This window comes from Amycolatopsis sp. lyj-109 (assembly GCF_046548995.1).
Classification (GTDB): Bacteria; Actinomycetota; Actinomycetes; order Mycobacteriales; family Pseudonocardiaceae; genus Amycolatopsis.
In genome coordinates this window covers 453811-511481 of the sequence record NZ_JAJPWR010000004.1, presented here as the reverse complement: position 1 = coordinate 511481, position 57671 = coordinate 453811, and the positions used below count along the sequence as shown (strand labels likewise).

Annotated in this window: 49 protein-coding genes (2 of these 49 only partly in view); 27 read left to right on the top strand and 22 right to left on the bottom strand. The window is 69.6% G+C overall.

Annotated features, from left to right (window positions below; all coding sequences use genetic code 11):
- The 10 genes in view from iolC to ACLJQF_RS12090 are tightly spaced (at most 39 nt apart) and all read left to right on the top strand, a layout consistent with a single transcriptional unit that may run on beyond the window.
- On the top strand, positions 1-348 hold the final stretch of the coding sequence (gene iolC, locus ACLJQF_RS12135; protein ID WP_410608367.1) for a 5-dehydro-2-deoxygluconokinase. 606 nt of this gene lie to the left of the window's left edge; the window shows 348 of its 954 coding nt (coding positions 607-954); the start codon falls outside the window, past its left edge; it ends in the stop codon at positions 346-348.
- On the top strand, positions 341-1210 hold the full coding sequence (locus ACLJQF_RS12130; protein WP_410608366.1) for an aldolase: 870 nt from the start codon (positions 341-343) through the stop codon (positions 1208-1210). The genes iolC and ACLJQF_RS12130 overlap by 8 nt, the downstream gene beginning before the upstream one ends.
- On the top strand, positions 1207-2028 hold the full coding sequence (iolB, locus tag ACLJQF_RS12125; RefSeq protein ID WP_410608365.1) for a 5-deoxy-glucuronate isomerase: 822 nt from the start codon (positions 1207-1209) through the stop codon (positions 2026-2028). The genes ACLJQF_RS12130 and iolB overlap by 4 nt, the downstream gene beginning before the upstream one ends.
- A complete protein-coding gene (iolD, locus tag ACLJQF_RS12120) occupies positions 2025-3884 on the top strand; it encodes a 3D-(3,5/4)-trihydroxycyclohexane-1,2-dione acylhydrolase (decyclizing) (RefSeq protein ID WP_410608364.1) in 1860 nt (619 codons plus the stop codon). Before iolB ends, iolD begins: the two co-directional genes overlap by 4 nt.
- 10 nt (positions 3885-3894) lie before the next feature.
- Positions 3895-5379 (top strand): CoA-acylating methylmalonate-semialdehyde dehydrogenase, encoded by a 1485-nt coding sequence (locus ACLJQF_RS12115; RefSeq protein ID WP_410608363.1) that lies wholly within the window; start codon positions 3895-3897, stop codon positions 5377-5379.
- A 12-nt stretch (positions 5380-5391) separates the two neighbouring features.
- Positions 5392-6333 carry a TIM barrel protein gene (locus tag ACLJQF_RS12110; RefSeq protein ID WP_410608362.1) on the top strand — a complete coding sequence of 314 codons (942 nt, stop codon included), beginning with the start codon at positions 5392-5394 and terminating at the stop codon, positions 6331-6333.
- Positions 6334-6372: 39 nt separating this feature from the next.
- Entirely contained in the window at positions 6373-7869 is a 1497-nt protein-coding gene (locus ACLJQF_RS12105) for a sugar porter family MFS transporter (protein ID WP_410608384.1), read from the top strand.
- A 2-nt stretch (positions 7870-7871) separates the two neighbouring features.
- Entirely contained in the window at positions 7872-8213 is a 342-nt protein-coding gene (locus ACLJQF_RS12100) for a universal stress protein (protein ID WP_020639958.1), read from the top strand.
- A gap of 16 nt (positions 8214-8229) precedes the next feature.
- Complete coding sequence (locus ACLJQF_RS12095; protein WP_410608361.1) at positions 8230-9246, top strand: Gfo/Idh/MocA family oxidoreductase; 1017 nt, start codon at positions 8230-8232, stop codon at positions 9244-9246.
- Complete coding sequence (locus ACLJQF_RS12090) at positions 9243-10106, top strand: sugar phosphate isomerase/epimerase family protein (RefSeq protein ID WP_410608360.1); 864 nt, start codon at positions 9243-9245, stop codon at positions 10104-10106. The genes ACLJQF_RS12095 and ACLJQF_RS12090 overlap by 4 nt, the downstream gene beginning before the upstream one ends.
- Before the next feature lie 104 nt (positions 10107-10210).
- Here ACLJQF_RS12090 and ACLJQF_RS12085 read toward each other — a convergent pair whose 3' ends face one another.
- The 4 genes from ACLJQF_RS12085 to ACLJQF_RS12070 all read right to left on the bottom strand — a co-directional run bounded on the left by ACLJQF_RS12085 (position 10211) and on the right by ACLJQF_RS12070 (position 14844).
- The gene (locus ACLJQF_RS12085; RefSeq protein WP_410608359.1) at positions 10211-11788 is read right to left on the bottom strand and encodes a glycoside hydrolase family 27 protein; all 1578 of its coding nucleotides are present in this window, start codon (positions 11786-11788) and stop codon (positions 10211-10213) included.
- Positions 11789-12132: 344 nt separating this feature from the next.
- On the bottom strand, positions 12133-13755 hold the full coding sequence (locus ACLJQF_RS12080; RefSeq protein ID WP_410608358.1) for a CocE/NonD family hydrolase: 1623 nt from the start codon (positions 13753-13755) through the stop codon (positions 12133-12135).
- Positions 13752-14294 carry a TetR/AcrR family transcriptional regulator gene (locus ACLJQF_RS12075; RefSeq protein ID WP_410608357.1) on the bottom strand — a complete coding sequence of 181 codons (543 nt, stop codon included), beginning with the start codon at positions 14292-14294 and terminating at the stop codon, positions 13752-13754. Before ACLJQF_RS12075 ends, ACLJQF_RS12080 begins: the two co-directional genes overlap by 4 nt.
- A 121-nt stretch (positions 14295-14415) precedes the next feature.
- Positions 14416-14844, bottom strand: a complete 429-nt coding sequence (locus ACLJQF_RS12070; RefSeq protein ID WP_410608356.1) for a MerR family transcriptional regulator — start codon at positions 14842-14844, stop codon at positions 14416-14418.
- 96 nt (positions 14845-14940) lie between these two features.
- Between ACLJQF_RS12070 and ACLJQF_RS12065 the strand changes: the two genes are divergently transcribed.
- Positions 14941-16506 carry an FAD-dependent oxidoreductase gene (locus ACLJQF_RS12065; RefSeq protein ID WP_410608355.1) on the top strand — a complete coding sequence of 522 codons (1566 nt, stop codon included), beginning with the start codon at positions 14941-14943 and terminating at the stop codon, positions 16504-16506.
- Positions 16507-16513: 7 nt separating this feature from the next.
- Here the strand turns inward: ACLJQF_RS12065 and ACLJQF_RS12060 are convergent, their stop codons facing one another.
- The gene (locus ACLJQF_RS12060) at positions 16514-17353 is read right to left on the bottom strand and encodes a helix-turn-helix transcriptional regulator (RefSeq protein WP_410608354.1); all 840 of its coding nucleotides are present in this window, start codon (positions 17351-17353) and stop codon (positions 16514-16516) included.
- 101 nt (positions 17354-17454) lie between these two features.
- Between ACLJQF_RS12060 and ACLJQF_RS12055 the strand changes: the two genes are divergently transcribed.
- Together ACLJQF_RS12055 and ACLJQF_RS12050 are read left to right on the top strand one after the other, a co-directional pair.
- Positions 17455-18162 carry an SDR family oxidoreductase gene (locus ACLJQF_RS12055; protein ID WP_410608353.1) on the top strand — a complete coding sequence of 236 codons (708 nt, stop codon included), beginning with the start codon at positions 17455-17457 and terminating at the stop codon, positions 18160-18162.
- 24 nt (positions 18163-18186) lie between these two features.
- Positions 18187-18909 (top strand): alpha/beta fold hydrolase, encoded by a 723-nt coding sequence (locus ACLJQF_RS12050; RefSeq protein ID WP_410608352.1) that lies wholly within the window; start codon positions 18187-18189, stop codon positions 18907-18909.
- Here the strand turns inward: ACLJQF_RS12050 and ACLJQF_RS12045 are convergent.
- Complete coding sequence (locus tag ACLJQF_RS12045; protein WP_410608351.1) at positions 18884-21850, bottom strand: glycosyl hydrolase 115 family protein; 2967 nt, start codon at positions 21848-21850, stop codon at positions 18884-18886. The genes ACLJQF_RS12050 and ACLJQF_RS12045 overlap by 26 nt on opposite strands.
- A 464-nt stretch (positions 21851-22314) precedes the next feature.
- Between ACLJQF_RS12045 and ACLJQF_RS12040 the strand changes: the two genes are divergently transcribed.
- Positions 22315-22962, top strand: coding sequence for a hypothetical protein (locus ACLJQF_RS12040; RefSeq protein ID WP_410608350.1), 648 nt, complete (start codon positions 22315-22317; stop codon positions 22960-22962).
- Between the two features lie 81 nt (positions 22963-23043).
- Here ACLJQF_RS12040 and ACLJQF_RS12035 read toward each other — a convergent pair whose 3' ends face one another.
- From ACLJQF_RS12035 to ACLJQF_RS11985, 11 genes are all read right to left on the bottom strand, one after another.
- Positions 23044-24492, bottom strand: coding sequence for a ricin-type beta-trefoil lectin domain protein (locus ACLJQF_RS12035; RefSeq protein ID WP_410608349.1), 1449 nt, complete (start codon positions 24490-24492; stop codon positions 23044-23046).
- 11 nt (positions 24493-24503) lie between these two features.
- Entirely contained in the window at positions 24504-26030 is a 1527-nt protein-coding gene (locus ACLJQF_RS12030) for a cellulase family glycosylhydrolase (RefSeq protein ID WP_410608348.1), read from the bottom strand.
- Positions 26030-26914: an alpha/beta hydrolase family protein gene (locus tag ACLJQF_RS12025; protein WP_410608347.1), complete on the bottom strand. Its 885-nt coding sequence runs from the start codon at positions 26912-26914 to the stop codon at positions 26030-26032. Before ACLJQF_RS12025 ends, ACLJQF_RS12030 begins: the two co-directional genes overlap by 1 nt.
- A 68-nt stretch (positions 26915-26982) precedes the next feature.
- Positions 26983-27867, bottom strand: a complete 885-nt coding sequence (locus ACLJQF_RS12020; protein WP_410608346.1) for an alpha/beta hydrolase family protein — start codon at positions 27865-27867, stop codon at positions 26983-26985.
- Positions 27868-27901: 34 nt separating this feature from the next.
- Positions 27902-30538 carry an RICIN domain-containing protein gene (locus ACLJQF_RS12015; RefSeq protein ID WP_410608345.1) on the bottom strand — a complete coding sequence of 879 codons (2637 nt, stop codon included), beginning with the start codon at positions 30536-30538 and terminating at the stop codon, positions 27902-27904.
- A gap of 30 nt (positions 30539-30568) precedes the next feature.
- Positions 30569-31975 (bottom strand): glycosyl hydrolase, encoded by a 1407-nt coding sequence (locus ACLJQF_RS12010; RefSeq protein WP_410608344.1) that lies wholly within the window; start codon positions 31973-31975, stop codon positions 30569-30571.
- Between the two features lie 287 nt (positions 31976-32262).
- Positions 32263-33318, bottom strand: coding sequence for a LacI family DNA-binding transcriptional regulator (locus tag ACLJQF_RS12005; RefSeq protein WP_410608343.1), 1056 nt, complete (start codon positions 33316-33318; stop codon positions 32263-32265).
- Between the two features lie 66 nt (positions 33319-33384).
- The gene (locus tag ACLJQF_RS12000) at positions 33385-34386 is read right to left on the bottom strand and encodes a GDSL-type esterase/lipase family protein (protein WP_410608342.1); all 1002 of its coding nucleotides are present in this window, start codon (positions 34384-34386) and stop codon (positions 33385-33387) included.
- A complete protein-coding gene (locus ACLJQF_RS11995; protein ID WP_410608341.1) occupies positions 34383-36458 on the bottom strand; it encodes an alpha-L-rhamnosidase C-terminal domain-containing protein in 2076 nt (691 codons plus the stop codon). Before ACLJQF_RS11995 ends, ACLJQF_RS12000 begins: the two co-directional genes overlap by 4 nt.
- 331 nt (positions 36459-36789) lie before the next feature.
- On the bottom strand, positions 36790-37476 hold the full coding sequence (locus tag ACLJQF_RS11990; RefSeq protein ID WP_410608340.1) for a polysaccharide deacetylase family protein: 687 nt from the start codon (positions 37474-37476) through the stop codon (positions 36790-36792).
- Positions 37477-37764: 288 nt separating this feature from the next.
- Complete coding sequence (locus ACLJQF_RS11985) at positions 37765-38556, bottom strand: SGNH/GDSL hydrolase family protein (RefSeq protein ID WP_410608339.1); 792 nt, start codon at positions 38554-38556, stop codon at positions 37765-37767.
- Positions 38557-38689: 133 nt separating this feature from the next.
- On the opposite strand from ACLJQF_RS11985, the gene ACLJQF_RS11980 reads away from it, so the two are divergent.
- A complete protein-coding gene (locus ACLJQF_RS11980; protein WP_410608338.1) occupies positions 38690-38884 on the top strand; it encodes a hypothetical protein in 195 nt (64 codons plus the stop codon).
- Between the two features lie 168 nt (positions 38885-39052).
- On the opposite strand, the gene ACLJQF_RS11975 is transcribed toward ACLJQF_RS11980, so the two are convergent.
- The 4 genes from ACLJQF_RS11975 to ACLJQF_RS11960 form a co-directional block, all read right to left on the bottom strand.
- Complete coding sequence (locus ACLJQF_RS11975; RefSeq protein WP_410608337.1) at positions 39053-40177, bottom strand: hypothetical protein; 1125 nt, start codon at positions 40175-40177, stop codon at positions 39053-39055.
- Positions 40178-40182: 5 nt separating this feature from the next.
- Positions 40183-41361: a CynX/NimT family MFS transporter gene (locus ACLJQF_RS11970; RefSeq protein ID WP_410608336.1), complete on the bottom strand. Its 1179-nt coding sequence runs from the start codon at positions 41359-41361 to the stop codon at positions 40183-40185.
- Between the two features lie 55 nt (positions 41362-41416).
- The gene (locus ACLJQF_RS11965; protein WP_410608335.1) at positions 41417-42145 is read right to left on the bottom strand and encodes a FadR/GntR family transcriptional regulator; all 729 of its coding nucleotides are present in this window, start codon (positions 42143-42145) and stop codon (positions 41417-41419) included.
- A 362-nt stretch (positions 42146-42507) separates the two neighbouring features.
- Positions 42508-43083 (bottom strand): PadR family transcriptional regulator, encoded by a 576-nt coding sequence (locus ACLJQF_RS11960; RefSeq protein WP_410608334.1) that lies wholly within the window; start codon positions 43081-43083, stop codon positions 42508-42510.
- A 166-nt stretch (positions 43084-43249) separates the two neighbouring features.
- Here ACLJQF_RS11960 and ACLJQF_RS11955 point away from each other — a divergent pair, with 166 nt between their 5' ends.
- From ACLJQF_RS11955 to ACLJQF_RS11910, 10 genes are all read left to right on the top strand, one after another.
- The gene (locus ACLJQF_RS11955; RefSeq protein ID WP_410608333.1) at positions 43250-43606 is read left to right on the top strand and encodes a nuclear transport factor 2 family protein; all 357 of its coding nucleotides are present in this window, start codon (positions 43250-43252) and stop codon (positions 43604-43606) included.
- Between the two features lie 3 nt (positions 43607-43609).
- Positions 43610-44464 carry a hypothetical protein gene (locus ACLJQF_RS11950; protein ID WP_410608332.1) on the top strand — a complete coding sequence of 285 codons (855 nt, stop codon included), beginning with the start codon at positions 43610-43612 and terminating at the stop codon, positions 44462-44464.
- A 99-nt stretch (positions 44465-44563) separates the two neighbouring features.
- Positions 44564-45526 carry an arabinan endo-1,5-alpha-L-arabinosidase gene (locus ACLJQF_RS11945; RefSeq protein WP_410608331.1) on the top strand — a complete coding sequence of 321 codons (963 nt, stop codon included), beginning with the start codon at positions 44564-44566 and terminating at the stop codon, positions 45524-45526.
- A gap of 499 nt (positions 45527-46025) precedes the next feature.
- The gene (locus tag ACLJQF_RS11940) at positions 46026-46919 is read left to right on the top strand and encodes an alpha/beta hydrolase family protein (RefSeq protein ID WP_410608330.1); all 894 of its coding nucleotides are present in this window, start codon (positions 46026-46028) and stop codon (positions 46917-46919) included.
- Between the two features lie 50 nt (positions 46920-46969).
- Complete coding sequence (locus tag ACLJQF_RS11935; RefSeq protein ID WP_410608329.1) at positions 46970-47887, top strand: alpha/beta hydrolase family esterase; 918 nt, start codon at positions 46970-46972, stop codon at positions 47885-47887.
- Between the two features lie 15 nt (positions 47888-47902).
- Complete coding sequence (locus tag ACLJQF_RS11930; RefSeq protein WP_410608328.1) at positions 47903-48916, top strand: GDSL-type esterase/lipase family protein; 1014 nt, start codon at positions 47903-47905, stop codon at positions 48914-48916.
- 53 nt (positions 48917-48969) lie between these two features.
- Positions 48970-50247: a ricin-type beta-trefoil lectin domain protein gene (locus tag ACLJQF_RS11925; RefSeq protein WP_410608327.1), complete on the top strand. Its 1278-nt coding sequence runs from the start codon at positions 48970-48972 to the stop codon at positions 50245-50247.
- A 212-nt stretch (positions 50248-50459) separates the two neighbouring features.
- Positions 50460-51836 (top strand): family 43 glycosylhydrolase, encoded by a 1377-nt coding sequence (locus tag ACLJQF_RS11920; RefSeq protein ID WP_410608326.1) that lies wholly within the window; start codon positions 50460-50462, stop codon positions 51834-51836.
- A gap of 30 nt (positions 51837-51866) precedes the next feature.
- Entirely contained in the window at positions 51867-52907 is a 1041-nt protein-coding gene (locus ACLJQF_RS11915) for a LacI family DNA-binding transcriptional regulator (protein WP_410608325.1), read from the top strand.
- A 183-nt stretch (positions 52908-53090) separates the two neighbouring features.
- Positions 53091-54335 carry an AGE family epimerase/isomerase gene (locus ACLJQF_RS11910; protein WP_410608324.1) on the top strand — a complete coding sequence of 415 codons (1245 nt, stop codon included), beginning with the start codon at positions 53091-53093 and terminating at the stop codon, positions 54333-54335.
- Here ACLJQF_RS11910 and ACLJQF_RS11905 read toward each other — a convergent pair.
- Positions 54321-55598 carry an ROK family protein gene (locus tag ACLJQF_RS11905; RefSeq protein WP_410608323.1) on the bottom strand — a complete coding sequence of 426 codons (1278 nt, stop codon included), beginning with the start codon at positions 55596-55598 and terminating at the stop codon, positions 54321-54323. The genes ACLJQF_RS11910 and ACLJQF_RS11905 overlap by 15 nt on opposite strands.
- A gap of 368 nt (positions 55599-55966) precedes the next feature.
- Here ACLJQF_RS11905 and ACLJQF_RS11900 point away from each other — a divergent pair, with 368 nt between their 5' ends.
- Positions 55967-57610 carry an ABC transporter substrate-binding protein gene (locus ACLJQF_RS11900; protein WP_410608322.1) on the top strand — a complete coding sequence of 548 codons (1644 nt, stop codon included), beginning with the start codon at positions 55967-55969 and terminating at the stop codon, positions 57608-57610.
- Between the two features lie 11 nt (positions 57611-57621).
- Positions 57622-57671 carry the start of an ABC transporter permease gene (locus tag ACLJQF_RS11895; protein WP_410608321.1) on the top strand. Its footprint extends 940 nt past the window's final position, so only the first 50 of its 990 coding nucleotides appear in the window; it begins with the start codon at positions 57622-57624; the stop codon falls past the right edge of the window.

Here is a 57671-nt window from a genome sequence, read left to right as displayed (position 1 = left end):
GAGACCGCGGTCGGCACCCGCGACCCGCACGAGGCTGCGAAAGCCTTGCGCGGCAAGGGAGTCTCGCTCGCGGTCGTGAAGCAGGGGCCCCGCGGCGTGCTCGCCGTCGACGACGGCGGCGCGGTAGTGGTCCCGCCCGTGCCGGTCGAGGTGGTCAACGGTCTCGGCGCCGGGGACGCCTTCGGTGGCGCGCTCTGCCATGGCCTGCTCTCCGGTTGGGACACCCGCCGCGCGATCGAGTTCGCCAACGCCGCCGGCGCGCACGTCGCCGGTGAGCTGTCCTGCGCCGATGCCATGCCCACCGAAGCCCAGGTGCTCGCGAAGCTGGCGGAGGCCACCCGTGTCTGAGCGTGTCCGCCGGATCGTCACCGCTCGCGTCCAGGACCCGGGCGCGATCACCGAGGCCGCGGCCAAGCGGGTCAGGGCGAAGTCCGTGCTCGGCGACCACGGCCGGGCCATGATCATCGCCGCCGACCACCCGGCTCGCGGCGCGAACGCCGTCGGCGGCGACCCGGCCGCGATGGCCGACCGCGGTGAGTTGCTCGACCGCCTGTGCCTCGCGCTCGAACGGCCCGGCGTCACCGGGGTACTCGGCACGGCCGACGTCCTCGAGGACCTTCTGCTGCTCGACGTGCTCGACGGCAAGAGCGTGTTCGGCTCGATGAACCGCGGCGGCCTGGCCGGATCGGCGTTCGAGATCGACGACCGGTTCACCGGCTACGACGCCGAGACGATCGCCGCACACGGGTTCGACGGCGGCAAGATGCTGACGCGCATCGCACTGGAAGACCCGGCGACCGCGGCGGCGCTGGAGAACTCGGCCCACGCGATCGACGAGCTGAACGACCGCGCCCTGATCGCGATGGTCGAACCGTTCCTGTCCCGCTGGGACAACGGCCGGGTCCGCAACGACCTCACCCCGGACGCGGTGATCAAGTCGATCACCATCGCTTCCGGTCTCGGCAGGCGCACCGCCTACACCTGGCTCAAACTGCCGGTGGTGGACGACATGCCGCGAGTGCTGGCCTCCTCGACGCTGCCGGTGCTGCTGCTCGGCGGCGAGGTCGCCGACGCCGAAGCCGCCTTCACCGCCTGGCGGGAAGCGCTGGCCCAGCCGACCGTGCAGGGGCTGGTCGTCGGCCGTTCGCTGCTCTACCCGGCCTCCGGCGACGTCGCCGGCGCGGTCGACCGGGCGGTGAGCCTGCTGTGAGCAAGCACCACCTGCCCGCACTGTCCACCAGCGACGGTCCTTTCACGACCGTCGTCACGCCGGAGTCCGCCGGCTGGGGCTCCTCTGGACTCCGCGTCCTCGACCTGCCTTCCGGCGGGTCGGCCCGGATCGCGACCGGCGACGCCGAGCACCTGGTCCTCCCGCTGTCCGGCGCCTGCAGGGTCACCTGTGACGGCGAGGTCCTCGACCTGGCCGGGCGGACCGGCGTATTCGACGGCGTCACCGACTTCGCCTACCTGCCGCGGGACGCCGAGTTCACCGTCACCAGCGACGGAGGTGGCCGTTTCGCTCTCCCGTCCGCGCGGTGCGAGAAGCGGCTGGCCGCGCGGTACGGTCCGGCCACGGACGTGCCCCGCGAGGCCCGAGGCGCCGGAACCTGCGCCCGTGAGGTGCACAACTACTGCCTGCCGGCCACGTTCGACGCCGACCGGCTGCTGGTCTGCGAGGTGCTCACCCCCGGCGGCCACTGGTCGTCCTACCCGCCGCACAAGCACGACGAACACGGCGACCACGAACGCGAACTGGAGGAGATCTACTACTTCGAGGTCGACGGCGGCGGAATGGGCTACCAGCGCGTGTACGGCACCGAAGACCGGCCCATCGACGTGCTCGCCGAGGTCCGCTCCGGCGACGTGGTGCTCGTGCCGCACGGCTGGCACGGCCCGTCGATGGCCGCGCCGGGCTACGACCTCTACTACCTCAACGTCATGGCCGGCCCCGGGCCGGACCGGGCGTGGCTGATCACCGACGACCCGGCGCACGCTTGGGTCCGCGAGAGCTGGGGGAGCGCCCGATGAGGCTGACCGCCGCCCAGGCACTCGTCCGGTTCCTGGCCGCCCAGTACAGCGAACGCGACGGCGTCGAGCAGCGGCTGATCCCGGGCTGCTTCGGGATCTTCGGCCACGGCAACGTCGCCGGGATCGGCCAGGCGCTGCTGCAGGCCGCCGAAACCGGCGAAGCCGACCTGCCGTACTACCTCGCGCGCAACGAACAGGGCATGGTCCACGCCGCCGCCGCGTACGCCAAGACCCGCGACCGGCTGGCGACCTTCGCCTGTACCGCGTCCACCGGCCCCGGCTCCACCAACATGATCACCGGCGCCGCGCTGGCGACCACCAACCGCCTCCCGGTGCTCCTGCTGCCCAGCGACATGTTCGCCGGCCGCGGCCCCGACCCGGTGCTCCAGCAGTTGGAGGACCCGCGCGCCGGGGACGTCACGGTCAACGACGCCTTCCGCCCGGTGTCCAAGTACTTCGACCGGATCACCCGGCCCGAGCAGCTCATTCCCGCCGCGCTCGCGGCGATGCGGGTGCTCACCGACCCGGCCGAGACCGGCGCCGTAACGCTCTGCCTGCCTCAGGACGTCCAGGCCGAGGCTTTCGACTGGCCGGCGGAGTTCTTCCGCCGCCGCGTCTGGCACATCGGGCGTCCGCTTCCCGAGCCGGACGCGCTCGCCCGCGCCGCCGAGGCACTGCGGAACGCCCGGAAACCGCTGATCATCGCCGGGGGAGGGGTCGTCTACTCGCAGGCCACCGAGCAGCTGCGCGCCTTCGCCGCGGCCACCGGCATCCCGGTCGCCGACACCCACGCGGGCAAGGGCGCGGTGCCGTGGGACCACCCCTGCGCGGTCGGTGGAGTCGGCTCGACCGGAACCACGGCCGCCAACGCCCTCGCCGCCGAAGCCGACGTCGTGCTCGGCATCGGCACCCGCTACAGCGACTTCACCACCGCGAGCCACACCGCGTTCGGCGACCCGGTGTTCGTCAACCTCAACCTGACCCGCCTCGACGCGGTCAAGCACGCGGCGATCCCGGTGCAGGCCGACGCCCGCCTCGGCATCGAAGCCCTGCACGCCGCCCTCGACGGCTGGCAGGTCGATGACGCGTACCGCACCCGCGCCCGGCTGCTGGCTGACGACTGGCGCCGCACCACCGACGCTTGTTTCTCTCTCGGCCACCAGCCCCTGCCCGCGCAGACGGAGATCCTCGGCGCGCTCCACGACGTCCTCGACGACCGCGACGTCGTGATCAACGCGGCCGGTTCACTCCCCGGCGACCTCCAGATGCTCTGGCGCGCCCGCGACCCCAAAGCGTATAACGTCGAATACGCCTACTCCTGTATGGGCTACGAGGTCGCGGCCGGGCTCGGGGTGAAGCTGGCCGCACCGGACCGCGAGGTCGTCGTCCTCGTCGGCGACGGCTCCTACCTCATGATGGCCCAGGAGCTGGTCACCATGGTGTCCGAGGGACTCAAGGTGATCGTCGTGGTCGTCCAGAACCACGGGTTCGCCTCGATCGGCGCGCTCTCGGAGTCCTTGGGGTCACAACGGTTCGGCACGCAGTACCGCTACCGCGGCGACACCGGCCGGCTCGACGGCGGTGTGCTCCCGGTCGACCTGGCGGCCAACGCCGCCAGCCTCGGCGCGAACGTGCTGAAGGCGTCCACAGTGGATGAATTCCGGACCGCAATGACCCGGGCCAAGGCGGCGCGCGAGACCACCGTCGTGCACGTGGAAACCGACCTCTACGGCCCGAACCCGCCGGGGTCCGGCTGGTGGGACGTTCCGGTGAGCGAAGTGTCCGAACTGGACACCACCCGCAAGGCCCGCGAAGACTACGCCGCCGCCAAGCGCGGCCAGCGGCACTACCTCTAGGAGAACCAGCGTGAAGACCATCGAACACCGGATCAACGGGACCGCCGCCGGTTCCGGCCGGGCGGCGCCGGTGTACGACCCGGCGACCGGACGTCAGCAGGCCGGCGTCCTGCTGGCCGGCAAGTCCGAAGTGGACAGCGCCGTCGCCGCGGCGGGCAAGGCGTTCGAGTCCTGGGGCACTTCCTCGCTGTCCCAGCGCACCCGGATCCTGTTCGCCTTCCGTGAGCTGCTGGTGAAACACGAGACCGACCTGGCGAAGATCATCTCGGCCGAGCACGGCAAGGTGATCGACGACGCCCGGGGCGAGATCGTCCGCGGCCGCGAGGTCGTCGAGTACGCGTGCGGCATCGCCGACGCGCTCAAGGGCGGCTTCTCCGACCAGGTCTCCCGCGACGTCGACGTGCTCAGCTTCCGCCAGCCCCTGGGTGTGTGCGCCGGGATCACGCCGTTCAACTTCCCGGTGATGGTGCCGTTCTGGATGCACCCGATGGCCATCGCCACCGGCAACACGTTCGTGCTCAAGCCGAGCGAGCGTGTCCCCTCGGCGTCGAACCTGGTCGCCGAGCTGTACGCCGAAGCAGGCCTGCCCGACGGCGTCTTCAACGTCGTGCACGGCGACAAGACCGCCGTCGATGCCCTGCTGGAGCACCCGGACGTCGCCGCGGTGTCGTTCGTCGGGTCGACACCGATCGCGAAGTACGTCCACGAACGCGCCACCGCCACCGGCAAGCGCGTCCAAGCCCTCGGCGGGGCGAAGAACCACGCCGTCGTGCTCCCGGACGCCGACCTGGAGTTCGCCGCCGGCCACCTCACCGCAGCCGCCTTCGGCTCCGCCGGACAGCGATGCATGGCGATCTCGGTCGCCGTCGCGGTCGGGGACGCCGCCGACGCGCTGGTCGCGACGCTGGCCCGCAAGGCCCGCGAGGTCAAGGTCGGTCCCGGTGACGACCCGGCCAGCGAGATGGGCCCGGTCATCACCGCCGCGGCCAAGGACCGCGTCGAGAACGCCGTCGCCACCGCCGCCGCACAGGGCGCCACCGTGGTCGTCGACGGCCGCGACCTGCCCGTCGAGGGGGACGGCTTCTTCACCGGGCCGTCACTGATCGACCACGTCCGCCCGTCGATGGACGTCTACCGCGACGAGGTCTTCGGCCCGGTGCTCGCGGTCGTGCGTGCCGAGTCCCTCGACGACGCGATCGCCCTGATCAACGCCAACCCGTACGGCAACGGGACCGCGCTGTTCACCTCCAGCGGCGAGGCCGCGCGCCGGTTCCAGCGCGAGGTCAAGGTCGGGATGATCGGCGTCAACGTGCCGATCCCGGTTCCGATGTCCTACTACTCCTTCGGCGGCTGGAAGGACTCCCTGATCGGCGACAGCCCGATCCACGGTCCCGAAGGCGTCCGCTTCTACACCCGCCCCAAGGTCGTCACGACCCGGTGGCCGCGCGTCACCCAGTCCGTCGAAGCCGCGTTCAACTTCCCGACCTCGTCCTAGAAGGGACCTCCCGTGACAACGACGTCCGCCCGCACCGTCGCCGGCAACCTCTGCCTCGGCTCCGCGCCCGACTCCTGGGGCGTCTGGTTCCCCGAAGACGACCACCAGGTGCCCTACACCCGCTTCCTCGACGAACTCGTCGCCGCCGGTTACACCTGGCTGGAGCTCGGCCCCTACGGCTACCTGCCGACGGACCCGCGCGAGCTGGCCGATGCGCTGTCCGTCCGCGGCCTGCAGGTCTCCGGAGGCACCACCTTCGGCGCGTTGCACCGCCCGGAAGCGTGGGACACGATGCTCGCTGAAACCCGCCGCGTCGCCGAGCTGACCGCCGCGGCCGGCGCGCACCACCTGGTGTTCATCCCGCCGATGTACCGCGACGAGAAGACCGGCGAATACACCGAAAGCCCGGACCTGACCGCCGAGCAGTGGAACTCCCTCGGCGGCCGAGCGAACGAGCTGGGCAGGATCCTGCTGGAGGAGTACGACGTCCGGCTCTGCCTGCACCCGCACGCTGACAGCCACATCCAGACCCAGCCTGAGATCGAGCAGTTTCTCAACGAGACCGACTCCCGCTACGCCAACCTGTGCCTCGACACGGGGCACGTCGCCTACGGTGGAGGCGACAACCTCGACCTGATCCGCCGTTTCGGCGAGCGCGTCGGGTACGTCCACATCAAGCAGATGGACCCGGCGGTCCTCGACCAGGTCGCCGCCGAGAACCTGTCCTTCGGGGAAGCCGTCAAGCGCGGCGTCTGCGTCGAGCCACCCGCCGGCGTGCCCGATCCCGCGTCGATCGTCGACGCACTGTCCACACTGGACGCGGAACTGTTCGTCATCGTCGAGCAGGACCTCTACCCCTGTGCCGCCGAGGTGCCGCTGCCGATCGCGGTGCGCACCCGCGAGTACCTGACCGGGTGCGGCCTCTCCGGTCGCAAGCGACCAGCCGCCCGCTGAACCACCCGACGCACCAGGGATCCACAGGGACACACCCAGATACGCGCCGGTGGGGACCGGCGCACCCCTCCTGCACCAGGAGAAACCACCATGGCCCACGTCCACGCAACGACGCCGCCGACGATTCCGCTCGACACCAAGGGCCCGCACGGGCGCCGGCTCCGGCTGGTCACGATCATCGCCACCTTCGGTGGCCTGCTCTTCGGCTACGACACCGGCGTCATCAACGGTGCCCTGCCCTACATGGCCACCGACCTCGGGCTCACGCCGTTCACCGAGGGCCTGGTCACCAGCTCGCTGCTGCTCGGCGCCGCGCTCGGCGCGGTCGTCGGCGGGCGGCTGTCCGACCGGCGCGGCCGGCGCAAGAACATCCTCATGCTGGCCGTGATCTTCCTGCTCGGCACGCTCGCCTGCACCCTCGCCCCGACGACCGCGGTGATGGTGCTGGGCCGGTTCGTGCTCGGCCTGGCCGTCGGCGGCGCGTCGGTCACCGTGCCGACCTACCTCGCCGAGGTCTCGCCCACCGAACGGCGGGGACGGCTGGTCACCCAGAACGAGCTGATGATCGTCACCGGTCAGCTGCTCGCCTTCACGTTCAACGCGATCATCGGCAACGCCTTCGGCGAGTCCGGCGGCGTCTGGCGCTGGATGCTCGTGATCGCGACCCTGCCGGCGGTCGTGCTGTGGTTCGGCATGCTGGCGATGCCGGAGAGCCCGCGCTGGCTCGCGTCGAAGGACCGCTTCGCCGACGCGCTGGCCGTGCTGCAGCAGGTCCGCTCGGCGCAGCGGGCGCAGGCCGAGCTGGCGGAGGTCGAGCAGCTGGCGCTGGAGGACAAGAAGTCCCAGACCGGCGGCCTGCGCGATCTGGCGACCCCGTGGATCCGGCGGCTGGTGTTCGTCGGCATCGGGATCGCGATCGTCCAGCAGATCACCGGCGTCAACTCGATCATGTACTACGGCACGCAGATCCTCAAGGACGCCGGCTTCTCCGCCAATGGCGCACTGACGGCCAACATCGCCAACGGCGTCATCTCGGTGCTGGCCACGTTCGTCGGGATCTACCTGCTGGGCAAGGTGAACCGGCGGCCGATGCTGATCGTCGGGCAGATCGGCACGACGGCGGCGTTGCTGCTGATCGGCGTGTTCTCCCTGCTGCTGCCCGCAGGTGAGGGCCGCGCGTTCGTCGTGCTGGCGCTGACCGTGACGTTCCTGGCGTTCCAGCAAGGCGCCATTTCGCCGGTCACCTGGCTGATGCTGTCGGAGATCTTCCCGCTCAAGCTGCGCGGGTTCGGGTTCGGCATCTGCGGGCTGGTGCTCTGGCTGACCAACTTCGCGATCGGCCTGACGTTCCCGGTGCTGGTCGACGTGCTGCACATTTCGAACACGTTCTTCATCTTCGTCGTCCTCGGTGTCGGCGCGATCACCTTCGTCGCGAAGGTCGTCCCGGAAACCCGGGGCCGATCGCTGGAAAACCTGGAAACCGAGCTGCACACGCGGTTCACCCGAGAGCCTGCCATCGCTGGAAAGGGAGCCTGACCGTGGCGATCCTCGTGGCTGTCACCGATTCCGAAGAAGGCGACCTCGCCCTGACCCGCGCGGTCGAGGAAGCCGAGTTGCGCCGCACCCCGTTGCTGGTCGCGAACCTGCGGCTGAGCCCGCTCGAAGCACCCGCCGACGCGAAGGTGCTCGAACGGCCGCCGAACACCGACGTCGCCGACTACGTCCTGGCCCTGCTCGACCAGCACGCCGGGGAGGTGGACCTGCTGGTCATCGGTATGAAACGCCGCTCACCGGTGGGCAAAGCCCTCCTCGGCAGCGTCGCCCAGCACCTGCTGCTGTCGGCGAACGTGCCCGTCCTGGCCGTCAAGACGGCCGACTGAGAAAGGAGAGACGCTCGTGACCGTACGAGTAGGTGTGATCGGGGCCGGCATGATCGGCCGTGACCACGTCCGGCGCCTGACCGACGTCGTCACCGGCGCCGAGGTCATCGCCGTGACCGATCTCGACGCCGCCCGCGCCGGCGAGGTCGCGGCCACGGCGGGGGCCCGCGTCGTGCCGACCGCGGCCGACCTCATCGGACAGTCCGACGTGGACGCAGTGCTGGTCGCTTCGTGGGGCCCGACGCACGCCGAGCACGTCCTGGCCGCCGTCGCCGCCGGGAAACCCGTGTTCTGCGAGAAGCCCCTGGCGACCGATGCCGAAGACTGCCTGCGGATCGTCGAAGCCGAGATCGCGGCCGGGCGCCGGCTCGTGCAGGTCGGGTTCATGCGCCGCTACGACAGCGGTTATCGCGAACTCAAAAAGATACTCGACGCCGGGGAGATCGGCGCGCCGCTGATGGTGCACTGCGCGCACCGCAACGCCTCGGTGCCCGAGGCCTACCATTCCGGCATGGCGGCGCAGGACACCGCCGTGCACGAGATCGACGTCCTGCGCTGGCTGCTCGACGACGAGATCGTCGGCGTCCAGGTGCTGACCCCGCGACGCACGCGCCATGCGCACGCCGCCCTGCGCGATCCGCAGATCATGCTGTTCGAGACCGCATCGGGGATCCGGATCGACCTCGAAGTGTTCGTCAACTGCCGGTACGGCTACGACATCCAGTGCGAAGCGGTCGGCGAGAAAGGGCTGGCGCGGCTGCCCGAGCCGGCCCGCGCCGCGGTCCGGACCGCGGGCGTGACGCGCACCGGCGTCCCGCAGGACTGGCGGGAACGGTTCGTCACCGCCTTCGACGTCGAATTCCAGGAGTGGGTCGACGCGGTCGCGGTGGGGGAGCCCACCGGCCCGTCCGCCTGGGACGGGTACGCCGCCACCGTGATCACCGATGCCACGGTGGAGGCCTTGGAGTCGGGCCGGATCGTCAGCGTGGGCATGAAGGACCGGCCCGCCTTCTACCCCGGAGGTGCCCGGTGAAGATCGCCCTTGACCCGTACATGCTGCGGCACCTGCCGATGGCCGAGATGGTCCGGACCGTCGCCGACATCGGCTACGAGTACATCGAACTGTCGCCCCGCACCGAGTTCATGCCGTTCTTCCTGCACCCGCGCGCCGATGACGAGAAGGTCGCGGAGCTGAAGAAGGTGCTTCGCGAAACCGGCGTGTCGCTGTCCAGTGTGCTGCCGCTGTACAAGTGGTCCAGCCTGGACGAGGCCGAGCGGCAGGCGGCGGTGCGGTACTGGACGCGGATGATCGAGGTGACTGCCGAGCTCGGCTGTGACCTGATGAACTCGGAGTTCAACGGTCGCCCCGAGCGGGCGGCGGAAAGCGAAGCCGCGTTCTGGCGGTCGCTGGAGGAGCTGCTGCCGATCTTCGAACGCGAGGGCATTGCCCTGAACCTCGAAGCCCACCCGGACGACTTCTGCGAGGTCAACGACCCGGCCGTCGACCTCGTCCGGGCGATCAACAAGCCGTGGGTGAACTACCTGTACTGCGCGCCGCACACGTTCCACCTCTCGGGGGCCGACCCGGGCGCGGACGTCGGCCGGATGCTGCGCTACGCCGGCCCGAAGCTGGCACACCTGCACATCGCGGACTCGTTCAACCACAAGGGATCCTCAGGACTGCGCTACATCCTGAACCCGCCCGGCACGCCGGCGCGGATCCACCAGCACCTCGACATCGGCCAGGGCGAAGTCGACTGGGACGCCTTCTTCGGCACCCTGCGCGACCTGGAGTTCGACGGGGTCGCCACGGTGTGTGTCTTCGCCTGGGAGGAGCGGGCGGTCGAGTCGTCGAAGTTCATGCTCGACCGGGTCACGAAGGAGCTGGGATAGACGTCGTGTGCGTCGAGAACCCCGGCCGGCGCCGGCCGGGGTCGGCTCAGGTCACCTGTCTACAGCGCCGCCGTCGGCTTTTCCGCGCGGGGATCGCTGTTGGGTCATCCGCGGATCCAGCGCTGGTTGGCGTCGCCGTGGCAGGTCCACACGATCACCGGCGTGCCGTTCACCGTGCCGTTGTGGTCCACGTCCAGGCAGAGCCCGGTCTGCGTGTTGCTGATCGTGCCGTTGCCGTTCAGGCTCCACTGCTGGTTCGCACCGCCGTTGCAGTACCACAGCTGGACCTTGGTCCCGGCTGCGGCGTTCACCGGCGTTTCCAGGCACTTGCCGAGCAGCCGCACCTCGGTGCCGTTGCGGGTGAACAGCTGCTGAGCGCCGGTGGTGCAGTCCCAGAGGGCCGGCTGGGTGCCGTTGGCCGACGCGCCCTTCGGAGCGTCGAGGCAGCGGCCTGCCGATTCGCTGCGGAGCGGGAAGGGCACCGCCGCCGGTGCCGAGCCGCCGCCGCTGACCCGGAAGACCGCCGTGCCGTGGGCCGGAACGCTCGCCGCGATGGTGCCGGTGGTGCTCGAAGCCGCTCCCGTCCAGAGATCCCGCAGGGCGAACGAGGTGCCGGTCTTGCCGATGGCGTTCGCCGTGGTCGAAACCGTCGTGGTGCTCGAGCCCTGGTTGAGCAGCGCGACCGCGACGTCGCCGTTGGCGAGCCGCTTGGCGAGGACCCGCTGGGTGCCGTTGTCCGAGACCTGGGCCGCCTGCTGGGCGAGCGGGTCCTGGTCGAGGGCGATCAGGTCGGCGTTCTTCAGGATGGCGAGCGTGGCGGCCGGCGCGTTCCGGACGTCGTTCCCCGCGATCAGCGGCGCGGCCATCATCGCCCACAGCGCGAAGTGGCTGCGCTGCTCGGTGTCGGTCATGCCGCCGTTGCCGACCTCCAGCATGTCCGGGTCGTTGAACCCGCCCGGGCGGGCGTACGGCGCCAGCGGCGCGTTGACGTTGACGATGTTCTGCACGCCCATGAAGGAGCTGCCGTCGCTGCCGGTGTCCCAGCGGTCGGTGATGTCCTCGGTGGTCCGCCACAGGTTCGCGACGTCGCCCCAGTTGCGCAGCGGGCCGGTCTTGTCGTGGACGCTGTTGGGGTTGATGCTGTAGACGATCGGCCGTCCGGTGGCCGCGAGGGCGTCGCGCATCTTCGCGAACGCCGCCACCTGCTCGTCCAGCGTGCCCGTCGGCGAGCACCAGTCGTACTTGAGGTAGTCGACTCCCCAGGCGGCGAACTGCCGGGCGTCCTGCTCTTCGTGCCCCTTGCTGCCCGTGGCGCCGGGGAACGAGTTGAAGTACTGCGCGCACGTCTTGTCCACCGGCACCTGGTAGATGCCGAACTTCAAGCCTTTGCCGTGGATGTAGTCGCCGAGCGCCTTCATCCCGCTCGGGAACCGGGTCGGGTGCCCCTGGAGGTTGCCCTGGGCGTCGCGGTTGGGATCGAACCAGCAGTCGTCCACCACGACGTACTGGTAGCCCAGCGCGGCCATCCCGGTGCCGGCCAGCGCGTCGACGGTCTGCCGGATCAACGACTCGGAAATTCCGCAGCCGAACGTGTTCCAGGTGTTCCAGCCCATCGGCGGCGTGCGGGCCACGCCGTTCTCCAGCGCCTGTGCGGACTGCGGCGCGATGGCCGCCGTGGCCATGCCCGCCAAGAGCACGCAGACAGCTGCCAGCCTCGCCGTGATCCGCCGCCGGAGGGAAACCGAGTGAACAGTGTTAACGCTAACACCCGAGGGTGGGGAATAGCGGGACACAGTGTTTCCTTTCGCGCCATTGCGATACGAGGGGGAGCCCGGACGCCGTCTGCACTGCTCACCGTGAGCGCCTCGGCCCGGAGATAATCGCTCCAGATCATGACTTCCTGCCGTGCGTCCGTCAAGGGACTGCCGCGAAACCGCGGGTGACGCCGAGGAGGTGTGTTTGGGTAACTGCTCGAGCCGTGGCCGTGGGACGACACCGGCTGATCACCCGCAGCCGCCGAGCCGCTTCACCTGACCTGCAGGACGGGCAGGACGATCGCGGAGGGGTGCTGTGGGGTGTGGAACACCTGCTGGTCGGCTGTGCGGAGGGTGTGCGCGGTCGCGCGTGGTTCCCCGGTTCCGGGATTGCGGTTGTAGCGGGGGAACGCGCCGCTGGAGACCTGGACCCGGATCCGGTGACCGCGCTTGAACCGGTGCGCGGTGGGCCACAGTTCGACGGTTGCGCAGTGGGTTCGATCGGCGTCGGCGAGTGCGGTGAGGCCGTCGCAGACGTTGAAGGATCGTCCGCGTTCGTCCACATCGCACAGCCGGACGAACACGTCCGCCGACGGCAGGCTGGACCGGAACCAGATCTCGGCACTGATTTCGCCGATCACCTCGACATCCTGGTCGAGGACGGCGGTCGTGTAGGTCAGTACGTCCGGTCGCGCCTCCAGTGCCGTGTTGTCGACTCGGCCGGCCCGCTGCGTCACCGTGATGCGCGCGCCACCGGCCGCCGGGGTGGGGTCGGCCGGGTCGTACCGGTAGCGGTCCGGAGTGGACTCGCCGGGTGCGTCGGCCGAGAGCAGTCCGTCGGCGTGGAGGTGGAACCGCTGCGGCGCGTAGCCGGGGGGCGGCCAGGCGCCGAAGTCCCGCCAGGTGTTCTCGCCCATGACGTACAGCCGCACCGCCGCCCGCTCCGGCGGGTGCTCGTCGCGGGCGTGGGCGAGCCCGAATTCCAGGGCTTCGCGCACCATCATTCCGCCCAGGGCAAGGGAGAAGTGCGGCCAGGGGCCGATGGTGAGCCGGGCGGGGCGCCCGGCGTCCTGCATGGTCCGGAAGTCGCGGAGCTGGCCGGGGAGGAAGAAGTCGTACCAGCCGCCGATCAGGCTGGCGGGCACGGTGATGTCGGCGACCCGCTCGCGGTGGTCCAGGGGCGCCCAGAACGGGTCGTCGGCGTCGTGGGTGAGGACGTTCTGGATGTAGTCGACGTGCGTTCCCAGCACCGCGGTGTCGGCTTGGTTCAGCGGCAGCGTGCGCATCGCCTGAAGTTTCTTCCGCTCGCCGAGCAGGTTGTGCAACGTCGCGTGCGGGCGTTCCTGCTGGGCGACCTGGGTGCCCCAAAGGAACGGGATTTCTAGGCTGAAGCCGGACGGCGGGAGCCAGTCCAGCGTGAGTCCCGATTCGGACACCGCCGGGACGATGGCCTTGACCTGAGGTGGTAGCCGATCGGCGACCGACCAGACGGTGTAGCCGAGGTAGCTGCCGCCGACCAGGATCATGGATTCGCCGAACCAGTCCTGCTTCACCACCCAGTCGAGGGTGTCCAGCCCGTCCTCGCGTTCGCACCGGAACGGGTCGAACACCCCGCCCGAGCCGAAGGTCCCGCGCGAGCTGACGATCACCACCTGGAAACCCCGCTCCGCCAGCGGCCTGGCGAGCTGATCCGCGTTTGCGCCGGTCCGGCCGTAGGCGCTGCGCACCAAGGCCGTCGGCAACCCGGCACCGCCCGTTCGGGGGAACCAGCGATCGGCGAGCAGGGTGACGCCGTCGCGAACGGGTACCGGTAGATCGTGCTCGACGACCAGGGCACGGGTCGTCGGCGGGGGGAGGTGCTGCAGGCGCTGGGTGAGCTTGCTGGTGAGGTTCATGGACGGTGATCTCCTTGTGGTTCGGGGGAAATGGGCCTGAGGACCGAGGCGACGCGCAGGAGCCGGTCGGCCAGGTCTTCCGGCCGGAGCGGGTCGGCGTCGTCGACGAGCCACTCGCTGAGCAGCCGGCTCGCCCCGCCGATGAAGAAAGCGGCGAGGTCGCGCACGGTCGGCTCGTCGAGGCCCGCGTACTGCTCCCGTACGAAGATCCGGTTGAGGGAGCCGAACAGGTCGTCGAGCGTCCTGCTCATCGCGAAGGCGCACGAGCCGGTGAGCATGGCGCGGTAGAACGCGCGGTGTCCGGCGAAGTGGCGAGCGAGGACCAGCACCTGCGCCCGAAGGTCATCGGCCGGCTCGTCGACCTGCGGGAGAAGCTCCCGCTCCACCAAGTCGGCCGCGGCTGCCACGAGCAGGCCGTTCCGGTCCGCGAAGTGCAGATACAGGAGCTTGCGGCTGACGTCGGCCGCGCCGGTGATGTCCGTGACCGCGATGTCTGTCGTCTCCCGTTCCACCACCAGGCGCACGGCGGCGGCCAGCAAAGCGGAACGCGAACGCTGAACCCGGCGGTCTGGTGCGGGCTGGGTCGGCCGGTGAGGCTGCATGCACAACTATTACACACCTGTACCCAAATCTACAAGTGTGTAATATCGTGGCCCGCCGCTACGACCGGTCTTCCGGTTGCTCGATCGCGGCGTCGACGGTGTGCTCCAGTTGCGCCCGCAGGACAGGGCAGTCTCGAATGGGGTCCTTGCGGGGGCAGGTGAGCAGGTGCTCGAGTACTTGTTCCGCTTCACGGAGTTGCTGTACCTGCCGTTGCACGACGCGGATGGACTCGGCGATGACCAGCCTGGCGGTGGGCTGGTCGCCGGGCGGGTTTCCGGAGATGGCGGTGGCGGTGTCCGCCAGGCTCATCATGCCGTCGTGGTGGAGCAATCGGATGAGTGCGAGCCGGAGCAGCTCGTCACGGCCGTACGTGCGGACGGTCCCGCGTCGACCGGCCGGCCGGAGCAGGCCGATCTGGTCGTAGTAGCGCAGCGCGGACACGGCGGTGCCGAAGTATCGCGCCACCTCGCTGATCAAGTAACGCACGTCACCATGATCGCAGGGTGCGCTCAAGTCGACTTGAGCGGGCACGGTGGAGGCAGGTGATCAACGAAGGAGGACACCGTGGAGCGGTACGAGGTGGTGGTGGTCGGCGCCGGACCGGTGGGGCTGTCGACGGCGTTGTTCCTGGCGGAGCGGGGAGTCCGGGTGCTGGTGGTGGACAAGCGCGACCCGCTCGACGGCCCGCCGCGCGCCAGCGCGAACGTGCGGACGTTGGAGCTGTTCCGGGCGATCGGGCTGGGGCCGGCACTGGATCGCGTCGGCTGGGACGGCCCGGCTGCGCTGCGCTCGGTGGTCAAAGACAGTGCGGTGGGCGCCGTGCGACATCGAGCGGGCCTGCCGGCTCGCTACGCGGATCGGTTGACCACGTGCAGCCCGATCGATGTCCGCCGCACGATGACGCAGTACGAGGTGCAGCGGATCGCGTTGGAGCAGTTGCGACGCCGTGGCGGGCAGGTCCGGTTCGGTGTCGAGTTCGTCGGCCTCACCGCCGATGCGGAAGGCGTACGCGCCCAGGTGGCCGAAACCGGCACGGGCGAAGAGCACCAGGTGGTCAGCAGCTACCTGATCGCGGCCGACGGCGCACACAGCCGGGTGCGCAACCTGCTCGGGATCGACGTGCCCGACCGGCAGGTCGCCGGCCGGCTCAACACCGCGTTCTTCCGCGCCGACCTGCGTCGTCTGCTGCCGGAGTCGGCCACGCACTCGTGTTTCATCCGCAACGAACAGGTTCACTGCACGTTGTTCGCGAAAGGCGCGGCAGGGGATCGCTGGTCCTCGCACATCATGGATTACCCCGGCAAACCTGCCGAGCTCGCCCAGTTGTCACCGGAGCAGACCCTGCGGCTGCTGCGTGCCGCGATCGGCGACGACACCGTGCCGATCGACCTGATCGAGTGCAATGCATGGGAAGCCACTTTCGGCATCGCCTCGGCGCTGCGTCACGGCCGGGTCTTCCTGGCCGGTGACGCCGCCCATGTGCAAAGCTCTGCCGGCGGGCTGGGCATGAACACCGGCATCCAGGACGGGCACAACCTCGCCTGGAAACTCGCCGCGGTTCTGCGTGGGCAAGCCGGCGAGACTCTTCTCGACAGCTACGAGCCCGAACGCCGCGCCGCCGCAGAGGCGTCGCTGGCCGTGTCCCACGGTTTGCACGACGGCCGCCAGGCCCAGGACACCGACCAGCTGTACGCGCGACTGGCCGCGGACTACCTGCGCGGGATGATGTTCTACAGCTACGACTCCGGGGCCGTGCACACCGATACCGCCGCAGAGATCGGCGTCCTCGACGACCAAGCCGTACCCGGCCGCCGCCTGCCGCATCGATGGCTCACCGACGATGGCCACCGATTGTCCACACTCGACATCGTCGGTACACAGTGGACTTTGCTGGCCGGGCCGGACGGTTCCGGCTGGCTCGCCGCAGCCACCGACGGCATCGACCTGCAAGTACGGCAGATCACCGCGGCCATGGTCGACGATGATCCCGCCGTGTTCACCGAGATGGCCGGCACCGAGGCGGACGGCGCGCTTCTGGTTCGTCCCGACGGGTTCGTCGCATGGCGGTCGGACAGCCTGCCCGCCGATCCGCACGACGCAGTCCGCTCCGCCGTGCACACGGCACTCGGACACCACGCAACCCGGTAGCGGCCGGCTACTCGGCCAGGTTCTGGGTGCCGATCACCGAGACCAGCTCCAGCTTCTCGGCGGCCTCGGTGCCCGGCCCGGCCGAGTAGACGAGGATGTACAGGCCGCTCTCCGCCACCCGGAGCAGGTCGCAGTCCAGCGTCAGCAGGCACACCTGCGGATGGTCGATCGTCTTGGGCCAGGCATCGAACCGTCCCACGACACCCGCGTCCCACAGCTCGGCGAACCGCTCACTGTGGGTACGCAATTCTGCGATCAGGCTCCGCAGCCGGCGGTCCGCCGGATACCGGTAGGCGGTCGTCCGCAGTTCGGAGACCATGCCGGCCTCGCAGGCACGCCGTTCCTCGGGCGTGTGCCGTGCCCGGGTCGGCACGCCCATGAAGGTGCGCCACACGTCGTTGCGTTCCCAGCCGCGCAAGCCGGACGGGTCGCCCATCAGCGCCGCGTACATCGAGTTGGCCAGCAGCAGCGTCATGGCCGCGTCGGAGACGACGACGGGTACGTCGACGAGCCGGTCCAGCAGCCGCTGGACGCCGGGCGTGAGGTACCCGGGCACTATGTCGGGGCCGGGCGGAAGCAGGCCCGCAAGCCCGAACAGGTACGCCCGCTCGTCGCCCGACAGCCGCAGCGCACGGGCCAGCGCCTCGACGACCTGTCCGGAGGGGTTGGCCGCCCGGCCCTGTTCGAGGCGCGTGACGTAGTCGACCGAGATCCCGGCCAGCAGCGCCAGCTCCTCCCGCCGCAGACCGGCCGCGCGCCGGTGTCCACCGGAGGGCAGCCCCGCCGCGTGCGGGGGAACCCGGTCGCGCCAGCGCCGCAGCGCCAGTCCGAGTTCGGTCACCGTCATGCGCCCAGTGAACACCGCCGGCCGCGTACGCGCCTGGTACTCGCAGTCCCAGGAAGAAGGGTCTTCTGGCTGATCGCGCTGCCGCGCCGGAGGCTGGACCCATGACGACGACACTGATCACCGGAGCCAATAAGGGCATCGGCTACGAGACCGCCCGACAGCTCATTGCCGCAGGCCACACGGTTTACGTCGGTGCCCGCGACGCCGAGCGCGGACGCCGGGCCGCCGAGCGGCTGGGAGCCCGGTTCATCCTCCTCGACGTCACCGACGACGTCACCGTCGAGGCCGCGGCCAAGACCGTCGAGGCCGACGGCGGCCTCGACGTGCTGATCAACAACGCCGGAATCGCGAGCAGGGCCGACGCCCACAGCGTGCCCACCGCCGCGACAGTGACCGCCGACCAGACGCGGGACACCTTCGAGACGAACGTCATCGGCGTCGTCCGCGTCACCCACGCCTTCCTGCCCCTGCTGCAGCGCTCGGCCGCGCCGGTCGTGGTCAACGTCAGCGGCGGCCTGGCTTCGCTGACCAACCTCTCCGACCCCGAACATCCCACGCACTTCTACCCGGGTATCGCCTACCCGGCGTCCAAGGCCGCCGTCAACATGCTCACCGTCCAGTACGCGAAGGCGTTCCCGGAGATGCGGATCAACTCCGTCGAGCCCGGCTTCATCAAGACGGACCTCAATGACAACACCGGCACGCAGACCGTCGAGCAGGGCGCCGAGATCATCGTCCGCATGGCGCAGGTCGGTCCCGACGGCCCGACCGGGAGCTACTTCGACGCCAACGGCCCGCTGCCCTGGTAAGTCCAACCTGAGAGAGGGAACCACATGACAACGTACCCGGCACCTTCCCCGGATCTGCTCCTCGTGCACGGTGGCTGGCACGGCCCGTGGGCCTGGGACCTCCTGCTCCCGAAACTCGCCGGTACCGTGCGCACGGTGGCTCTTCCCTCGTCCGGGACCGACCCCCGCGCCCTGGGCGGCTACGCCGACGACGTCGAAGCGATCAAGACGGCCTTGGCGAAGAGCAACGACAGGCCCACCGTCGTCGTCACCCACTCAGGGAGTGGTCCCGCAGCGACCCAGGCGGTGTGCGGGCAGCGGCACGTCCTCGGCGTCGTGTACGTGGCCGCGTTCGTGACCGATGTCGGCCAGAGCGTCTCCGACCTGTTCAGCGGCCCGCCGCCGACCTGGTGGGAGCTGCATCCGGAGGAGGAATACGTCGACGCGCTCACGCCACTGTCCACTTTCTACAACGACGTGCCCGCGGACCTCGCGGAGGCCTGTGCCGCTCGGCTGACCCACCAGTCCGTCGCCGGAGGACAGGCGAAGCTGACCGACGCCGCGTGGCGCCACATGCCGACCACCTACCTCGTCTGCGACAACGACCGCACCATCCCACCGTCCGTTCAGGAGCAGATGGCGGAACACGCGGTCCGGGTCCACCACTTGCCGAGCGGGCACTCGCCGTTCCTGTCGATGCCTGACGAACTCGCCGCGGTGATCAGCCGCGAGAGTGACGAGTTCATGCGCGCCCGGGGTTCGGATTGAAGACCGGGTGGAAGCTTTCCGGTGGGGCGAGGTAGGTGGCCGGTAGCCCGCCGGTGTCGATGACGATCTGGTCGACGGCGTTCGCCGGGTCGACCATCCACAGCTTGAGAACGTGCTCGCCCGCCCGGTCCACGGTGATGCTCGTGGTCAGTTTATCGATGCCCTCGACCACGTTGCGCGACCACGCGGCGGTGGCGGAGGTGACTCCCGTGCCCTTGAGCAGGATCGGGGTGCCGGAATCGAGGCCGATGGCGAGCCGCCGGGTGCCGCGTTCGTCCAGCGAGGGCAGCCGGTACACCGTGACCGGGAAGGTGCCGGCCGCGGCGAAGCGGACGTTGTACTGGAGCTCGGGCGCCACCGTGCGGCTGTCGCCGTCGAGTCGGGCCGCGCCGAACGGCGCACCGAGGACGGCGGCACCGGAGCGGCCGAGACCGGGCACCGTCTGCCAGGTCGCCCCGGACCGCGGCACCAGCCGGTCGTAGTGCTCGGCCTCGATCGACACGTAGCCGTGTGCCTCGACGAACCCGATCGCCGTGGCCCTACCCTGCACGCCGTCGTTGGCGACCTGCAGTGGCACGGTCACGGTGGTTCCCGCGCCGGTGATGCGCACCTGCGGGCTGCTGATGCCCGGCGGGGCCGCGGCCCAGTCGACGCTGACCCAGATTCGCGCCTGGTCCGAGGTGGTCCCTGCCCTGGTGCTGACCTGCACCCAGGGGTGGCTGGTGGACGCTTGCCAGGACAGCGGGGAGAAACCGGTGTTGAAGACGTCGATGAACCGCCGGTTCCGGGTGTAGGAGGAGAACGTCAGGGGCCGGGCGACGCCGGTCTCGTTGCCCTCGGCGGCCACTCCGAGCCCCACGGCGTTCGTCCGGGTACGCCTTGTCACGGCGGGCACCCGCGGCGCCTTGGGGACGTTGACCGGGTACGGGTTGATGATCTCTTTCCACTTGCCCCCGGCGATCGCGGTGTTGTAGCGGCGGGTCAACGCCTCCTCGTCGGCCTGGGCCCGCTCGGCGAGGTCGGCGAAGACGTTCACCCCGGCCCCACGGCCCTGCTTGACCGCGAGCGCGTTGCGGTCGGCGCACACGAACTTCAGGTTCATCAGGTACGCACCGGTCAGCGGATACAGCAGCAACTCGAAGAAAGCGTCCTGATAGGACGACGGCAGCTGCCGGCCCACCGCCTCGGCGCGGTCGATCAGGCTGCGGTACGCCGTCATCCGCCGGTCCGCCTCGTCGCCGTGGTGGACGAGGGAGAAGACGCCGCTCTGGATGAACTCGGGGCGCAGCGCCGCGGCCAGCTCGTAGTAGCCCTGCCGGATCTCGGCGATCTCCCGGGCGTACGCGGCGCCGAACTGGCGACCGGCCCACTCGGCCAGCCGGGGCTGCACGTCCTCCGCGCGCCACCGGTCGATGTCCCAGGCGAGCTCCATCGCCAGCGACAGCCCGGTCTCCTGCGACTTCAGGTCGCCCACGTTGACGATCCAGGTGTGGCGGACCCCGTTGTCGTAGGCCCGGCGCAGCTCCTGCCAGATCTTGGCCGGCGCCGTGGTGTCGAGCCACAGGTAGCTTTTCGGCGATCCCCAGTAGGAGATGTGGTAGTACAGGCCGTTGCCGCCGGAGCGCTGCCGCTCGGCCGCCGTGGGCAGCTGCCGCATGTTCCCGTGGTTGTCGTCCGGCCAGATCAGCGTCACGTCGTCGGGCACGCGCACCCCGGCGTTGTAGAGGTCGAGCACCTCCTTGTACGGGATGAAGATCTGCGGCACGGCACCGGCCGCCGGGGCGACCTCTTCGGCCAGGATCCGGCGCTGCTGGGTGATGATGTCGTTCATCACCGCGACCCGCTCGGCCGTGGTCTTGGCGTTCTTGGTGACCAGGCCCGAATCGTGGATGCCGCGCATGCCGACGGTCCAGACGTTTTCGTACCGGGCGTTCGCTTTCGCCCGGGCCCGCCAGTAGTCCAGGATCGTCTTCGGGTTGACCGTGTAGTCGTACTCCGGGAGGCTGCCGTCCGGGTTGCGGTGCGCCTGCGCCCACGGCTGCCACTCGAACACGTTGTTGCGCAGCAACGCCTCCGGGTGGCTGGAACCGACGACGATGCCGTACTCGTCGGCCAGGCGCGGGTTGTCGGGGTACTTGTTGAAGTGGTCCGACTCGGGGTGCATGGCTGGCCACAGGTAGTTCGCCATGAGCCGCAGCATCAGTTCGAAGATCCGGGTGTAGGTGACCGGCCCGATGTGCTTGCCGGGCTCCTCCGTCCGGTACGCCCACTGCGACAGGTTGTCCTCGTCGTTGAGGAAGATGCCGCGGTACCGGATCGCCGGCTCGCGCCGCTTCTCCGTGGCCAGCGGCAGGGTCACCGTGTCGCGGTGTGGCACCGGCACGTCGGCCCACCAGTACCACGGGGAGACGCCGATGCGCTCGGACAGGTCGTAGACGCCGTAGACGGTGCCGCGCCGGTCGCTGCCGGCGATGACCAGCGCGCGGTCGACCCCGGCGATCGGCGCGTCGACGACCTGGGTCACCGACGCCTCCCAGCGCCCGGCGACCTCGGCGACGTCGAGGCGGCCGGACGCGACGAGCTTGTCGATGACCGGGCTGCGGCCGATCGTGCCGATCAGCACCGCCGTGCGAGACAGCCCGGCGGTGCGGTTGGTCAGGATGGGGAGCACACCACTGACCCGCTCGACGTCCGCCTGCAGGTCGCCCGCCACGCGGCGGACGGCCACGTCGTCGGCCGCGTCGACGAACACATCGGCGGCGACACCGCCCGCGACCAGGGGAAAGCCGTCACCCGCGGCGGAGGCCGGCTCGGCGGCGAGCAAGGCCGCAGCGGCAGGGGTCAGCGGTAGCGCGCCCACAGCGGCCAGCCCCCGTAGGAACGACCGGCGGGACGGCACGAACGCGTCGTCATCCGGATGGCTCGACGGCTTGGCGATCACGGGCGTATTCCCTTCGGTATGGCTACTTGGCGGCGCTGCAGCTGGAAATGCTGATCACATCGAGCCGTCGAATGGCAATCCGTGCCGACGAGGTTACTTTGAATTTAAGAACCACGCAGGTCGGATGTCAATACTTTCGCTGAATTCGACGATCGATTCGCCCGGGCGCCGTCGCGCCGGTAAAGCGTGGGGTAGCGGAAAAGTCGGCATGGTTCAGAGAGGCCTGGGATCGGTTCGGCTGAACTCTGTGCCGTCGTTCGAAGAATCTTTTCGGGCATGCGCAGATTTCCGCCGACGTCGGACACGTAGCGATGACATCGCACGGCGCGCCCGCGTGGCGGGGAAAACCGTCAGTGGAACGACTCGGGACACCGTCAAACCGGAATCGTCGGTTCGGTGGCGAGCGGATCGCCCGAACGGCCAACACAACACCCGCAACGGCCAACTCGCCCGGGTTCTCGAGCGTGTTGGCCGTTCCGGCCGCCGAGTTGGCCGCTCCGGTCGGCACGAACCCCGGAAGGCTCCTGGCCGAGGTGCACGGCGCGCATGGCTACCTGATCAACTCCTTCCTCTCTCCCGCGGCGAACCACCGCACCGACGCCTACGGCGGCACCTTCGAGAACCGCCTGCGCTTCCCGCTCGAGGTGGTCGACGCCGTCCGGGCCGTGTGGCCCGAACACCTGCCGGTGTTCTTCCGCACCTCCGCCACCGACTGGCTGAGCGAGAACCCGTCGGACGCGCGCGAAGGCTGGACCGGTGAGGACACCGTCCGGCTCGCCAAGGAGCTCCAGGCCCGCGGCGTCGACCTTCTCGACGTCTCGACCGGTGGCATGGCCCGCGATGCCAAGATCCCGGCCGGCCCCGGTTACCAGGTGTCCTTCGCGACCCAGGCCCGCAACGCCACCGGCATCCCCACCGGCGCGGTCGGACTGATCACCGAGCCACAGCAGGCCGAGGAAATCGTCGCCACGGGCCGGGCCGACGCCGTGTTCCTCGGCCGCGAACTGCTCCGCAATCCGTACTGGCCTCGGCACGCCGCGCTCACCCTCGGCGCTGAGCCGGGCTGGCCGGACCAATACGGCTACGTCCTGCGCCGACGCGCCCAGGGATGAGTCACGATCGCCGCCGAAGAACCCGATGCGCGACCTTTCTGCGGGGTTCCGGAGCCGTCGCGTGGGCCGGTCAGGTGGGGGTCACTTCCGGTTCCACTTCTGGTTGCCGGCGCCGCTGCACGTCCACAGCTGCACTCGGGTCCCGTTCGCGGTGCCCGCGCCGGTGACGTCCAGGCAGAGCCCGGATGAGCGGCCGACGACGGTTCCGTCGGCGGTGAGGTTCCACTGCTGGTTGGCGCCACCGGTGCAGTCCCAGATCCGGACCGCCGTGCCCGGAGCCGGGGCTTGACCGGGCACGTCGAGGCACTTGGTGCCGTAGACCTGCAACGCGCCGTTCGGCAGCTGGGTCCACTGCTGGTTGGCGCGGCCGGTGCAGTCCCAGATGTTCAGGAGGGTGCCGTTGGCGGTGGCCGCTCCGGGCACGTCCAGGCACCGGTTGGACCCGACGCCGCGCAGCACCCCGGCGGTGCCGCCGCCGTTGTCGTTCAGTCCCCAGCCGTAGCGGAGCCGGTCGAGCCCGGACTGGTTGGTGACGGTCAGCGAGAGGTTGGTGCCCGTGCCGGTGAGGGAGGTGATCGCACAGGAGGCGTTGAAGCACGGGCCCGGGCCGGAGGTCTGGTCGGCTCGTTTGACTCCCGTCCACAGCAACGATCCCATGCCCAGGCTGCGCACGGTGTCGGTGAGTGCGTAGTAGTAGGAGACGTTGTTGGTGCCGTCGCGGGGGCCGTTGTAGTTGACGCCGGTGGTCATGGGCACGCCGAACTCGGTGAGCACGGCGCGGTCGGCGTAGCCGCACAGGCGGCCCTTGAAGCTGGCGATCCAGTCGGCCTCGGTGGGGTGGGTCTCCCCGCCCAGGGTGTACATGTGGATCGACAGCAGGGTGCCCTTCAACCGTGGGTCGGCGCCCACCGCGCACAGGTCGATGTCCGACCACAGGCCGGGAATGACCATCCGGCCACGGGGCACGGCGGGATAGCGCGCCAGCCAGGCGGCGGCGAGGTCGGTCAGTTCGGTGGCGCTGTACCCCCAGGGCTCGTTGAGGAGGTCGAAGGAGAACCGGCTGTTGCCGCCGTACTTGGCGATGACGGTGTCCCACATCGCGTAGAAGGCGTTCATGTTCGTGATCCGGCCACTGCCCGGCTGCGTCCAGGGGGCGATCATGACGTTCATCCCGAGTGCGGCGGCCGCGTCGTAGGCCGCCACGAGGCTGTTCCACCAGGACGACGAGGTGGTCTCCGGGTTGATGCCGAAGCGGATCGTGTTGGCGCCCAGGTTCTGGAAGCCCCTGAGGATCGGCGTGGCCTTCGCGTAGGTGGTCGCATAGCTGTCCGATGTGGACAGTCCGATGGGGACGTTCGGGTCGGTCAGGTAGTTGTCCCGGTAATCGGCCCAGTTCACCCCGTGGAACTGGTTGGTAGCGCCCTGCGCCGGCGTACCGGTCCCGGCCTGGATGCCGAGGCAGCCCAGCACCAGGGCGAGGACCAGCCCGATCGAGGCGGTACGCCGCGGCCGGTGTCCGGTTGGTCTCATCTTTCCTCCGGTCACGGGGTTCCGTTGGGGTTTTGGCTGAGCAGGTGGGCCTTGAAGCCCTCGCCGACGCCGGGCTCGGGCGTTCCGTTCCAGTCCTTGATGAGCACGGCACCGGTGCTGCAGCCCCACGGGTTCCAGGTCCACGCGAGGTAGCTCACGGAGTGCGCGTCGGCCCAGTCCACCAGCCGCTGCATGTAGTCGAAGCCGCAGTTGTCCTGGCCGAACTCGCCGAGCACGACCGGGACTTGCTGGGCGAGCGGGGCGACCTGGCTGTCCCAGCAGGATTCGGTGGCGCAGGCGTTGAAGCTGTAGGCGTGCCAGGACGCCGCGATGTTGTTCACCGGGTCGATCGGCTTGTGGGTCAGCCACTCCCGCATGTCGTTGGCCCACTCCAGGCCGCCCAGCATGAGGACGTTGGTCGCGCCGGTGCCTCGCACCGCGTCGACGAGGTCCTGCATTCCGGCGGTTTCGTAGGGAAGGCCGGTGCAGGTGCCGCCATCCCGCCAGCACTGCCAGCCCAGGGTCTTGTTCCAGTCGCTGCCGATCTCCGGATATGGCTCGTTGAACAGGTCGAAGACGACGGCGTTGTTGCCCTTGAACGCGGTGGCGACGCCGGCCCAGAACTGCGGGGAATACCGTGCGTCCGGCATCGGTTTCTGGCACGTCGCGTGCTCGTCCTTGCAGTGCCAGTCCGGCCCGTTCGCGTAGGCGCCCCAGGTCCAGTGCAGGTCGAGGATCACATTGATGCCGTTCGCCGTCAGCCGATCCACGTAGTCCTTGACGTTCTGCTGGTAGGTGGCGCCGCCGGGTGAGCCGTTGACGCCCAGCCAGCACTCCTCGTTCAACGGGATCCGCACCGCGTGGATGTTCCAGGTCTTCATCGCGTTCACCGACGCCTGGTCCACCGGACCGTCCCACATGCCCTTGCCCTGCACACAGGCGAACTCGCCGCTGGAACGGCTCACGCCCAGCAGTCGGTACGGCTCGCCTTTCGCGGTGACGATCTTGTTGCCGGAGACGTGCAGCGCCGGTGCGGCACCGACCGGGGGAGTGGTCGTCGTGGTGGTGGTCGGCGTGGTGGTCGTCGGCGGGGTGGTGCCGGTGCACGCGGCGCCGTTGACGGCGAAGTCCGTAGGCTTGGCGTTGGTGCCGCGGTAGGAGAAGTTCGCTCCCGCGCTGACGCTGCCGCCCGCCGGGACGGTGCCGTTCCAGCTCAGGTTGGTCACGGTGACCCGCTTGCCCGACTGGGACCAGGTGCCGTTCCAGCCGTTCTGTAGGGTCTGGTTGCCGGCGTAGGTGTAGGTCAGCGTCCAGCCGTTGACCGCCGACGAACCGAGGTTGGCAACGGTCACCTTGGCGCCGAACCCGCTGCCCCAGTCGTTGGCCGTGTAGTCGACCCGGCACGCGAAAGCGCCCGCCGCGCTCGCGTCACTCGCCCACGACCCGCCCGCTACCGCCATCAGTGTCGTGCACGCGATGGACCCCACGGCGGCCAACGCGGCGAGCGCGGGGCGGCGGTTTCTGACTCTTTCCGGCATCAGAGCTCTGCCTCCCAGGTGGTGCCGCTGGAAGAGGCATCGGTGCGGAGGCGGTCACGGGCGACGGTGTCGGCGTACAGGCCCCAGCGCATCCAGTCCACGAAGGTGTTGCGGGCGCGGGAGTCCCTGAAGTAGCTGCTGTGGTCCGCGCCACGCATGGTGAGAAACGCCTTGGGCCGCGGCAGTTCGTTGTAGGCCTGGCGGGCGGAGGAGTAGGGGCAGAGCTGGTCTCGATCCCCGTGGATGAACAGGACCTTGGCCTTGACCGAGGGGGCCGGGTTGCCCATGTCCACACAGGACATCGCGACCGCCGCGGTGATCCGCGGGTCCGGGGCGACGGTGAGCAGGGAGTGCGTGGTCATCCCGCCCATCGAGTAGCCGTACACGCCTACGCCCGGGGTGGCGTTGATGTGGCCCTTCAGCGGGTCGTTGGCCGTGTTGAGTGCCAAGGTCCGGGTGATGGCCTCGGAGACGTCCCGGCCCAGGTTGCCGTTGTAGGTGTCGCCGATGTTCGCGTTGCGGAAGTACGGTGCCGGCACGATGAAGCCCGCCGCGGCCAGCGGCTGGATGTGCGACAGGGAACCCTGCGGGCTGCCGCCGCTGCCGTGGGTGTATTCGCAGACGGGGAACACGCCGTCGGCGACGGGTGCGTTGGTGACAGGTCCGCCGCCGGGCGTGCCCTTGGCCGGGTAGTACACGTAGGTGGTGATCGGGCGGTTGCCGCGGGTCCAGTTGTACTGGCGGACGCCCACGGCGAACGTGGTGGTCGGTGCGCCCAGCGGGTTGACGGTGGCGAGTGCTTGTCCCGCGCCGAGCAGGCCGAGGCCGAGGCCTGCCGCTCCGGCCGCGCCGACACGCAGGAAGGTACGTCGTTGCATGGTCATGGCTGACTCCGTGTTCTGCAAAGAGACGAAGTGCTGAGATCGGGACTGGTGGCGGTCGCGAATTTCCGCTAGAGCTGTGCTTCCCAGGTGGTGCCGCTGGAGGAGGCATCGGTCCGGAGGCGGTCACGGGCGACGGTGTCGGCGTACAGGCTCCAGCGCATCCAGTCGACGATCGTGTTGCGGGTGCGGGAGTCGCCGAAGTAGTTGCCGTGATCTCCGCCGCGGAAGGTGAGGAACGCCTTGGGGCGGGCCAGTTCGTTGTAGGCCTGGCGGGCGGAAGAGTAGGGACAGGTGTTGTCCCGGTCGCCGTGGACGAACAGGACCTTGGCCTTGACCGAGGGGGCCGGGTTGCCCATGTCCACACAGGCCAGCGGGATCGCGGCGGTGATCCGCGGGTCCGGTGCGATGGTGAGCAGGGAGTGGGTGGTCATGCCGCCCATCGAGTGGCCGTACGCGCCTACACCGGCCGTGGTGTTGATGTGGCCCTTCAGCGGGTCGTTGGCCGTGTTGAGCGCCAAGGTCCGGGTGATGACCTCGGAGACGTCCCGGCCGAGGTTGCCGTTGTAGGTGTCACCGATGCCGGCGCTGCCGAAGTGCGGTCCTGGCACGATGAAGCCCGCCGCGGCCATGGGCCGGATGATCGCCAGTGCCCCCTGCGGGCTGCCGCCGAGGCCGTGGGTGTACTCGCAGACGGGGAACACGCCGTCGGCGACGGGTGCGTTGGTGACGGGGTTGCCGCCGGGCGTGCCCTTGGCGGGGTAGTAGACGGAGGTGGTGATCGGGCGGTTGCCGCGCATCCAGTTGTACTGGCGGACGCCCACGGCGAAGGTCGTGGTCGGCGCGCCCAGCGGCGTGATGGTGGCGAGTGCCGGTCCCGCGCCGAGCAGGCCGAGGCCGAGGCCTGCCGCTCCGGCCGCGCCGACACGCAGGAAGGTACGTCGTTGCATGGTCATGGACGACTCCGTGGGTGGGGGTGGTGGTGGATTGTCACGCCGGGATCAGCTGCCACTGCTGGTTGGCGCCGCCGGTGGCGGTCCACTGCACGACCGCGGCACCGTCGGCGGTCGAATTGCCGTACACGTCGGCCGCCAGCCCGCTTTCGTAGCCGACGATGGTGTAGTACCCGTCGCCCGTCGGCCGCAGGTACCACTGCTGGTTGGTGGCGCCGGTGGGGGTCCACTGCTGCAACTGCACCCCGGTTGCCGTGGAGTGTCCGTTGACGTCGAGCACCTTGCCGGTCGGGGTGTAGCGCAGGGTGTAGGTGCCGCCCTGAGCGGCGCTGACGGCCCAGGGCGCGGTTCCGGACTGCTGGACGGCCTTGGCACCGTCGGCGGTGGAGCCGGCGGCGATGGCCAGCGGCTTGCCGCTGTGGCGGGCGACGATGCGGTAGTTGCCCGGTGCCGGGCCGGCACTGCCGAGGGCGAAGTACTGCACCGAGTCGCGGAACGTGGTGATCCCGGACTTGGTGGTCGACAGGACGAGATACACCCGTGAGCCGCCGGCCGGAGCCTTGAACGACACGTTGTGCGCCGTCCGGGCGCCCAGGGGGATGGTGAGGGTCGTGCTCCCGGACGCGACCTCCGTCCCGGTAGGACTGTCGAGCCGCGCGCTCCAGTCGAGTCCCACCGCGGTGCCGCTGAAATCGTCGTTGAACACGGTGATGGTGCGGCTGATCGTGCTGCCGGCGGAGTAGGTGCCCACCGCTTGCGGGAGCGGGAAGGTGGCGTTCGAGTCCGATGCGCCGGAGGCCGACCAGTAGGGCAGGTCGATCGCGGCGACCGGGTTGAACGCCGCCTGGACCCGCTGGACCACCGAGTTGCTCCACGGGTCAGGCAGGTTGTCGGCCCCGTAGACCGGGGGGCGGTTCTCCTCGGTGAGGAAGTCGGTGGTCCGCACCCCCGGAACGAAGCCGGCCCAGGCGGAGAGCAAGGTGTACGGGCGCAGGTCGTCGGCGTCCTTGCCGCGCTTGGCGACGGTTGTCGTACCGAACCACAGGAAGCCCTGTTTGGTGCTGCACGCCGGCCAGAGGTACTCGCCCTCGCCGTCGGGCCTTCCGGCCACCGGACGCACGGCCTCCCCGTACTTGCTGTTTCCGTCGAGGTAGTGCGGGAAAATGGCGAAGTTGGGATAGTTCATGTTCGGGTACCGGCTGGGCGCATCGCCGCCGGGGGAGGCGTCGATGCTGATCGGCCGGGTGCCGTCGTTGCCGTTCATCGCTGCATAGAGGGCTTGCTCGAGACTCTCGGAGTCATCGGTGAAGTTCGGTTCGTTGATCTGGCTCCACCGGACGACCGCAGGGTGGTTGCGGTCGCGCAGGACGAGGTCGCGGGCGTGGTTCACGTTGTACTGGCGACCGGCGGCCAGGTCCTGGGCCCAGCCACGGATAGCGGTCTCGTCGATGATCATCAGACCCAGCTCGTCGGCCACGTCGAGCATGTACGGGCTGGCCGGCTCCTGGTGGATCCGCACGACGTTGTAGTTGAGCCGCTGGTAGTTGTCGACCGCCTGCGGCCAGCCGCCGTTGCCTGCCGAGGGTGGGAGGAAGCCGGGCAGCGTGTCGTAGGCGTCGCCCTTGCCGCCGTTGTTGATCCGGTCGTAGTCGGCGCCCTGCAGGCTGTCGCCGCGATAGTTCACCCGCACGCCGTTGAGGTAGTAGTGCTCGCCGTTCTGGGTGCTTTCCCGGAAGCCGAACCGGTAGCTCGCGTCGCTGGTGCGGCCGTCGTCCGTCGCCGCGTGCACCGACAGGGTGTGCAGCTGGGCGCGGTACCCGGCGCGGTAGGGCACGTTGGGCCACCAGTACGAGGCGGCACCGAGGTCCCACGCCACCGGCCCGACCGTCACCTTGGCGGTCGAGCGGGCGGCCACGGTGACCGTGCGGCTGGGCAGCGCCGGGTAGCTGAACGACGCACCGGTGTCCGAGGCGAGCGATCCGGTCAGGGTTACGGTCCGGCCGGCGGCCGAGGTGTTCGTGACGGATACGTCGTAAGTGAGAGTCCGGTCGGCGACGGAAGTGCGGACGAACGCGTCGCTGACGTACACGGCCGGATAAACCCGCAGGACCGCCGAGCGGAAAATGCCCTGCGGTACCGCCTCCGACCACTCGGCGGCCTGGGGGACGAGGTATTTGCCCGCCGCCGTCTTCAACGCCCCCCGGCCCTTGACGGCCACGCTGATCGTGTGGGTCGTGCCGGGGGCGGCATAGGCGCTGATGTCGAAGTGGGACGGCGTGAACGAGGTGGTCTGGGTGGCGACGACCCGGCCGTCCACCGACAGGGTCGCCTGGTGGTTGACGGCACCGAACTCGATCCAGGTGGACTGCGGTTGTCCCGCGTCCGGCACGGTGACGGTGCGGGAGTACACCGCCTCGTTCACGTCGGTGAAGCCCTGTTTGTACCAGCCACCACCGGGCACCGCGATCGAAGTCGTCGCCCGGCCCGCCGGGGTGAAGCTCCACCTTCCGGCCAGGTCGACCGAGGTGATCGCCGCATTGCCCGCGGTGGCCCCGTTGACGTCGGCTGGGGCCACCGGCTCGGCGCTTGCCGGTGCCGCCGAAGCCTGCAGGCCCCCGCTCCCCGCGCCGAGCACGACCGCGAGCAGTGACACGAGTGCGAAACGCGCTCTCATCTTTCCTCCATGGCGGGTGCGGAGTTCCGGTTACCTGAGGTTGGGCACTTCGTCGCGGGTGACGACGTAGGGGCTGGTGAAGGTGGTCCTGAGGTAGCCGGGGTCCTGGCCGGTGATCCAGGTGCCGTTCCAGGTCATGAACAGGACCCATCGGGTGCTGGTGGACTGAAGCCGGGCCGGGTCGGGGATGGCGCCGTTCTCGTGCAGGGCGATCGGGATCGTCGCGCCGACGACGCCGCGGGTGGAGTTGAACAGCGACGTCAGCGGACCGCGGTCGTTGACGTAGGTGTCCGCGCCACCGACGTCCACATAGGACTTCCCGGGGTAGAACGCGGAGTTCGGCTCGCCGTTGGACGGCCACAGCCACACCAGGTTGTGGATGCCCTTGACGTTGACGAAGTAGTTGAACTGGAACTTCCACAGCCGCTGGTACTGCGCGCCGCCCTCCTTGCTCCACCAGAACCAGGTGCCACCGGCCTCGTGGTACGGCCGCCACAGTACGGCGACGTTCTGGGACTGCAGGCGCAGCAACTGGCTCGCCGCCTCATCCAGTTCGGCGGTGTAGGAGGTGTACTCGCGGGTGCCGGGGGTGAGGGTGTTGTTGATCGACGCGGTCCCGCCGTAGTTGCAGCGGCTGGTGGCCGGCGCGCCGACGTGCCACCCGATCATCGGGATGCCTCCGGCGTTCCACCAGGCGGCTGCCCGGTCGACGGCGCCGGGGCGGTCACACATGTCCAGCCCGCGGATCGCCGGGGTCTTGCCGGTGTTGGTGTAGAGGAAATTGAACTCGTTCTCGCTGCCGTTGGTTTCCTGCTGGCCCGAGACGATGTGGTTGCCGTACTGGCTGTAGAGGTAGCACAGCAGGCGGCGGGCCTGCGGGGTGGCGTTCGGATCCACCGTTGCGACGTTGCAATCACCGCCGCCGCCACCCCCGCCGTTGAACGCCCACCGCTGGTTGCTCTGCCCGCTGCAGTTCCACAGCACCACGGCCGCGCCGTTCGCCGTCGCGGCCCCCGACACGTCCAGGCACAGCCCGGATGCCACACCGGTGATCGTGGTGTCGGCGTTGAGTCGCCACTTCTGGTTCTGCCCGCCGGTGCAGTTCCCGATCTCCACCTTCGTGCCGGCAGTCGTCTGGTTGTCGTGTGCTGCCAAGCACATCGTCCCGTTGTAGACGCGTAGTTCCCCGGCCGGCGTGGTCGCCCAGTTCTGGTTGGCGCCGCCGTGGCAGTCCCAGAGCTCCACCGCGGTTCCGGCGGCCTGGCTCGCTCCGGTCACGTCCAGGCAGCGGCCGGAACCGGCGCCGACGAGCGTGCCGCTGGTCGCTGCCGACGCGGCGGGAGCGACCAGCAGGGTCGCGCCCACCAGGGCGGTGGCCGACAGCGCACCGAGCCACCGGCTTCGACGTCTCGGCGGGGCGGTGGGAACAGGATTCATCGTCTCCTCCAAGCACTGCGTTGTGCGGAGTACTGCCTTGGCGGGCTCGTGGGTGCCCGGACCCACCAATCGGGTGGGAGGCGACTTGCGACGTTACAATTGATCTTCACCGGAGAGCCGGTTTGGTAACGGCCGGTGTCATGACCGTACCGCCGAAAAACACCGTCCGGCAATACCCCTCTGCTGTTTACTTCGGACGGGCAGCGAGGCGAAGGACTGGACGGCGCAACGGAAACAGCGGCATCGGAACCAGGCAGCGGAGCCGAATGCGCGAAGAGCGTGCTCGGTCAGCCGCCGGTGGCGGGGGGCGCGGTGGAGGCACGCACGACCAGTTCCGGGGTGAACCGGATTTCCTGGTGCTGGTGGCCGGGACGGTCCTCGGCCAGGAGCAGCTCGGCGGCGGCGCGGCCGAGCTGGTACTTGGGCTGGCGGACGGTCGTCAGTGCGGGGGAGAGCTGCTCCGCGAACTGGACGTCGTCGTACCCGACCACCGACATCTGCGCGGGCACCGGAATGCCGTGCCGGCGTAAACCGCGCAGCATTCCCAAAGCGACGACGTCGTTGAAGCAGATGACCGCGGTCGGGCACGGCGATACCGCGAGCACCTGATCGACGACGGAGTCGGCCACATCGACCGTGCACGGCTCGGGCACCGGGATTTCGACCAGCGTCGAGGACGCGTCCAATCCGGCCTTCCGCATCGACCGGCGTATTCCCTCCCCCCGGTCTCGCAGCGACCGGATGCCTGCCTGGCTGCCCAGGAAGGCGATCCGCCGGTGTCCGAGCGCAAGGAGGTGGTCGGCGGCCAGGCCGCCGCCGTGCACGTCGTCGACGGCGACCGCGCAGAGGTCGGCACCTGCCCGGGGATGGTCGACCAGGACCACCGGTGTGCCGCGCGCGCTGAGGTGCACCAGCCGGTCCAGCCGCGAACCGGACGGGTTGACGAGGATGCCGCGAACACCCAGTTCCTCCATCATGCGCAGGTAATTGTTCTCCTGGGCGGCGCGCACGTCGGTGCTGCCGACGATGAGCAGGCAGCCGGCTTCGGTGAGCCGGTCCTCGATGCCCCGGGAGACCTCGGCGAAGAACGGGTTGGCGGTGTCCAGCAGCAGGCAGCCGGCGATCGTGCTCGGCGCGCCGCGCAGCTGGCGGGCCGCGCCGTTGCGGACGTAGCCCACCTCGGCCATGGCGTCCTCCACCCGGCGCCGGGTGCTCGTGGCCACGACATCCGGGTTGTTCAGCACGTTGCTCACGGTGGAGGTGGACACGCGCGCGGCGGCGGCGACCTGCCGGATACTCGCCCGGCGTGACCGTTGCGGGCTGCCACCCTCGTCCTGCCCCATTCACCCACCTTATTACCCGGCGATCGATCGGGGCGGAGGTGGCGTGCCGGCTCATGCTTGCTCCCGTCACCGTGGCCCGGGCGAGCCCGCGGCGGGCAGGTGGGCGTCGGTCATGCCCGAGGTGACGAAACCGGCCATGACCGTTCCGCCGTACTCGGAGAAGTGCGCGTAGTCCTGAACACCGTCGTGCTGGACCGTCAGGTACAGCGGCCAGGACGCGGTTTCGCCCAGCCGTTCCAGCAGCGCCTGGCTGCGTGCGGTGAGGTCGATCAGCGGCACGTGCAGCTTGCCGGCGACGTCGCGGATCACCGCGGGGAGGTCGACGCCGAGGTTGTTGACGATCAGCCCGGTCGGGGTGAGTTTCCCGTTCGGGCCGAACTGGTGCCGCACCGGCGGGGTGACCAGGACCGGCAACCCACCACGCTCGCGGACGCCGTCGACGAGCTTGCCCAGGTTGGCCCGGAACGTGCTCTCCGGTGTGGTCTTGTCGTTGTGCGCCAGCTGGATCAGCACTTCATCGCCGGGCCGGATCAACGGCTTCACGGTGGCGAACAGTCGGGGGTTGCTCAGCCAGCTCCCGGTGCTCTCACCCGAGTCCGCGTAGTTCGCGACCACGATCCCCGGCTTCAGCAGCTGCGGCAATTCCTGCGCCCAGCCCCGCTTCGGGCCCTTGAGCCAGTCCGACGCGGTGGAGTCGCTCACCACGAACAGCCGCGGCCGGCGCACGGGTGCCACGGAGACGTTCAGCGCGGCCGGGTGGCTTCCGGTGAGGTGGACCTGCAAGCCGGGCGTTCCCGCGCCTTCCTCGCCGGTGGGCATGCTTTCCGGGCTGCGTACGTTCACCGCCAGCACCTCCCGGCGGAACTCCCCGGCGCGGGTGCTGATGGGCGCGAGCATGGTGCGGCGGGCCTCCACCTGGACACCGGTCTGCGCGGGCTGGGTCGCACTGCCCAAGGTCAAAGTGACCTCGTAGTCGCCGCGTGGAACGGTGAACGAGTAATTGACGGCGTCCGCCGTGCCGGGGAGCACGGACAGGGCGACGAGTGCACCGATGACGGGGATGATCATCGTGCGACCACGCGGTAGGTGCCCGCGGCGCCGACGGACAGGTAGACGTAGGACCCGTCGCTGCGTGCGCTGGTGACTCCGGCACCGGCGGTGAATGTTCCGTGATCCCAGACACTCGTTCCGTTCACGGTGATCGCCGTGTTCGCGCCGGAGGCCGGGACGGCGATGGTGCCGCTGGTCCCGTCCGGGGCGGTGACGTCCATGTCGAACTCGCCGCCACTCGCGCGGCCCCACTTGACCGCCAGCGGCCCGCGCGGGGTGGGTACCTGCCCCACGGTCCAGCTCAGCGATCCGGGCTGCGGCTGGACGACCCAGGTGGCATAACCGGCGCTGACCGGGCGGGCACCGAGCACGTAGCCGGTCAGTGCCGAAGTGGGGGCGGACGCCCAGCCGTGGGCCAGGCTCGTGCTGCCCTTCGGGATGGTGCCGTCGGGGTTCAGGTTCTCCCACAGGGCGCCGGTGTAGTTCGGGCCGGGCCGGACCATCTGGCCCCAGACGTCGGTCAGCAACTGCATCGCGCCGGTGGTGTCGCCGGTGCCCAGCCGGGCGCGCAGCTCGAAGCCGGAGACGAACGGGCTGACCAGCTTGGAGTAGCCGGTGTCGGCGGAGAAGGGCTGGGGGCCGTGGGCGCCCCACAGCGTGGACTTCAGCTTGGCCAGGATGCCGGGGACGGCGCCGGCCGGCGCGACGCCGAAGGTGACCGCGGCGGCGTTGGCGTCCTGGGTGACGGTGCCGCGCTTCTTGTCGCTGAGGTCGTAGACGCCGGTGCGGGAGTTGAAGAGGTTGGTGTTGATCGCGGTGCGCAGGGCGGCGGCCTTGGCGGTGTACTGCGTCGCGAGATCGGGCTGGCCCGTCTCCCGCGCCAGGTACGCGGCCTCGGTCAGGTTCAGATAATACAGCATGTTGTACATGCTCACCGCGCCGGTCTTGTTGCCGTCGTACCAGTCCCAGTCCAGGCCGTCGCTGGTGTCGGTGACCAGCAGGCCCAGCGAGTTGAGCCGGGAGGCGTTCCAGCCGAGCTGCCGCTGCACGATCGGGAACTGCTGCCGGGCGAAGGCGAGGTCGCCGGTGGCGCGGTAGTAGTCGGCCAGGTCGGGGGTGAAGTACAGGGAGTAGCTCGTCGAGTAGCACGCGGTCGTGCCCGGAATGGGCGGGCCGGTGTGCACCGGTGTCTGCGGTGCCAGGCACCCGGTGACGAAGCCGCTGCTGAGCTGGTGGCTACCCAGCAGCCGGATGGACTGCTTGAGGTACTCGTTGCCGTTGCTGCCCAGGCTGACGTAGTTCGTCGGGCCTTCCGCGTAGATGTCACCGATCCAGACGTTGCGATCCCGCTTGGCCCCGTCCAGGATCAGCGGCAGCTGGCTGACGCCCCCCATTCCTGGGGGCAGCATGCTGAGCTGGTTGGTGTAGGCGCCGGCGTACCAGATCTTGTTCAACTCGTCCGAGCTGGACATGAAGTACCCCTGGTACTGGTCCGCCGTCGCGCGGTAGGCGCTGAACCGGATGCCGACCGCGCTGAGTGTGACGGAGCCAGGGGAGGTCAGTGTGATTTCCTGGAAGCGTTCGCCGCCCTGCATCAAGCTGTGGGTGATCGTTCCGGCCGCGCGGACGGTGTAGCTGTTGGCTCTGGACTTGTCGCCCGCGTTGAACGCGCCGCCGCCGTCCCCCTTGGCGCTCATGAACTGCTTGCCCTCGCTGTAGGCGGCGCGCAGCACCGGGTTGCCGCTCGCCGCCGTCACCGCGAAGTACGGGAAGCCACCGACGTCCTTGCCGTAGTCGAGGAGGATCTTGGGTGCGGGCCCGCCGGACGCCATGGTCAGCTTGGCACTGCCGGTCCCACCTGAGACCAGCGCGGCCGCGTTGGTGACGTTTCCCGACGTGCTGACCACGGCGACCGGGGTCACGTTCGGCGTGGCCGGTGCCTGGACGTACTGCTGCCAGCCGGGGTTCGCCGGCCAGGGCGCAGCGTCCGCGGCGGCGGCCTGGCCACCGCTCGACATCGCGCCGGTCAGCGCCACCACCGCGAGTACGGCGAGCCCGGCGCTCCGATGGCGACTCGATTGCCTGCTCATCGTCGGTCCTCTCATGGTCAGCGTCTCCGGGGAGATCGCGCGAGCCGCGCAGTGCCTTGGCGAGAACTGAAAGCGCTTACTTGGTTCAGGGAGCGGGAAGCGCCGGAGCCGGATCGGGAGCGTACACAAGCGACTACGTGCGGTTCTGGTGACGATGGAACCGCAAGTCAGTGATAGCCGCAAGGCTTGCCGCGGGAATTTCTGTGATCGTGCACGGCCGCGGATTTGTTCAGCGAGGTCAACCACAAAATGTCGAACGGTTCGAATGTGGCAGCAGCCGAATTTCTCCGCCGGTTCGGCACTCACGAGCCCGTCGGGCAAGGCCCTGGGGTCAGCTCGGTGCCACGGCGCGGCCGGTCTGCGGCGAGATCATGCCCGCGCACAGGCCACGGCCGGCCAGTCCCCGCGCGATGCGCGGGATCGCGGCGATCGTGTTGGCGGGTCCGTCGTGCATGAGGATGATCTGGCCGTCGGTGAGGTTGGCGTTGGCCTGCACGATCCTGTCGACGCTGACGCCGCTCGAGTCGCCGGAGCTGATGTCCCAGATGATCTCCCGCAGCCCGTACTTGGCCTCGACCGACTTCACCGTCGAGTTGGTGCCGCCGAACGGCGGGCGGAACAGCTTGGGCGTGCCGCCTCCGGCCGCGGCGATGGCCTGCTGGGTCCGGGCGATTTCGCTGTCGACCTGCGCTTTGCTCAGCTGGACCAGGTGCGGGTGGGTGTAGCTGTGGTTGCCGATCCACATGCCGGCGTCGACCTCGGTCTTGACCTGGGAGGGATAGGCGGCGGCGTACCGGCCTTCGTTGAACAGCGTGGCCCGGAGCCCGTTCTGCTTGAGGGCGTTGAGCAGCCGAGGGGTGTTCGTGGGGGAGGGCCCGTCGTCGAACGTGAGCCCGACGTAACCTTTGCAGGCGGCAGCTTCGGCCACGCCCGTGTTGCCGACGCTCGCCGCGGCGACCATGGCGGCGGTCAGTCCGATGACGAGGGCTCGCTTCGATTGACTTGTGCTGGTGTGCATGGGTCTCGTCCCTTCGATTTCGGCCATGGGCGGTGTGCGCGCGCTCGTGCGGCGGTTCGAACTGCCCACCCGGGTGGCGACGAAAGGCGACGGCTGCGAAAGATGAGCTGGGCGTACCCGGCGGCACGCCTGGACCGGAACCGGCGCACCGCCGCCGTCGCGATGAGCCGATTCAAGCCAGCCTGTTCAGTGGTTGTCAACCTCCGCGACCCGATCAGTCCAGTCGTGAGTAAGCGCTTTCTTGGCCGTATCGATGGCCGATTGGCGCGGGGGGCCTCCTCCGAGGGGTCAGCCGTCCAGGTGGGCGATCACCGCGTCGGCGACCGCGGTCATCCCCGCGAGCGTCGGGTGGAACGACGCTGTCGGCTGCTGGGGAATGAACCCGTTCACCCACGGGTGCGCACTGGCGAGTCCGTGTCCCTCGCTGAGCCGGCTCATCGCCACCAGATCAGCGCCGGAGAGCTTCGCCGCGTCCGCGAAGGCGTCGGCCAACGCCCCGGCGACCGCACGCAGCGAGTCGCGGGTCGCGGCGGGAAACGGCGCGTCCGGGCCGGTCGGGGTATCGGCGTCGAGCACGGTGAGGTAGTCGACGAGCACTACGCGGGCACCCGGTGCCTGCTTGGTGATCGCGGCCACGATCGCGACGAGGTGCGAAGTGGTCTGGTCGAGCATGCTCTCGGTGAGTGCCGGGACACCGTGCCGGGCGAGGAGCGGCGCGAAGGTACGGGTCGTCCGGCGTTGCGAGAGCCAGGCGCGATACGACAGCGCGATCATGCTGCTGATGTAGCCCAGGTCATTGCCACCCGCGGTCACGGTCACGAGGTCGGCTTCCCGGGGAAGCCGGGGGAGCTGAGGCGGGAACTTGCGCCACAGCATGCGTTGCGGGCGCTCCAGGATGGTGGCGGTGGTGGCTCCGGCGACGGTGAGGTCGGTCAGATCGCTGCCGAGGCGCTCGGCCAGGAGGTGGGCGTAGTTGCGGCTCGAGCGCCAGGCCCGCTTGTCCGCGTAGGGCTCGATGCCGGGGCCTGAGGCGAAGGAACTGCCCAACGCAGCGAGGTGGCGGACCGTCCGCGTGGGCATGAGCGGATCCTCTTTCTGGAGAGCGATTCCGGGCATCGAACCCCGGGCAGGCCCGCCGGGCGCGGCAGCGCGTCGGAACGTCGCGAATGACTCATTCGGGACCTCCGCGGATGCTGTTGGCGAATTCGGTTTCATGCCAACCGGAGCGGCCAACTCGCCCGCCGCAACGGCCAACACGCCGGAGAACCCGGGCGAGTTGGCCGCTCCGGGTGTCGAGTTGGCTGTTGCGGGCGGTGAGTTGGCTGTTGTGGGCGATCCGCTCGCCACCGGAGCGGCCTCAGCGCACCCGCTCGAATTCGCCAACAGCATCCTCCGCGGCCCCGAATGAGTCATTCGCGACCTCGGCGACAGCCGGAGACCAGCAGATACGGCACCTCGCGCACAGATCATGGGCTTCGACAACCACATGGCCGGCATCGAGAGCCGTGCCTGCCTGCAACGACACGACTTTGCCGGGGCCCTGGGCAGGCCCGCCGGGGCCTGCCCAGGGTCGTGGTCAGCGGCTGTAGCGGGGCGGCAGGACGAGGCGGGGGTTGGGGTCGAGCAGGATGTCGGCAGGCCCGAACTTCCCGGCCAGCTCGCGGATTTCCGGATCGTCGAGGAGCAGGAGGGTGCCGTTGTCGACGAAGGGGCGGCCGTCGAGGGTGATGGTGGGCCGGTCGAACTGGCAGTCGCAGTGGGCGTGGCCGGGGGCCGCGCGGTCGACCGCTCCCTGCGGGGTCAGGCCGTCGATGCCGAAGTAGAAGGCGCCGGCGTGCTTCTCGCGTTCGAACTGGGTACCGCCTGCCGAGCGGACCTTGGGGTTGAGCCCGATGAGCGCGTGGCGCATGTAGTAGCCGTCCGGTGCGTACCGCCGCAACTCGGCGGCCGCGCCGCCGTCGATGGCGGTGACGCGGTTGTCTTTCAGCTCCAGGGTGGTCCGTTCGGCGGGGACACCGGTGACCGTGGATTCCTCGATGACGACCACGCCGTCGGTCTGGTCGGGGGAGAAGTTGGCGCCTCCGTACGGGAAGGGCCGCCACATGCCGGCGGTGACCGGGGCGCTGGTGTGGCCGCTCACCGGTGATCCCGTGGTGAAGTCGCGGAAGGTCACGTCGGTGCCGAGCGCGGTGGTGACCCTGATTTCCGCGGCTGCAGAGATTAGGGCGTAGGTCCTGGCTTCCAGGGCGAGGTACAGCTCGAGCGGGAACCGGGCTCCGGTGGACAGGGCCGCGGCGGTGGCGGTCTGGTGGAGCGAGACGAACCGGGCCCGCTGCTTGGCGACCTCGTTGAAGAACAGCGGGGCGGTGTGCACTTCCCCCCACCAAGTCAGCGAAATCACGGCGTCGGCGGCGGCGTGGGCGGCGGACAGCAGCGGTGAGGGTGTCTCGCGGTCCCATCCGCCGGCGCTGAACGGCGGTGTGGACAGGACGTGCACCTCGGCGTTGCGGTAGGCGGCCGCCGCGGCGATGGCCTGGATGACCACCGGATCGGTGCCGTGCTCGGCCAGGATCAGCACCTGCTCGCCCGCCGTGACCGCGGCGTACTCCAGGAGGTTGTAGGCACCGGGCATCAGCTCGGTGATCGACAGCGGCGCCGCGGTCGGCGTGTCCAGGTAGCTGAAGGGTGCGGTCGTGGTCATGGCGGTCAGTCTCCGATCGGGGTGGGAACGAGGGACGGGGAGTTCAGGTGCCGGTCGCGGCCGGCGCGGGCGCCGACGGCGGCCTGGGTGAGCGTCAGGGCGACCAGCAGCAGGAGGGGGAGTGTCCAGCCACCGGTGAGGTCGTGCAGTGCGCCGAGCAGGAGCGGTCCGACGGCGGCCACCAGGTAGCCGACGGACTGGGCCATCGAGGCCAGCGCTGCCGCCTGCGCGGGATCGGCCGCTCGCTGGCCTTGGAAGGACAGAGCGAGGACGAGGCACGCGCCGCCGCCCAGGCCGGTGAGCACGCTGGACACGACGGCCAGCTGCGGGGCCACGGCCAGCAGCGCGAAGCCCCCCGCGACGATGGCCGACGCGCCCGCGGCCAGGAGCCGCTGGTCCAGCCCCCTGCGGACCAGGACGGGAAGGACGCTGCTGGAGACCAGGCCGATGATCTGGAAGAGGAACAGCTGCCACCCGGCGGCGGCCTCGCCCACTCCGTGGTCGTGAACGATGCTGGGCAGCCACGCGATCGTGGTGTAGAAGCCGAGGGACTGCAGCCCCATGAACACGCTGACCTGCCAGGCCAGAGGGGAACGCCAGGGGATGCGCTCCCGCGTGGCAGGCGTCGCCGCCGTGGGGCGGGGGCGCCGGTACTGCGGAATCCAGACCACGATGGCCAGTACGGCGAGTACGGCCCAGCCGCCCAGCGCGGTGCGCCAGCCTCCCGGCACGTTTTCGGCCAGTGGCACCGAAATCCCGGACGAGAGGGCGGCAAGCAGACCCATCGCGGTGACGTAGAGGCCGGTCACCTGCGCGATCCGGTCTTCCGGCACGGTGCTTTTGACGACCGACGGCAGCAGCACGTTGCCGTAGGCGATCGCGGCCGCGACCACCACGGTGCCCGCGAACAGGAAGAACACTCCTGGCAGCGAGCGCACGAGCAGCCCGGCCACCAGCACGGCCAGCGCGAAGAACAGGGTGCGGGCCGCACCGTGGCGATGTGCGGTCCGGCCGACCAGCGGCGAGGTGACAGTGAAGGTGAGCAGCGGCAGGGTGCTGAGCAGCCCGATCCCGGTGCCGGACAGGCCGGTCGACGCCGCGATCCCGGGGAGCAGCGGCCCGACCCCGGTCAGGGCGGCACGCAGGTTCGCCGCGACCAGCACGATGCCGACGAGCAGCCACACGGTGGACCGTCCGCCCTGCGTGGCGTTCCTCGATTGCCCCGCGAAGCTGCGCGAGTCATCCTTCCGCACGACGACCGGCCCCGCCTTGTTCGGCGGCGGCAGCCGTGCTCGACCGCCCGGCCACCTGCACCAGCATGGACGCCGCGTACCGGGCGGCGACCGCGTCGCCGGCGCCGATCGCGTCGACGAGCGCACCGTGCCAGTGATCGTGCTCGGCAGCGACGTCGCCGTCCCACGGCAGTGCGGTCAGCAGCGCTGACAGTGCGCTGCCCAGGTATTCGTAGAGCTCTCCCAGCAGTTCGTTGCCGCCGGCCCGCACGACGGCAAGGTGAAAAGCGCCGTCCGCCGTGGCGATCTGCGCCATCGATCCGGAGTGGTTGCTCTCGCGAGCCGCCGCCAGGAGCTCACGCAGCCGGGCGGTATCGGCCTCCGAGCGCCGCTCGGCGGCCAGGCCTGCGGCGTATTCCTCCAGCACCGCCCGCAGCTCCAAGACGTCCGCCGGTCGCGTGGTGGCCGTCCGCCGGAGCAGGACGGCCTCCAGTTCGCTGGTCACCCGGACGTAGGTGCCGTCGCCGACCCTGGCCTCGAGCAGGCCGAGGTGCACCAGTGCCCGCAACGCCTCGCGGATGGTGTTCCGGCTCACCTGGAGCATCTCGGCCAGTTCCTGCTCGCCCGGGATGCGCGTGCCCACCGGCCATCGCCCGGAGGCCAGCTGCTCCCGCAGCTGGTCGGACACCTGCGCGGCCAGGGTCGATGCCCGGCGCGGCTGTTGCAATCCCTCCACCAAAACCTCCAAATGTTGGACATCTGCACATCTGGAGTTGAGCATGGAAATGGCCGGTGATGCCAGCGCGGTGTGGTGTACGCCACAGGCTTTGCGTCGTCCTGACGGCGCTCCCGCCGGACGTGCGCCGGTGCCTGCGGCCGGGCTGAGACCGGTTCGGTGGCGAGCGGATCGCCCGAACGGCCAACACGACACCCGCAACGGCCAACACGACACCCGCAACGGCCAACACGACACCCGCAACGGCCAACTCGCCCGGGTTCTCCAGCGTGTTGGCCGTTCCGGCCGCCGAGTTGGCCGCTCCGGTCGGCACGAACCCCGAAAGGCTCCTTCAGTGCGTCAGCTGCGGGGAAGGTCTGATCTCAGTCGTCGGCGTGGAGGGCGCCCGTGCGCTGACTGAGCCTGCGCAGTGCCATGTCTCCCCACTGGAGATTCTCGCGTTCGAACGACATCCCGCGCAGCAAGGTGAGGTACGGGCCGATGCGCTCGGCCTCGGCGAAGTACGCCTCCTCCGAGCGCCCGTCCAAGAGACGCTGTCGCAGCTTCTCGTAACGAGCCAGCTTGGCTGTCGCCCACTCCATGCGCTCGGTGATGGCCGACCGGACCGCCTGGACGTCGCCGACGTCCGCGCACTGCACCTTGACCAGCAACTCGTCCCGGATCACCGCCGGCTTGCCCCGGGATTCCGCGGTGTACGCGCGGACAGCCTCCCGGCCGGCTTCCGTCAACGAGAACAGCCGCTTGTTGGGCCGGCGCTCCTGTTCGACGACGCGGGCCGCGACCAGCCCTTCGGCCTCCATGCGTTCCAGTTCCCGGTAGAGCTGCTGAGGCGTCGTCATCCAGAAGTTGGCGACCGTCGCGTCGAACCCCTTGGCGAGGTCGTAGCCGGACGCCTCGCCCTCCAGCAGCGCGGCCATCACCGCGTTCCGCAACGCCATGGGGCCACAGTAGCAGTTGGAGTGATTAGTAAAAAAAGTTAGTACTGATCGCCTGGACAGCCTGCTCAATCGCCAGCTACTCTTCGTGGGCATACTCAACTTGTTTACTATCAGAGGCGGGCTTGCGCACTCCTTCCGAGCAGCCTGCAGAATCGAGGTTGTGACCATGGACAAGAACGCTGCGATCGAACTGGTCGGAAACTACATCGCCATGTGGAACGAAACGGACGGCCGGGTTCGGCGGACCATGGTCGAAGACCTCTTCACCTCGAACGGCACGTACACCGATCCGACTGTCGCCGCCGACGGCACCGCGGCCATCGACGAATACATCGGTACCTCGCAAAAGAACTTCACCGGGATGCTCTTCACCCATGGCACGGTGCTGACCCACCACGACGCCGTCCACTTCTCGTGGCAGGTCGGTCCCGCGGGCGGCGAGCCCGCGGTGACCGGCTTCGACGTCGCGTGGATCGAGGGCGGCCGCATCCGCCGGCTGTACGGCTTCTTCAACGGCCTCTGACCCATGCCCACTGCTGCCGCTTTCGCCGCCGAGCAGGTCGCCGCGGTGCGCGACGAGCCGGCCGGCCGGCTCGCGCTGCTCGAATCGCTCTACCAGGCTCCACCTGGTCGTCCCGAACTGCACTTGCCTTACCGACGTGCGGCCATGGCGTTCATGGGCTGGCAGTTGCGTCGCCGGCTGCTCAACGCCGTGGACGGCGACCAGCCGGGCAGCGCCTGGTGGCGGGCGGTCAACGAGCGGCTCCTGCGCGACACCGCCGAAGCGCGCGCCCACGTGCTCGGTCTCGGTGGCGAGGTGTCCTCTCCGAGCGTCGCGTTGTCGGTGTCGTTCATCCGCCGGCCCTCGGCGCGGGTGTGGTACCGCGCGCACAATGCGGCCATCGCGGCCGCGTACCTCGAACACCGCGCCCTCGCCGAGGCTGAGTCACGCGTCGAGCGCTTCTTCATCAACCTGGTGCTGGCCCGGGTTTTCTACGCGCACGCCTTGGTGGCCGCCCCACGCCTCGCGCTGAGCTGGTTGTCACCCATCGCGCCACTGCTGAGCGATCCGCGCTTGGGGATGACCGGCATCTTCCTGTCGCTGTCCCGGGTGCTGCCTGCCCGATACCCCTTGCGGGACGACCTCCAGCGGTACATCAGCGAAGAACGTGGTGTCGGCCGTCTCCTGGACCTCGGGGTGATCCAGCCGCGATTCGACGCGCTCTACACCTGGTCTGCGGCCGAACTCTCCATGCCCGGAATCGGTGACCTGATCCGGGACGGTGTGCCCGCCTACGCCTGGGACACCGCGGACGCCGAGCCGTGGAATCCGGCGCCGCCGATCGCTGTCCGAGCGGTCCGGCGCGTGCTTCCGTGCTGACCTTGTCGGCATCGCAGGGAATCGGCTAATCTCCGCAGAGAGCGCTTCCAGCCGTGAGTCCGTCAGCGTCACCATCAACGGATTGCCAATGGAGGCACCATGTCGGCCGCTCGATCAAGGTTTGTCGCAGTCGTCCTGTTCGCGACGGCGCTCCTCGTCACACCGGCCGCCGCTGCGGCCGCATACCCGAATCCCGCACGCGTCACCGGAGACATCGGCGTGCACGACCCGAGCGTGGTCAAACGCCCGGACGGCAGCTACCTGGTGGCGCACACCGGGGACAACCTCGCGCTGAAGACCTCCACCGACCGCGTCGCCTTCCGCGCCGCCGGTTCGGTGTTCCCGGGCGGGGCGCCGTGGACCACGGCCTACACCGGGGGAGGGCGCAGTCTGTGGGCGCCGGACATCTCCTACCACAATGGCCAGTATTTCCTGTATTACGCGGCGTCGACGTTCGGCTCCAACCACTCGGCGATCTTCCTGGCCACCAGCCCGACCGGCAACTCCGGCACCTGGACCAACCGGGGCCTGGTCATCGAATCCCGGAGCAGTGACAACTTCAACGCCATCGACCCGAACCTGATCGTGGACGAGGCGGGCCGGTGGTGGCTGGACTTCGGCTCGTTCTGGTCGGGCATCAAGCTGATCCAGCTGAACCCCGCGACGGGGCTGCGCCAGGGTAGCGGCCTGACCGCCATCGCCGGGCGCGGCGGCGGCGCGATCGAGGCGCCCTTCATCGTCAAACGCGGCCAGTACTACTACCAGTACGTGTCGTTCGACCTGTGCTGCCGCGGCGCGTCGAGCACCTACCGGGTGATGGTCGGCCGGTCCACCAGCGTCACCGGGCCCTACGCCGACCGCAACGGCGTGGCGATGACTTCCGGCGGCGGGACCGAAATCCTGGCCGGCCACGGCAGCATCCACGGGCCGGGCCACCAGGCCGTGCTCGCCGCCAACGACGGCGACCTGCTCTTCTACCACTACTACGCCAACAACGGCGCGTCGCTTCTGGGCATCAACCGCCTGACCTACGACGCGGCCGGCTGGCCGAGCGTCGCCTGAACTGCCGTGTCACCGGGTCGTCGTCAGCCGAGGGGGTGACGGCGGCCCGGAATCCGGCTGCCGGCACGCGCGGTATCGTGCTTAGCGTTCAGTTGCAGTTGGAAATTTGTCACCGTTTCTGCCCGTGTTCACGAAATTCGACGGTGAGCGGTCTTGCCTCTGGTCTCAGGCGTGCGGTTCCATGCTTACCGGAAGTAGCGGACTGTGTACTTGCACCGCCCGCGTTCCCGCGGACTGTCGCGTCGTCGATCAAGGGAGATCGGATGACCGTGTGCCACATCGGCCGCACCTCAACGGTTGCGGTGTTCCGAGCGGGCCCCGCACACGTGGGCGGCTGACCCGGATTTCCCCGATCCTCGGCGTGATCGTCGACCCCGTTCGGGTCGGCCGCCGTGGAGAAAGCGCTTTCTCGATCGAATCGACTGAGCCCGGCGGGCACCTCGGCAAGCCGCCCATTCACGGCTGGGCCGGGCATTCCAGTGAAGGCAAGGAGTCCTCGATGACCGTTCCACGCCGCAGGTTTCTCGCTCTCGGTGCGGCCGGAGCCGCCGGCGTCGGCCTGTCCCTGCTCGGTGCCGGGCAGACGCCGGCCGTGGCGGGAACACGCGGTACGGCACCGACGACCCGGTTCGCCGTCGGCGTCCGCCAGTACAACTGGACGCGCGGCTCCCGCAAGCTGACCACCTACGTGTACTACCCGGCCAAGGGCGCGCCCGGCGGCAGCCCCGTCACCAACGCGCCCGTCGCCGACGGCGTGTTCCCTGCCTGCGAGTACACCCACGGCTACGGCGCCAACCCGCAGGGGGCCGCCCAGTCCTTCATCCGTCCCATGGCCGCGGCCGGGTTCATCGTCCCGGCCCCCTACTTCGCGAACCCCGACATCGGGGACGCCTACAACGGCAACCTGCCCAAAGACGTGTCCGAAATCCTCACGAAGATCACCGCGCTGAACACGGCCACCGGTGATCCGCTCGCCGGTCACGTCGACACCGCCGCCGGCTTCGGCGTTTCCGGCCACTCGATGGGCGGTATGACCAGCCACGGCCTGCTGACCGCCTGGCCGGACCCCCGGATCGCCGCCGCCGTCCCCATGTCCACTGTGGACATGGGTAACCCCGGCGGCGCGGTCCACGCCAAGGTCCTGTTCATCCACGGCGACAAGGACCCCACCTGCCCGATCTCCTCGGCTCGGCAGGCCTACCGGGAACTGGCCTCACCCAAGGCGTTCCTCACCTTCCGCGGTGCCAACCACGGCAGCTACCTCAGTGACACCCGGGCCGCCACCACGTTCGTCGACTGGATGCGCTGGGGCCTGTACGGCGACACTGCGGCTCGCGACCGGCTCCGCGGTGACGCCTCTTCCGGCACCACCACCTGGGAGTCGGCACTGTGAAGGGGATCCGACGCTGTCATCGCACTGGACCGCACCGAAGGAGGAACACCATGGTCAAAGGAAAGCTCTTCCGCTGTCTGCTCGCGGTGCCATTGATCGCCGCGACCCTGCTCGCCGGGGCGCCCCCGGCGTCCGCTGCTTCGCTGACCCGGATCCCGAACTTCGGGGCGAACCCGTCGAACCTCCAGATGCACCTGTACGTGCCGAACACGGTGAAGCCCCGGCCCGCGGTCCTCGTGGCGGTGCACTACTGCACCGGTTCCGGCCCGGACTTCTACACCAACACCGAGTTCGCCCGGCTGGCCGACCGCTACGGGTTCATCGTGATCTACCCGTCGGTGACCCGGGCGAGCAAGTGCTTCGACGTGGCCTCCCCGCAGGCGTTGCGGCACGACGGCGGGAGCGACCCCGTGGGGATCGTGTCCATGGTCAGGTACGTCCTGCAGCGCTACAACGCCGATGCCGGCCGGGTGTACGCCACGGGCCACTCGTCGGGCGGGATGATGACGAACGTCCTGCTCGGCGACTACCCGGACGTGTTCCGGGCGGGGGCCGCGTTCGCGGGCGTCCCCTTCGGCTGCTTCGCCACGACCAACGGGTCCGAGTGGAACAGCCAGTGTGCCAACGGCCAGATCATCAAGAGCCCGCAGCAGTGGGGCAACCTCGTCCGCGGGGCGTACCCCGGCTACACCGGGCTGAAGCCGCGGATGCAGCTGTGGCACGGCACCAACGACGACGTCCTGCGGTACCCCAACTTCGGCGAAGAGATCAAGCAGTGGACGAACGTGGCGGGCATCGGCCAGACACCGGCCACGACCGACCGCCCGCAGCCGAACTGGATCCGCACTCGCTACACCGTCGGCGGCACCGTCCAGGTCGAGGGCATCAGTGTCCAGGGCGGCCCGCACAACGTGCTGGTCAACGGCATGGCCCAGTACGCCATCGACTTCTTCGGACTGTCCCGCTGAGAGCAAGGAGAAGTCATGCCGATCGGTACGAAGTCGCGGGTCGTGACGCTCGTCGTGGCGGTCGTGGCCGGGTTCACCACGGTGGTGAACCCGGCCGTGGCCGCCGCGGGTGACGGCTCGCCGTCGGACGCGAACATCCGGTACTTCGGGCGGTGGGACACCCGGTCGCCGGGCGCCTACGTGCCCGGGTGGACCGGCGCCTACGCGGTGGTGGGCTTCACCGGCACGACGGTGAAACTGCGCCAGCGCGGCAGCGTCGACCTCTACGCCAGCGTCGACGGCGGTGCCTGGGCGTCGCACAAGAAGGTGAGCGGGACGGTGAACCTGACGCCGTCCCGGTTGCCGTCGGGCACGCACACGCTGCGGGTCGCCTACCGCCAGGACGCGGGTTCCTACAGCGGTGACGAGGTGTTCCAGGGTGTGGTCCTGGATTCCGGCGCGCACACCGTCATGGCGAGCGTGCCGTCCCGGATCGTCGAGTTCGTCGGCGACTCGATCACGGCGGGCTACAAGTCGTCCCAGGAGGCGCTGACCGCGTACGGCTGGCTGACCGGCGAGAAGCTGGGTGCGGCGCACACCGAGATCGCCCGGCCCAGCGTCTGCCTGTACCCGGCCTCCGGGTGCATCGGCATGCGGGACCGGTACTTCAAGACCGGCCTGGACACCAGTACGCCGGATTGGGACTTCTCCCGCTACCAGGTCAGTGACGTGGTGATCAACCTCGGTACCAACGACAAGGGGCACAACGTGTCCGGCGCTCAGTTCCAGAGCGCGTACGTCACGCTGCTGCAGCGGATCCGCGCGAAGTACCCGAACGCGACCATCCACGCGATGGAGATCTTCAAGCAGTGGTACGTCACCGAGACGAAGGCCGCGGTCGCCGCGCGGAACAACGCGGGCGACGGCAAGGTCCGGTACGTCTCCACCGAAGGCTGGCTCACCCCGGCCGCCGACACCGCGGACGGCACGCACCCGAACGACGCGGGTCACCGGAAGATCGCAGCCCGGCTCGCCGCGGCCATCGGGTGACGGCGAAGTGAGCTGATCGCTCGTATTGCACTTCGAGGAAGGGATACGTTCGCATGTTCCGCAAACTGAGATGGGCGCTGGTCGCCGCCGCGGTGGCCCTCGGATTCGTCGTACCCGCGGCGGGTGCGTCCGCCGCCGACAACCCGTACCAGCGGGGTCCGGACCCGACCACGGCGAGCGTCGCGGCCACACGTGGGACCTTCGCGACCGCGGAGCTGACCGTGGGCGGCGGGAACGGCTTCGCGGCGGGAAAGATCTACTACCCGACCGACACTTCCCAGGGCACGTTCGGGGCCATCGCGATCGTGCCCGGGTACACCGCCACCTGGGCGGCCGAAGGGGCCTGGATGGGGCCGTGGCTGGCCTCGTTCGGGTTCGTCGTGATCGGGATCGACACGCTCAGCCGCAACGACTACGACACTGCCCGCGGCACCCAGCTGCTGGCGGCCCTGGACTACCTGACCCAGCGCAGTCCGGTCAGCAACCGGGTCGACCCCAAGCGCCTTTCGGTGATGGGCCACTCGATGGGCGGGGGCGGCGCGATGTCCGCGGCGCTGCGCCGGCCGTCGCTGTGGGCCACGGTCGGGCTGGCGCCGTTCAGCCCGTCGCAGAACCTCACCACCGACAAGGTCCCCACCTTGCTGCTGGCCGGGCAGAACGACGGCACGGTCAGCCCGTCGAGCGTCCAGAGCCTCTACAACGGCATTCCGGCCGGGGTGGAGAAGGGATACCTCGAACTGGCCGGCGCGGGTCACGCGTTCCCGACGTCGTCGAACTCGGTGATGATGCGGCGCGTCATCCCCTGGCTGAAGATCTTCGTCGACCACGACACCCGCTACAGCAAGTTCCTGTGCCCGTCGCTGGCGGATTCGACCGGCATTTCGGGCTACCGCAGCACGTGCCCGCTCGACGTGCCGGGCGGCAGCGGCCCCGGGCCGGGCGACCAGGCGGTCAGCCTGGTCGGCGCGGGCTCCGGCAAGTGCGTCGACGTCCCGAACCTGTCCCAGGCGAACGGCACCGCGCTGGTCGTCTGGACCTGCAACGGCGGGACCAACCAGCGCTGGACCCCGGCTTCGACCGGCGAACTGCGGGTCTACAACGGCACGAAGTGCATGGACGCGGGTAGCGGCCAGCCGGGGGCGGCAGTGACGATCAACGCGTGCGGTGGCGGCAACAGTCAGAAGTGGACGGTCAACGCCAACGGCACGATCACCAACGCCCAGGCCGGTGCCTGTCTCGACGTGTCCGGTGGCGGCACCGCCGACAACACACCGGTCATCCTGTGGAACTGCACGGGCGGTTCCAACCAGGTCTGGACCCGCCAGGCGTGAGGGGGCCGGGGAGGCGGCAGCCCGCCGCCTCCCCGGGGCTAGGCAACGGAAGAGGCCGTCCGAACGGAGGACAGGAAATGCTGAAGAAGACGTTCAGGCGAACGATCGTTTCGGTTCTGCTTCCCCTTGTGGGTGCGCTTGCGCCGGTCGGGGGCGCCGACGCGGCCAGTCCCGTGCCGCGAGCTGCCGCCGGCGCCACAATCCAGAATGACGTGTTCTGGAAGGACACCTCGGGCAACCCGATCTACTCCCAGGGCGGCGGGGTGCTGAAGGTCGGCAGTACGTACTACTGGTACGGAGTGAAGTACGGCGGAGCGGTCAGCTATTACAACAACCCCGGCGGCGGCAAGAACAACAACGTTTCCTTCAGCGCGATCACGATCTATTCGTCCACCGATCTGGCGAACTGGAAGTTCGAAGGCAACGCGATGACGCCCTCGGACCTGGGCGGCGGGGGCTGGGTCGGCCGGGTGGGGGTCGCACGCAACCCCGGCACGGGCAAGTACGTGCTGGTCTCCCAGGGCAACGGCGGGCTGGTGTTCGGCACGAGCAGCACGCCGAACGGCCACTTCACCTACACGGGTACCCAGTCCAACATCGGAGGTGTCTCCACCGGCATGTCCGGTGACCAGTCGGTCTTCACCGACGACGACGGCAAGGCGTACCTGGTGTTCAGCAACAAGAGCGGCAGGTCCCGCCTGTACGTCTCTCCGCTCCGCTCATCGGACTTCCTGCAGGCCGAAGCCGCCAAGAACGTCTACAACAGCTCGTCGGGGGGCCGTGAAGGCAACATCATGTTCAAGCAGAACGGGTCCTATTACTTCTGTTCCTCCGATCTGCACGGCTGGAACGCGTCCCACACGTACTGCATCACGTCCAAGAACATCATGGGCCCGTACTCCGCGGAGTTCGTGCTGCAGGGTACGGACGCCGACTTCTCCCACGTCACCCAGACCGGGCTGGCGTTCACGGTGACCGGTTCTTCGGGCTCGTTCGTCGTGTTCGGCGGCGACCGCTGGAGCGACTTCGCCGGCAACGGAATCGGCTACAACGACTGGGTGCCGGTCACCTTCACCGGGACGACGCCGGTCTTCCATTCGCTCAGCCAGTGGACGGTCGACGCCGCCGCGGGAACCTGGTCGGTGGGCAGCGGCAACAACTACGTCCTGAACCCGGGCGCCGAGGCCGACCGGGTCGCGCAGAACGCGCTCGCCGGCTGGACCACCACCGGCGGCAACGTCAACAGCAACAAGCTCGGCGGGCACACCGGGCGCTGGGCGATCGCGCAGAGTTCGTCGTCCGCCTACACCGCGACCAGGTACCAGAACATCGCCCTGCCGAACGGCACCTACACGCTGTCGGCCTGGGTGAAGAGCAGCGGCGGGCAGAAGAAGGCGACCATCTTCGCCAAGAACTTCGGCGGGAGTGAGCTGACCGCTTCGATCAGCCAGTCGATCGGCAGCTGGACGAAGGTGAGCGTTTCCGGAATCACCGTGACCAACGGCTCGATCCAGGTGGGCGTGTTTTCCGACGCGAACGCGAACAACTGGGTGAACGTCGACGACTTCAGCCTGGTGCAGGGCGGCTGAGTAGGACCGGGAAAGTCTGAGGGAGGCCGGGTGAAGCGACCGACCATCCTCGACATCGCCCGCGCGGCGGGTGTGTCGAAGGGCGCGGTGTCCTTTGCGCTCAACGGGCGACCCGGGGTCTCGGAGCAGACCCGGGCCCGGGTCAAGGCCGTCGCCGAACAGCTCGGCTGGGAGGCGGGCGGCGCTGCCAGGACGCTTTCCGACGGGCGTGCGGGGGCGGTCGGCCTCGTCGTCGGCCGGCACCCCGACGTCCTGGACGCCGAGCCGTTCTTCATGACGCTGATCGCCGGCATCCAGCGGGAACTGGGTACCGGTCCGGCTTCCCTGCTCCTGCGAGTGGCGGAGGATCGGGAAAACGAGCCGGCGATCTACCGGCAGTGGTATGCCGAGCACCGGGTCGACGGCATCCTGCTCGTCGACCTGCTGACCGGCGACCCCCGCCCGGACGTGCTCGCCGAGCTGGGGCTACCGGCCGTCGTGCTCGGCGGCCCGCTCGGCCGGCCGGAGCTGCCGTCGGTGTGGATCGACGACAGCGCCGCCATCGGGGCGGTGCTCGAACACTTCGCCGCGCTCGGCCACCGGCGAGTGCTGCGGGTTGCCGGCCCCGAACGGCTGGCCCACACCCAGGCCCGTTCGGCGGTGTTCGCGGAAGCCGCGACCCGGGCCGGCATTCCCGCTTGGACCGTCCACGCCGACTACACCGAGGCCGGCGGGGCAACGACGGCGCGGCGAGCGCTGAGGTGGAGGCCGCCACCGACGGCGATGCTGTTCGACAACGACGTGATGGCGGTGGCGGCCCTGGGCGTGGCCCATGCGCTAGGGGTTTCCGTGCCGGGAGAGCTGTCCGTGATCGCCTGGGACGACTCGGTGCTCTGCCGGCTGGCGCGTCCCGCGTTGACCGCGGTTCGCCGGCCGATCGGGGAGTACGGCGCCCTCGCCGTCTCCGTGCTGAGGCGGCTGATCGACGGCCGGGACGTCGCGGCCGACACGCGCACGTCGGCCGCGGTGCAACTGGTGCACCGGGCCAGCACCGCGCCGCCCCGCCCGTGTCACGCCTCGCAAGTTGTTTGACGGTTGGGACCAGCGCCCCAATGTGGCCTTGGTTGCGTTCAACGCACCGAAGGCCGCCTTGGGTGCGTTGAACGCAACCAAGGCCACATTGGGGCGCATCCTGCGCCTGCATCGTATCTTGCTTTGATAGGTTAGTGAAGTAAGGTGGGCGAACCCGTGATCGCTTGTAACCAAGGAGGTCAGGTGCCTGTGAGCCGTCTGCCCGCAGCCGAGGTGGTGCCGGCCTGGTTGGTCGCCGAGCCGGAGCGGCTGCTGGAGTTCGCCCGTGTTTCCCGGCTCCCCGAAGGCGGCTTCGCCTGGCTGGACGAGCAAGGCCGTCCGGTCCACGAGCGACCGGTCGAAACCTGGATCACGTGCCGGATGACGCACGTCTTCGCCCTTGCCGTGGCCGAGGGGCGAAGCGAGGACACCGAGCTGGTGGAGCACGGGCTCGCCGCGCTGACCGGCCTGTTGCACGACGGCGAGCACGGTGGCTGGTTCGCGTCGGCCGCCGCGACCGGCCCGGTCGTCGACGAGAAACGCGCCTACGAGCACGTTTTCGTCATCCTCGCCGCGGCGAGCGCGGCGGCGGCCGGGATCTCCGGCGCCCGTGTCCTGCTCGACGAGGCGTTGACCGTGTTCGACGAGCGCTTCTGGGAGCCGGAAGCGGGTTTGGCGGCCGACGTCTGGGACCGGGCGTGGACCCGGCTCGAGCCCTACCGCGGGGCCAACGCCAACATGCACGCCGTCGAAGCCCTGCTCGCGGCCGCCGACATCACCGGCGACCCGCGGCTGCTCGATCGCGCCGCCGGCATCGTCGAGCGACTCGTCGGCCAGGTCGCGCGCGGGCGCGGCTGGCGGCTGCCCGAGCACTTCACGGCGGAGTGGACCGAGGTGCCCGGGTACAACCGTGATCACCCGGGCCATCCGTTCCGGCCCTACGGCGTCACCATCGGGCACCTCTTCGAATGGGCCCGGCTGGCGGTGCACGTGCGGACCGCGCTGGGCACCCGCGCGCCGGACTGGCTGCTCGACAGTGCCCGTTCCTTGTTCGACACCGCGGTCCGGGACGGCTGGTCGGTCGACGGCGCGGACGGCTTCGTCTACACCACGGACTTCGCGGGGACGCCGGTGGTCCGCGGCCGCCTGCACTGGGTTGCGGCCGAGGCGATGGCCGCGGCCTGGGTGCTGCACCAGGCGACCGGGGACGCGCGGTACCTCTCCTGGTTCCGGCGGTGGTGCGACTACGCGGAGAAGTACTTCGTGGACCGGGCGGCCGGGTCGTGGCACCACGAACTCGACCACGGCAACACCCCGGCGGCCAGCGTGTGGCCGGGCAAGCCCGACGTCTACCACGCCTACCAGGCCGCGCTGATCACCGTGCTGCCGGTGTGCGCGTCGTTCGCCGGTGGCCTGGTGGCCGGCCGCGCGGTGTCAGGAGGCGGGTGACAGCGGGGGTTCGGACGGCTGGAGGTTCTCCGGCAGCCGCAGGCCGCTGTGCAGCGGCACGAGCTCGGACTGCAGCACCATCGCGGCGGCGCCGATCGCCGGCGCCGTCGCCGCCGCCCGGGACAGCCGCATTTCGACGCTGTGGTTGGCGCGGGCGAAGAACGTGCTGTGCAGTTCCCGTTCGACCGCCGGCAGGTAGCTCGGCCCGGCGATGGCGAAGCTGGGTCCGGTGAGCACCACGGCTTCGAGGTCCGTGATGTTCGCCAGGTTCCGCACCGCGACGGCGACGTAGCGAGCCGAGCGCTCCAGCAGGGCGACCGCGCCCTCGTCGCCGCGTCGCGCGGCCCGGCTGACCGCGGCGAAGTCCGGGATCACCGACTGATCCGAGGAGTGGTCCCGCCGGGACAGGCCGGCCGCGCGGGCGAGCCGCCGGTCGGCGCGCGCGGCGGCCACCACAGCGGCCGGTCCGGCGAGGACCTCGAGGCAGCCGCGCGCGCCGCACCAGCACTCGGGACCGTCCAGGTCGAGGCAGATGTGGCCGACTTCGCCGGTGTTGCCGCTCGCGCCCCGGTAGCTGATCCCGTTGACGATCAGCCCGGCACCGATGCCGCTGCCCATGTACAGCGCGGCGAAGGTGGCCGGCAGGTCGACGCCGCCGGACCAGTGCTCGCCGAGCGCGGCGGCGGTCGCGTCGTTGTCGAGCACGACCGGCAGGCCGGTGGCGCGGCGCATCTCGGCGCCCAGCGGGAAGTCGGCCCACTGCCGCATGGCCGGTGGGGTGATCGCCATTCCGTCGTTGGCGCTGAGCGGCCCGGGGAAGACCAGACCGAACCCCAGCAGGCGCTCGCGGTCGACGGCGGCGCTCGCGACGAGCGCGGTGGCCTCTTCGGTCATCCGCTTCACCACCGCTTCCGGAGCGGCGTTCCCCGCGCCGGGCCGTGAGATGCGCGCGACCACGGCTCCGGCGAGGTCGGTGACCACGTACGTGATGTCGGCGTGATCGAGGTGAATGCCCACGGCGTACCGGGCCGACGGGTTCAGCTGCAACAGGACCCGGCGCTTGCCGCCGGTGGATTCGGCGCGGCCGGACTCCCGGACCAGGTCGTCGTCGATGAGCCCCCGGACGACGGTGGAGATCGTCGCGCCGGTCAGGCCGGTGGCGTTGACCAGGCTGACCCGGCTGATCGTGCCGGCGGCCCGGATGACGTCGAGGACCGCGGCCCGGCTGTTGGTGTGCGGGGTCGTCCTGGTGGGCCCACTCATCCGAACTCCTGATGACTTACTTAGGTCGATACGCGAAGGGTAGCAAGGAGCTGCCGTCCGCCTGGGGGTACGCAGCGCGTCCCGGTGGATAGGTGTCGGGCGAGTTGGCCGCTCCGGGTGTTGTGTTGGCCGCTCCCGTCAGCGAGTTGGCCGTTACGGGCCATCCGCTTGCCACCGAACCGGCCTCGGCACACCCGCCCGAATTCGCCAACAGCATCGTGGGATGCCCCCAAAGTCTTGACTTAATTTCTTCGATGACTTAACAATGCCTCAAGTCTCTGCCTGCCGTGATCGGCGGAAGGTCAACGCAGCCCAGCCAGGAGGACTTGATGTCGGTTCACTCATCGCGTCGCAGGGTGTGCGGCGCCGTGCTCACCGCGGTCGCGGCCACCACGCTCGTCACCGGGTGCGGGCCCTCCACCAGCGGATCCGCGGCGGACAGCACGCTGGTCTCCTACACCGGTCAGTCGGGCGACTACCAGATCAACTTCAACCCGTTCTCCTCGAGCACGATGGAGGGCCCGGGGACGATCTTCGAACCGCTGTTCTTCTACAACATCACCCAGGACGCGAAGCCCCTCCCGCTGCTGGGCACCGACTTCGCCTGGAACGCCGACGGCACCCAGCTGCTGGTCACCCTCCGGCCGAACGTGAAGTTCTCCGACGGCACCCCCTTCACCGCGAAGGACGTCGCCTTCACACTCGACATGGTCGCGAAGAACAAGACCATCAACACCACCGGCTACGACGGCAAGGCCGTCGCCACCGACGACACCCACGTCAAGATCACCTTCTCGAAGCCCGCGTTCATGCAGGGCGCGCAGGTCCTCGGCAAGACCTTCATCGTTCCCCAGCACCTGTGGTCGAAGATCCCCGACCCCGCCAACGACGTGATCGCGCAGCCGGTCGGCACCGGCCCGTTCGCGCTCGAGGAGTTCAAGCCGCAGGCGTTCACGTTCAAGGCCAACACCGGCTACTGGGGCGGCGAGCCCGCGGTGAAGCGGATCCGCTACCTCGCGCTGGCCGGCAACCAGTCCGGCGCGGACGCGCTGAAGAGCAAGCAGATCGACTGGCAGACCGGCCCGGTCCCCGACATCAAGAACGTCGCGAAGAACTACCCGGGCTACCAGGCCATCACGGTCCCGCTGAACCAGATGAACCTCACGGCCTGTTCGAACGCCGCCCTCGGCTGCACCGGCCCGCAGACCGACCCGGCCGTCCGCAAGGCGATCTACTACGCGATCAACCGCACCCAGCTCAACTCGCTGGCCTTCGAAGACACCGCCTCCGACATCTCGCCCGGCTTCACGCTGCTCGGCCGCGACGCCAAGTACGTCTCACCGAAGCTGCAGGAGCGGATCGCCCCGAAGACACCCGACCTGACCCGCTCGGCCGGGCTCCTGCAGGGCGCGGGCTACGCGAAGGGCCCGGACGGCCTCTTCGCCAAGGACGGCAAGCCGCTGGAGCTGACCGTCCAGGTGCCCTCGGGCTGGACCGACTACATCACCGCCATCAACACCATGGCCCAGCAGCTGCTGCCCGCCGGGATCAAGCTGCTCGCCCAGCAGGTGTCCTACAACGAATGGGCCGACGCGCGCGTCCGCGGCCGCTTCCAGCTGCTGATCGACGCGATGAACCAGGGTCCGTCGGCGGATCCGTTCTACGACTACAACTACTACCTCTCGACCGAGACCACGGCCAAGGTCGGCGAGTCGGCCTACCCGAACTACAGCCGCTACTCCAACGCGGAAGTCGACGCGGCGCTCAACGCCGTCAAGGGCATCGACTCGACCGACGCGGCGAAACGGCAACCCTACTTCGACGTCGTCCAGACCCGGGTCGAGCAGGACATGCCCTACATCCCGATCCTGACCGGCGGCACGACCAGCGAGTACCACTCCGACAAGTTCACCGGCTGGCCGACCAAGGACAACATGTACGCCTTCCCGGCGGTGTGGAGCCGGCCGGACCAGGCCCAGATCTACAAGACGCTCAAGCCCGCCGGTCAGTGACGGGCGAGCCCGTGACCTACTACGTCCGGAAACTGGCGTTCTACCTGGTGGCCCTGTGGGC

Coding starts and splice junctions, on each gene's coding strand:
- ACLJQF_RS12055 (WP_410608353.1), top strand. CDS start 17,455: ATGACGACGACACTGATCACCGGAGCCAATAAGGGCATCGGCTACGAG.
- ACLJQF_RS11925 (WP_410608327.1), top strand. CDS start 48,970: ATGTTCCGCAAACTGAGATGGGCGCTGGTCGCCGCCGCGGTGGCCCTC.
- ACLJQF_RS12010 (WP_410608344.1), bottom strand. CDS start 31,975: ATGAATCCTGTTCCCACCGCCCCGCCGAGACGTCGAAGCCGGTGGCTC.
- ACLJQF_RS12000 (WP_410608342.1), bottom strand. CDS start 34,386: ATGATCATCCCCGTCATCGGTGCACTCGTCGCCCTGTCCGTGCTCCCC.
- ACLJQF_RS12080 (WP_410608358.1), bottom strand. CDS start 13,755: ATGAACCTCACCAGCAAGCTCACCCAGCGCCTGCAGCACCTCCCCCCG.
- ACLJQF_RS12085 (WP_410608359.1), bottom strand. CDS start 11,788: ATGGCCACGGCGGCCATCGCGCCGCAGTCCGCACAGGCGCTGGAGAAC.
- ACLJQF_RS11960 (WP_410608334.1), bottom strand. CDS start 43,083: ATGGCGTTGCGGAACGCGGTGATGGCCGCGCTGCTGGAGGGCGAGGCG.
- ACLJQF_RS12015 (WP_410608345.1), bottom strand. CDS start 30,538: ATGAGAGCGCGTTTCGCACTCGTGTCACTGCTCGCGGTCGTGCTCGGC.
- ACLJQF_RS11980 (WP_410608338.1), top strand. CDS start 38,690: ATGCCAACCGGAGCGGCCAACTCGCCCGCCGCAACGGCCAACACGCCG.
- ACLJQF_RS11935 (WP_410608329.1), top strand. CDS start 46,970: ATGGTCAAAGGAAAGCTCTTCCGCTGTCTGCTCGCGGTGCCATTGATC.
- ACLJQF_RS12035 (WP_410608349.1), bottom strand. CDS start 24,492: ATGAGACCAACCGGACACCGGCCGCGGCGTACCGCCTCGATCGGGCTG.
- ACLJQF_RS12030 (WP_410608348.1), bottom strand. CDS start 26,030: ATGCCGGAAAGAGTCAGAAACCGCCGCCCCGCGCTCGCCGCGTTGGCC.
- ACLJQF_RS11995 (WP_410608341.1), bottom strand. CDS start 36,458: ATGAGCAGGCAATCGAGTCGCCATCGGAGCGCCGGGCTCGCCGTACTC.
- ACLJQF_RS12020 (WP_410608346.1), bottom strand. CDS start 27,867: ATGACCATGCAACGACGTACCTTCCTGCGTGTCGGCGCGGCCGGAGCG.
- ACLJQF_RS12060 (WP_410608354.1), bottom strand. CDS start 17,353: ATGACGGTGACCGAACTCGGACTGGCGCTGCGGCGCTGGCGCGACCGG.
- ACLJQF_RS11940 (WP_410608330.1), top strand. CDS start 46,026: ATGACCGTTCCACGCCGCAGGTTTCTCGCTCTCGGTGCGGCCGGAGCC.
- ACLJQF_RS11905 (WP_410608323.1), bottom strand. CDS start 55,598: ATGAGTGGGCCCACCAGGACGACCCCGCACACCAACAGCCGGGCCGCG.
- ACLJQF_RS11990 (WP_410608340.1), bottom strand. CDS start 37,476: ATGCACACCAGCACAAGTCAATCGAAGCGAGCCCTCGTCATCGGACTG.
- ACLJQF_RS11945 (WP_410608331.1), top strand. CDS start 44,564: ATGTCGGCCGCTCGATCAAGGTTTGTCGCAGTCGTCCTGTTCGCGACG.
- ACLJQF_RS11985 (WP_410608339.1), bottom strand. CDS start 38,556: ATGCCCACGCGGACGGTCCGCCACCTCGCTGCGTTGGGCAGTTCCTTC.
- ACLJQF_RS12005 (WP_410608343.1), bottom strand. CDS start 33,318: ATGGGGCAGGACGAGGGTGGCAGCCCGCAACGGTCACGCCGGGCGAGT.
- ACLJQF_RS11975 (WP_410608337.1), bottom strand. CDS start 40,177: ATGACCACGACCGCACCCTTCAGCTACCTGGACACGCCGACCGCGGCG.
- ACLJQF_RS11955 (WP_410608333.1), top strand. CDS start 43,250: ATGGACAAGAACGCTGCGATCGAACTGGTCGGAAACTACATCGCCATG.
- ACLJQF_RS12050 (WP_410608352.1), top strand. CDS start 18,187: ATGACAACGTACCCGGCACCTTCCCCGGATCTGCTCCTCGTGCACGGT.
- ACLJQF_RS12025 (WP_410608347.1), bottom strand. CDS start 26,914: ATGACCATGCAACGACGTACCTTCCTGCGTGTCGGCGCGGCCGGAGCG.
- ACLJQF_RS11950 (WP_410608332.1), top strand. CDS start 43,610: ATGCCCACTGCTGCCGCTTTCGCCGCCGAGCAGGTCGCCGCGGTGCGC.
- iolD (WP_410608364.1), top strand. CDS start 2,025: ATGAGGCTGACCGCCGCCCAGGCACTCGTCCGGTTCCTGGCCGCCCAG.
- ACLJQF_RS11930 (WP_410608328.1), top strand. CDS start 47,903: ATGCCGATCGGTACGAAGTCGCGGGTCGTGACGCTCGTCGTGGCGGTC.